Raw genomic sequence first — 57,671 nt, forward strand, 5'->3', positions numbered from 1 at the left:
CCCTCGACGTCCTCAAACAGCTGTTCACCACCGGGCCGTGGTTGCCTCAAACGGCTACCTCAAGCTGAATACGTACGCCTCCTGACCATCAACTATTTGCCTTACGGGTCAATAAGTTGGGTTCATCCATCGAAAGTTCTGAGTCTTGCGAGCGAAGTCCGCGACGATCCTCACCCCAGTCGTGCTGCCGCCTTGTGCTCGGCGGTCGATGCACCCTGCGCTCGTCGCGTCTTCGCCCGGTCGGGAACGGAGACCCATGGACGATCACGCCGTTGGCTCCCATCGCCACCTGTCCCGCCGATCACTGATCGCCACCGGGGCACTCGCCGCTTCAGCGCTGGGCGCGTCCGCCCCCACGCTCGGTGGCGCGTTCGGAGGTAGCCCAGCCCAGGCCGCCGCCGGAGTGACCAGGAAGGTCACCATCTACGCCGAGCAGTTGCCCGGCGGGCTGTTCGGGTACGGCCTCGCGCCCGGCCAGGCCACCGTGCCGGGGCCGGTGTTGGAGATCTACGAGGGTGACACCGTGGAGATCACGCTGGTCAACACCACCACGCAGCGGCTGTCCATCCACCCGCACGGGGTGGACTACAGCACCGACTCGGACGGCAGCCCGTTCAACGACTCCTTCAACAACCCGGGCGAGACGCGGACGTACGTCTGGCGCTCGCACGAGATGGTCGCCGCGGCGGGCCGCCGGTACATGCCGGGCAGCGCCGGCTACTGGCACTACCACGACCACGCCATGGGCACCGACCACGGCACCGCCGGAGTCGCGAAGGGCCTGTACGGCGCGCTGGTCGTCCGACGTCGGGGCGACATCCTGCCGGAGAAGCAGTTCACCGTCGTGTTCCACGACATGACGATCAACAACCTGATGGCCCCGAACACACCCATGTTCGAGGCGAACCTGGGCCAGCGGGTGGAGTGGCTCGCCATCGGGCACGGCAACCTCTTCCACACCTTCCACCTGCACGCGCACCGCTGGGCGGACAACCGCACCGGAATGCTCGAAGGACCGGCCGACCCGAGCCTGGTCGTCGACAACAAGGACCTCAACCCGGGCAGCTCGTTCGGGTTCCAGGTGCTGGCCGGAGAGGGCGTCGGACCCGGCGCGTGGATGTACCACTGCCACGTGCAGAACCACTCCGACGGCGGCATGGCCGGGATCTTCCTGGTGCGCAACGCCGACGGCAGCATGCCCCCCGGCGCCGAGGAGGCGATCCACCGGTTCCAGGGCCACACCCACACGCCCGGAAGCTGACCGAAAGTGGGGACGGGGATGGTCAGAGACGTACGACGAGCCCTCGCCGCGGTAGCGGCCTTCGCCACGCTGATCCCAGCCACGACCACGACCACGACCACGGCCACGGCGGCGGCAGCCGCGCCGCGAACGGTGACCGCGACACCAGCGCAGGCGCAGCAGACCAGGACGGCCGTGCTCGTGTTCCACGGGCCGGTGGCCCAGCAGCAGGACCCGGTGGCCCGCGCCGTGGACACCATCCGACAACTTGCGGCCAGTCATGACATCGATGTCACAGCCACCGCGGACCCGGGTGTGTTCACTCCGACCAAGCTGTCCGCGTACCGGAGCGTGGTCTTCCTGTCCGCGACGGGCGCCGCGCTCAACCGCGACCAGGAGTCGGCGCTCCAGGCCTACATGAAGGCCGGCGGTGGTTTCGTCGGCATCGCCGACGCCGCCCGCGCGCAGGTCGACTCGACCTGGTTCACCGGCCTGATCGGCGCCCGCCCGGCCGGCGCGATCCCGGTGGCCGAGCCGGTGGCCCGCGTGACCGCCAGCGGCGAGAACCTGCCCAGCGAGACCAAGGAGAAGCTGACCGACGGCGACGCCAACACGAAGTGGCTGGTCCGCACCCCCACGGCCTGGGTGGCGTACGAGCTGGCCGCGCCGAAGCGGATCACCGGGTACGCGCTGACGTCCGCCAACGACTTCGTCGGGCGGGACCCGAAGGACTGGACCCTGCAGGGCTCCACCGACGGCCAGAGCTGGTCCGATCTGGACCAGCGCACCAACCAGACCTTCGCGGAGCGGTTCCAGACCCGCCGGTTCGACATCGCCACGCCGCAGGAGTTCACCCGCTACCGGCTGAACATCACGGCCAACAGCGGTGAGCCGCTGATCCAGCTCGCCGACCTGCGCCTGTTCACGGGCGCGGCCACCGCGCCGCCGCCGACCCCGGTGAACCGGGCGGCGGTCGACATCCTGGACCGCAAACACCCGGCCACCGCGACGCTGCCCCGGACCCTCACCCGGAGTGACCGCTGGGACAACTGGGACCCGAACCCGCTCGGCTCGGTGCACACCCTCGCCCAGGTGCAGGAGCGGCACTACGACCCGGGCCCCGGCGCCAACGGCCCGTTCCACCCGGTGTCCTGGTGCCGGGACTACGACGGCGGTCGGTCGTTCTACACGGGCATGGGCCACACCGAGGGCAGCTACGGCGAGGAGGCGTTCCGCGCGCACCTGACCGGGGCGCTGAACTGGACCACCGGCCGCGTACGCGGCGACTGCCAGGCGACGATCGCCGCGAACTACAAGGTCGAGCGGCTCACCGCCGCGAACCAGGCCGGGCAGCTCGACCAGATCGGCGAGCCGCACGGGCTCACCATCGCGCCCGACGGCACCGTCTTCTACGTCGGCAAGGCGGCCTGCCCGAGCGGCCCGATCGCGGACTGGAACGACCCGAAGGTCGGCCTGGGCTGCGGCACCATCCACTCCTTCGACCCGCGCAGCAGGCAGGTCAAACTGCTCACCACCCTGGAGGTGATGGGCAACCGGGGCAGCGGCTCGGAGTTGGTGAAGAACGAGGAGGGCCTGCTCGGCATCGTGCCCGACCCGGCGTTCGCCGAGAACGGCTGGCTCTACGTCTACTGGATGCCGCACGAGTCGATCGACCGGGTGAAACGGGTCGGGCAGCGCACCGTCTCGCGCTTCACGTACGACCGGGTGACCCAGACGATCGACCAGGGCACCCGCAAGGACCTGCTGCAGTTCCCGGTGCAGATCCACAGCTGTTGCCACGCCGGCGGCGGCATGGCGTTCGACGCCAAGGGCAACCTCTACGTCGGCTCCGGCGACAACAACTCCTCCGAGGGGCCGCAGGGTTACTCCGGCAACAACTGGACCGAGGAGTACCAGGGCATCTCCTTCCAGGACGCCCGCCGCACGTCGGGTAACACCAACGACCTCGCCGGCAAGATCATCCGGATCCACCCGGAGCCGGACGGCACGTACACCATCCCGGAGGGCAACCTCTTCCCACCGGGCACCGAGAAGACCCGGCCGGAGATCTACGTGATGGGCGTCCGCAACATCGCCCGCCTCCAGATCGACCCGGTGCGCCAGTGGCTGACCGCCGGCTGGGTCGGCCCCGACGCCCTGTCGCCCAGCCCCACCCTGGGCCCGGCGAAGTACGAGACGGCCACCATCATCACCTCGGCCGGTAACCAGGGCTGGCCGTACTGCATGGGTAACCGGCAGCCGTACCGGGACCGCAGCAACACCGACGCCACCGTGCTGACCGGCTGGTACGACTGCGGCAACCTGAAGAACACCTCGCCGCGCAACACGGGTCTGGTGGACATCCCCGCCGCCCGGGACAACATGATCTGGTATTCACCCGACGGCGGCGGTCCGGTCTTCCCGAAGCGGACCGACGGCAGCGGCCTGCCCACCTACGTCGCCGCCGACGCCACCTACACACAGCCGTACCTGCGCGGCGGCGGGCAGGCCATCATGTCCGGCCCCACCTACCACCGCAGCCTCGTCGACACCGCCAGCGGCGTTGCCTGGCCGGAACACTGGGACGGCAAGTGGTTCATCGGCGACCAGTCGAACGCGGCCAACCGGGTCGCGGCCACCGTCGACGAGGCCGGCGTGCCGAACGCCGCCCCGCCGGTGTACGCCGAGTCGCTGCGGGCGATCATCCCCAGTGGCAACGGCGACAACCGGCTGCAGAGCTGGATGGACGCCAAGTTCGGCCCGGACGGCGCGCTCTACCTGCTCGACTACGGAGGCGGGTTCTTCAGCCTGAACCCCAACCAGAAGCTGATCCGGATCACCTACACCGGTGGCGCGCCCACCCCGGTGCCCGCCGCGACCTCGGTGGCCGTGCAGAACAAGCCGTTGACGATCGCCTTCACCGGCTCCCGCTCGGGCGGCGTGAGCCACCGGTGGGAGTTCGGCGACGGCGCCACATCGACCGAGGTGGACCCCCGGCACACGTACGCCAAGGTCGGCACGTACACCGCGAAGCTCACCGTCACGTACGCCGACGGCGAGACGGCGACCGTGCGGACCGCGGTCACGGTCGGCTGCGCGGTGCCCGACGCCCGGGGCACGGTGTGGCTCGGCGACACGGACACCGGCGTGCCCAGTCGTACGGTCGGGCAGGGCTGCACGATCAACGACCTGATCGACGACGAGAGCGCCTGGCCCGACCACAATGCCTTCGTCCGGCACGTCAGCGCGGTGACCCGCACGTTGCAGGACGACGGTCTGCTCAACGCCCGCGAGTCCGGCACACTCACCCGCCTGGCCGCCGCGTCCGACATCGGCCGGGACGGTCGCACCGGGTACGAACCGCTCTACGACGGCACCGCCGAGTCGCTGCGCGGCTGGCAGCAGGCGCCCACGGGGTCGTTCAGCATCCAGCCGGACGGGGCACTGCGCTCCAGCGGCGGGCTCGGCATGCTCTGGCACGCCAAGGAGCTGGGCGACTTCTCGCTGAAGGTGCAGTTCAAGGACATCGCGCCGGGCACCAACCGGGCCAACACCGGTGTCTTCATCCGGTTCCCGGACCTGCGGGTTCCGCTGGAGCAGCGGCCACCGGGCAGTTGCGGCACCATCGGGTCGGCGCGGACCTCGACGGCCTGGATGGCGATCTACTGCGGACACGAGATCCAGATCTACGACGGCGACAGCGGCGAGCCGCAGAAGACCGGATCGGTCTACAACTTCGACCCGGTGCCACTCGCCGAGGCCGGCGTCACCCCGAAGAACGGGTGGAACGACTACGAGATCCGGGTGGTCGGGCAGCACTACACGATGATCCGCAGCGGCGTGGTGATCAACGAGTTCGACAACACGCCGGGCAAGCAGTCCTCCCGGGCCGGCGACCCGCCGACCGACCTGCGGCAGTTCCTGCGCGGCTTCATCGGCCTGCAGAACCACGGTGACAACGACCTGACCGAGTTCCGCAACATCCGCGTGCGGGAACTCTAGGAGAGACGATGATCCGACGACTCACGGCCGCGCTGGCGGCGATCCTGCTCACGGTCACCCCGTTGGCCGCGCCGCCCGCGTCCGCCGCACCGCGCGCCGCCGCGGACCAGGTGCTGACCTGGACCGCCGACGACAACACCACCCGCTACAAGTCCACGCCCACCACCGCGGTGGCCGGTGCTACGACGATCATCTGGGAGAACAGCGCGGCCACCGGCAACACCACCGGGATGCCGCACACGCTGACCTTCGACACGTTCACCGAGGGCTACAACCACGACGTCACCCTCAACATCCTGGCCAGTCCGTTCGACGCCAACGACGGCCGCCACCAGGCGACCGTCACGCTGACCCCGGGCCGGTACCGCTACTTCTGCTCGATCCCCGGCCACAGCCAGATGGTCGGCGAACTGGTGGTCACCGACGGCGGGGGAGGCGGCGACACCACGCCTCCGACCGTCACCGCCGCCGTGTCCGGTGACCGCGACGGCGACGGCAACTACGTCGGCGCGGCGACGGTGACCGTCACGGCCACCGACGCGGACTCCGGTGTGGAGACCGTCGAATACCAGGTCGACGACACCAGCTTCCAGCCGTACACCCAGCCCGTGCAGGCCAGCGCGGTCGGCGACCACTCGGTGCAGTTCCGCGCCACCGACCAGGCCGGCAACACCAGCGCGGTCGGCTCGGTGTCGTTCCGGGTCGTCGAGCCGTCCGAGGAGGACACCACCGCGCCGGTGGTCACGGCCGCGCTGGCCGGCGACCGCGACGGCGACGGCAACTACATCGGTACGGCCACCGCAAGGTTGACGGCCACCGACGCCGGGTCGGGAGTCGCCACCATCGAGTACGCCCTCGACGGCGCCGCCTTCACGGCGTACACGAACCTGATCGTGGTGACCGCCGCCGGGATGCACATGCTGCACTACCGGGCCACCGACGTCGCCGGCAACACCTCGGCCGAGCAGATGGCCCACTTCACGGTCGTCGCGCCGCCGGCCGAGGACACCACCCCACCCACCGTCACGGCGACGGTGGCCGGCGACCGGAACGGGGACGGCGCCTACGTCGGCGGCGCGACCGTGACCGTCACGGCCACCGACGCCGACTCGGATGTGGCGCGGCTCGAGTACGCCCTCGACACCGGGGCGTGGACCGCGTACACCGCGCCGGTCGCCGTGCGCACCGTGGGGGCGCACACCCTGCGCTACCGGGCGACCGACACCGCGCAGAACACCTCCGCCGAGCAGTCGGCGACGTTCACCGTGGTGGCCGACGGCACCGACGCCTGCCCCGCGTCCGACACACGCGACACGGTGGTCATCGACGGCGCCGACACCGGAGTGGCCAACGTCGACACCGGCGACGGCTGCACCATCAACGACCTGATCGACGAGCACGCCGACTACCCCGGCCACGCCGGCTTCGTCCGGCACGTCGAGGCGGTTACCGCCGCGCTGGTGACCGCCGGAACGCTCAACAAGCGCCAGCAGGGCGCCATCGTCCGGGCCGCGGCCCGATCGGACGTCGGCGCATGAGCACCCGAATCCCATCGAGAGGGAGTACCACGATGCCCGGACGTACCGTCGCCAAGCTGGCCACCGTGAGCGCCGTCATCGCCGCTTCGGTGCTGGCCGTGGCGCCCACCGCCCACGCCGACCTGGTCACCCACTGCATCGGCACGGGCGGTGCGGTGACCGTGCCCAACGACCTGCTCGTTCCGGCCGGTGAGTCCTGTGCGCTGACCGGCACCACGATCACCGGCAACGTCACGGTCGCCGCCGGCGCCAACCTGGTGGTGACCGGCGGCCGGGTCAGCGGCGAGGTACGCGTCGCCGCCGACGGCTACCTCGACGCCACCGAGACGACGGTCGACGGCCAGGTGGTGCTGGCCGCCGGAGGCTACGGCCTCTTCCTGTCCGACGCCCAGACCGGTGCGTTGACCGTCCGGCCGAAGGGCTCGGCGACCATCGACAGTTTCCTGTTCGCCGAGGCGTCGACGATCGGCGGCAACGTCACCGTCGGCGCCGGTGAGGTACGGCTCGACGACGGCACCCAGGTGACGCGCAACCTGAGCAGCACCGGCACCTACTACACCGACGTGCACGACTCGTTCGTCGACGGCACCCTGTCGGTGCTCAACAGCGCCACCGGGAGCGTCGTGTGCGGCAGCGCCGTCCGGGGCCGGGCCACGTTCGCCGGTAACCTCGGCGGCGTCCAGCTCGGCCCGAACGGCGCCCTGGACAGTTGCGCCTCCGGCGGCTACTGGGGCACTGACGTCAGCGTCAGCAGCACCACCGGTGGCGTCACCGTCGACGACAACATCATCGATGGTCAGTTGACCGTGACGGGCAACAACCCGGCGGCGCAGGTGGCCGCGAACAACCGCATCCGGGGCGGTGTGACGGGCGACCAGGCCGCGCCGAGCGCCAACCGGGTGGCCCGGTTGGCCGCCGCCGACCGGGAGGACGCGGGCGACCAGCGGGCCGAGGTTCGTCGTACCTCGGCCGTGCAGGAGGCCGCCGAGGCGGGCGCCGCGAAGCTCTAGCCCTCGCCGTCCGACCGCCCGACGGGGCTGGGGGCGCGCCCTTGGTCTTTCGCCATCCCACCGAACAGCAGCACGGCGGCACCTGGTGCGAGGCGGTCACGCAGGGCGGCCGCCGCCGCATAGCCGACGATCTTGGTGGTCGCGAGCGCCACCGCCTCCGCCACCGAGAAGGACGCGACGGTGTTCCTGTCCCGGATCATGCCGGCGACAGCGACCCGGTCGTGAACCACGCTAAAAGCTGACGCTGACGTGAGAGGTAAGTGTTGTCGGCGTCACCAGGCGAGGGGAGGGGTCGTGCGGATCGGAGAACTCGCCGCCAGCACGGGTGTGTCGGTGCGCGCCCTGCGCTACTACGAGGAGCAGTCGCTGCTGATCCCCGGGCGCAGCGGCGGCGGCCAGCGCCACTACGACGAGGAGGCGGTCGACCGCGTCCAGCTCATCCAGACGCTGTACGCCGCTGGTCTGTCCAGCAGGACGATCCTGGATCTGCTGCCCTGCGTCGACGCCAAGGTCAACACCCCGCAGTCCCGCGCCCTGCTGACCACCGAACGTGCTCGCATCACCCGGCAGATCGACCAACTCGCCCAGGTCAGGGACCGGCTCGACGCGGTGATCAGCGCCAGCGAGAGCCCGGGCAACGGCTGCGTCTACACGGACGCCGTCCCCCGGTAGCCGCCCCTACGCCCCGGCTGTCCGGAACGAGGGCCGTCGAGCGATCGTGGGCGGGGCGCCGACGGTGAGGTCGGGGATGCCGTAGAGCTGGTCGAGGACCTGCATCGCGGCGCCGGCGGCGATCACGTCCGCGCCCAGGCTGGACAGGGTCACCGTCGGGGCCAGCCAGTCCGTACGCCGCACGTCCGTGCGGACGGCCTGCTCGACCGCGGCGCGGTAGACCTCCGCGTGGCGCAGCAGATCCGCGCCGGCCAGCACCACATGGGCGAGGTCGAGGGTCTGGAGCAGGTTGACGACGCCGACCGCCAGGACGCGGGCCGCGCGGGGAACGTCCCCCGCCTCGGTGGCGCGCAGGTGGACGACCTCCAGGCAGCCGTGCCGTCCGCAGACGCAGCCGGGCCCGTCCAGGTCGACGACCGTGTGCCCGAACTCACCGGCGTTGGTGTGCGCGCCCCGGTGGGCGGCGCCGCCCAGCCAGAAGCCGCCGCCGATGCCGGATTCGACCATGATGAGCGCCGCGTCACCGAACGTCGCGCCGCGCCGCCACGCCTCGGCCGTGATCCCGGCGGTCACATCCTTGTCCAGGTGCACCGGCAGCCCCAGGCGCGCCTCGGCCAGCGCGCGCAGCGGTACGTCGTGCCAGTGCCGCAGGCCGTGCGCGTCGCGGACGAGGCCGTTGGCGTGGTCGAGCGGCCCGATCATGCCGAGGCCCACCCCCGTCAGGCGGCCCCGTGGGGCGGTGTCGGCGGTGATCGCGTCGATGCCGGCACACAGGACGTCGAGAAGTTGCTCCGGGGTGAAGTCCTCCGGCAGCGGGCTGACCGTCGAGTGGCGCACGGCGCCGGCGAGGTCGACCAGGACCAGTCGCAGCGTGCGTCGGGCGACGTGCGCGCCGATCGCGTACCGGCTGTCGGGGACCAACTCGTAGACGACGGCGGGTTTGCCGATGCCGGGGCGGCGGACGCCGGCGGGGCGGATCAGCCCGTCGGCGGTCAGGCGGGCGATGACCTTGGAGACCGCCTGTGGCGTGAGACCGGTGGCGGCGACGACCGTCGACCGCTCGAACGTCCGCGCGGTGCGCCCCACGGCAATGACGAGCGCCTGGTTGTATCCGCGCAGGAACGTCACGTCGGCTGTGGTGCGCGTCATCTCGCCAGCCTATTACGCAACGCTGTTGCTAAATTCGCTCGGTGAACGGACTGAGCAGAGGTCAGCGCCTTGCGGCGCTGGCGGCCCTGGCACTGGGCGGCGTGGCGGTCGGCCTGACGGAGTTCGTGGCGATGGGCCTGCTGCCCGAGATGGCACGCGACCTGCTCGCCCAGGAGTACGCCCGATCGTCGTCGGACGCCGTCGCGCAGGCAGGCTGGATGATCACGGCGTACGCGCTGGGCGTCGTCGTGGGCGCTCCGCTGATCGCCGCACTCAGCGCGCGTCTGCCCCGCCGCAAGCTCGTGCTCGGACTGCTCGTCCTCTTCGCCGCCGGCACGATCGCCTCCGCGATCGCCCCGAACTTCGAGCTGGTGCTTGTCGCGCGGTTCGTCGCCGCGCTGCCGCACGGCGCGTACTTCGGCGCGGCCGGCCTGCTCGCGGCGACCCTGATGGGCCCCGGCAACGAGGCCCGGGGCTTCGCCACCGTGCTCGGTGGCCTGACCGTGAGCAACGTGGTGGGCGTACCGCTGATCACCCGGCTCGGGCAGGCGGCCGGATGGCGTACGGCGTACCTGGTCATCGCCGGGGTCTTCCTGCTCACGCTGCTGGCGGTGCTGGCGGTCGTCCCGGAGGTCGCCGCGGCGGCGGACGGCTCGCCGGCCGCCGAGCTGCGCGCGCTGCGGACCTCGCAGGTCTGGCTGGTCGCGGCCATCGGCGCGATCGGCTTCGCCGGCTTCTTCGCGGTCGACTCGTACATCGCGCCGGTCACCACCGACGTCGCCGGCCTCTCCGCCGCGACCGTGCCCTGGGTGCTGGTGGCGGTCGGCCTCGGCATGACCGTCGGCAACGCCCTGGGCGGCTGGCTCGCCGACCGGGACCTGCGCCGCAGCATGATGATCGGCTTCGTGGCGATGATCGTCAGCATCGGCGTGTTCAGCCTCGTCGCGTCGAACCGGGTGGGCCTGTTCGTGGGCGCGTTCCTGGTCGGCGCGACGAGCCTCTACCTCGGCCCGGTCCTGCAGGCACGCCTGATCACGGTCGCCCCCGGCGCCCAGTTGATGGGCGCGGCCCTCAACCAGTCCGCCATGAACATCGCGAACAGCCTCGGCGCGGCGCTGGGCAGCGTCGCGATCGCCGCCGGGCTCGGTTACCTCGCGCCGGCCCGGGTGGGACTGGTCCTGGCGGTCGTCGGGCTGGGCCTGGGAATCGTCAGCTACGCCACCGGGCGTCGCCGGGACCGGCAACCGGCCGTCGTCGCGGGCTGAACGACCGCACCCTGGCCGGAATCCGACACCGGCGTGGACGCGCCGGGGGGACTTCAACGCTGTGCAACGATCGGTGCCACACCTCGTACTCCTTTGGAGAGCCCCATGTCCCTCTCCCCGGTTCGGGTCTTCGCCGCGTTGAACGCCGTGCGACCTGCCGAGCAGCCACACCCGGTCCTGGGTAAGGCGGTGGTGGTCGGCGGCAGCGTCGCCGGCCTGCTGGCCGCCCGGGTCCTGTCCGACCACGCCGAGAGCGTGATCCTCATCGATCGGGACGACCCGCAGGTCAGCGGCGCCCGGCCCGGCGTGCCCCAGGGCACCCAACTGCACGCGCTGCTGCCCGGCGGCCTCCTGCAGTTGGAGCAACTGTTCCCGGGATTCCGGCAGCAGGCGCTGGCCCACGGCGCGGTCGAGGCGCCACCCGCCACCCGGCGCAGCTACCTCGACGGCCGTCGCAAGGTGGTCGTACCCGACGACGACGACAGCCTGGCGGGCAGCCGGCCGTTGCTGGAGGGGCTGATCCGTCAGCAGGTGCTCCGACTGCCCAACGTCAAGACGGTCACCGCCCGTGCCACCGGGCTCGTGTTCGAGGGCGACCAGGTCACCGGCGTCCGCTGCGAGGTCAACGGGGTCGCCGGCGTCGAGGGCGGTGACCTGGTGGTGGACGCCATGGGTCGGTCCAGCCGGCTCTCCGACTGGCTGGAGCAGGCCGGCTGGGAGCGGCCCGCGACCCGCCGGATGGCCGTGCACCTCAACTACGCGACCGCGCTGTTCCGACGCCCCGAGCAGAGCCCGGAGATGCGCGTCGTCATGGCCCTGCACACCCCACGGACCATGACGGACGTCGTCGGGGCCGCCTTCTTCGCCATCGAGGACGGCCGCTGGATGACCATGATGGCCGGCTACGGCGACGACCGTCCCGGACGCACCGCGCAGGACTTCGTCCGACGCCTGCGTGAGCAGTTCCCGCCCGAGTTCGGCGCGGTCGCCGACCAGGAGATGCTCGGCGACGTCCAGACCTACCACCACGCCGACAGCCGGCGTCGGGACTTCCACGCGCTGCGGCGCTTTCCGGCTCGGCTCGTCAGCGTCGGTGACGCCGTCGCGTCGTTCAACCCGGTGTACGGGCAGGGGATGACGGCGGCGGCCCTGCACGCGGCCTGCCTGTCGACGTACCTGCGCTCCGGCCCGGACCTGAGCCTGCCCGCCCGCCACTTCCTCGACCTGCAGAAGGTCGTGGTCGACGCCGCGTGGTCGACGTCGACCTCCGCCGATCTGGCACTGCCGCACGTCGCCGGGCCCTACCCGCGCGGCTACCGGGTCTCCAGCTGGGCGAGTCGACAGATCCTCACGGCGACCGTCACGGACGTGGCGATCGCACGCCGGTTCAACGAGGTCGTCTCCATGCGCGCGCACCCGCTGTCGCTGGCCACCCCCGGCGTGATCCTGGGCGCCGTGCGCGCCAACCGTCAGGCGGGCTGACCGACACGCCCCGCCGCCCGTCAGGCGTCCGACGGGCGGCGGTTCCGCCCGCTACTGCGCGGCGCCGCGCAGGATGTCGACGACGAAGCGGTGGTCGTCCACCTGCGGAAGCCCCGAGACGCCCATCCAGCCCACCACGCCGGTGCCGCGTACGCGCAGCGGCAGCGCGCCCCCGGCGGCCGCATACCGGGAGGCCGGCAGCCCGTAGCGCTCGGCCAGCGTCACGTTCTTGTCCCGGCAGAGTCGGGCCACGTAGAGCGACGAGTGCTCGAACCGCATCACCACTCGTCCCTTGCGGCGCAGCCAGGCGTCGTTGTCCTGCGTCGAGCCGGGCAGGCCACAGTGGAACAGCTGACGCCCGGCCCGCCACACGCCCACCGCGACCGGCAGTCCCCGCTCGCTCGCGGCGGCCACGGCGCGCATCCCCAGCTCGTACGCGTCGGTCTCGGACAGGCCGGTACGCTCCAGCTCCTCCTCCTCGCGCAGCAGCTCGTCCAGCGTGGGCCAGGAGTCGTGGTCAGATGGCATCGCTATCTCCTCGTCGTTTCACCAGGCGCACGGCGCGTAGTCCTTCAGGAAGCAGCCGTACAGGTCCTCGCCCTGCTCGCCGCGCACGATCGGGTCGTACACCCGGGCCGCGCCGTCGACCAGGTCCAACGGTGCGTGGAACCCCTCGTCGGCCAGCCGCATCTTCGTCGGATGCGGCCGCTCGTCGGTGATCCAACCCGTGTCGACGCTGGTCATCAGGATGCCGTCGGTCAGCATCTCCTGGGCGCTGGTGCGGGTCAGCATGTTCAACGCGGCCTTGGCCATGTTGGTGTGCGGGTGTCCCGGCCCCTTGTAGCCGCGACCGAACTGACCCTCCATCGCCGATACGTTCACCACATACTTACGGCGGGCCGGCGCGGCGGCCATCGCCGGACGTAGCCGGCTGACCAGCACGAACGGCGCGGTGACGTTGCACAACTGCACTTCCAGCAGCTCGACCGGGTCGACCTCGTGCACCCGCTGCACCCAACTGTTGACCGGGTCGAGGTCCGGCACGAGGCCGCCGGCGTCGATGGCGGTGGACGCCGCGATCCGCTCCGGCGAGGCGGAGCGACTGGTCAATGCCAGTGCGGTGAGCGCGTGCGGGGTGAGGCCCGTCGACGCCGACCCGGCCGTGAGGCTGCCGGCCGGTCCGGCCGACTTGGTGAACGTGACCAGCTCCGGCAGGGGACCGTCCGGCAGGGGCGCGGACTCCGCGGCGACGAGCTGCGCGTACGCCCCGGGCGAGCGGCGGACCGTCTGCGCCGCGTTGTTGATCAGGATGTCGAGTGGGCCCTGGCTGCTGACCGAGTCGGCGAGGGCGATCACCTGCGCCGGGTCCCGCAGGTCGATACCGACGATCCGCAGGCGGTGCAGCCAGTCCGCGCTGTCGGGCATCACGGCGAACCGGCGGACCGCGTCGTGCGGGAACCGGGTCGTCACCGTCGTGTGCGCGCCGTCGCGCAGCAGCCGCAGCGCGATGTACATGCCGATCTTCGCCCGCCCGCCGGTGAGCAGGGCGCGTCGGCCGGTCAGGTCGGTACGGGCGTCGCGGCGCTCCCGGTTCAGCGCGGCGCAGGACGGGCAGAGCTGGTGGTAGAAGGCGTCCACCTCGCGGTAGCGCTGCTTGCAGATGTAGCAGCCGCGCGGGTGGTGCAGGAGTCCCGCCGTCGTGCCGGTCGTGGGGGAGGCGAGGGGGATGCCCTGGGTCTCGTCGTCGATCCGGCCCGGGGCGCCGGTGGCTGTGGCCTCCGTCACCGCCCGGTCGGCCGCCAGGATGGCGTCGCGCCGCTCCTCACGACGCCGCTGCTTGATCACCTTGTAGAGGCGTGCGGTGGCCCGCTGCACCCGCACCACGTCGGGGTGGTCGGGAGGAAGGGCCTCCAACGCCTCGAAGACGCTCAGGCAGGTCTCCAGCCGGTTCCGGTCGATGCCGCCCTGAGCGTTGTCGGGAATGTCGTCCACCGTCATGCGTTGTTGTCTCGTCCCGTTTCCTGTGCCGGATTTCCCGGCCCACCCCAAGTCCGACCCGAAACTGTACGCACCGCGGCGTCCCGGATGCACCCCGCGCCGTCGGGCACCCTGCACGGCTCTGTGGTGCGCGTGGGGGATGCTGGTCCCGTGCAGATCACGATCCTCGGTCCCCTCGCCGTCGACGGCCGGCCGGTCCGGGGCGAGCGGCTGGCCGCGGTGCTCCGCGCGCTCGTCGATGCGCGCGGCCGGGCGGTCTCCACCAGCCTGCTCGTGGACGCGGTGTGGGACGGCGCCCCGCCCGACGACGCGACCGGCGCCGTGCAGGCGCTCGTGTCCCGCGTACGCCGTCTCGGGCTGCCCGTGGCGGCCGTACCGGGCGGCTACCGCCTGCCCCCCGAGCAGGTCACCGTCGACGCCGTCGAGGCACGGGCGCTCGTCGATCACGGCAGGACCGCCCTGCGGACCGGCGACGCACGCGCGGCCCGCGACGCGGCCGACCGGGCCCGTGCCCTGTTCCCCGAGGTGCCGGAGATCGTCAGCGCGGACCACGCGCGCCTGTTCGCCGACGTCGCCGCGCTGCGCGCCGAGGCGGCGCTCGCCGGCGCGGGGCCGTACGACGAGGCCGACCTGCGCCGGCTGGCCGCGCGGACGCCCCCGGACGAGCCGTCCGCCGCCCTGCTCGTGCGGGTGCTCGCCGCCCAGGGGCGGGAGGCTGAGGCGCTGGAGGTCGTCGAGCGTCTCCGCGACGACCTGGCCGACCGCTACGGCACCGACCCGTCCCCGGTGATCACACAGGTCCACCTGGCCCTCCTGCGCGGCGAACTCACCACCCCGGCCGTCGTCGCGCCACCCCGTCCACCGGCGCGGGTCGTCCTGCCGGCCGCGTGGCGCCGGCCGATGACCGCCCTGATGGGCCGCGAGCGGGACGTCGAGGCCCTGGACGCGGCGCTCGACGAGTCGGCCCTCGTGACGATCGTGGCGACCGGCGGCGCGGGCAAGACCCGCCTCGCGGCCGAGGTCACCCGGCGCGCGGCGGCGGCCGGGCGGGCGGTACGGGTGGTCGAGCTGGCCGGCCTGCGCTCGCCCGACGAGGTGCTGCCTACCGTGCTCGCGGCGCTCGGCGGCGCGGACACCTCGTCCACCGGCGGCAACCTGGGCCTCGAACGCCGGGTGCTCAGCCCCGAGGAGCGGTTGCGTGCCGTCGCGCCGGACCTCGATGGCCTGGTCGTACTGGACAACTGCGAGCACGTCCTCGACGCGGTGGCCACCGTCGTCGCCGACCTGCTCGCGGTGACCTCACCGGAGGTAGCGGTGCTCGCCACCAGTCGCGCCCCGCTGGGCCTGGCCGGCGAACGGGTCCACCGACTGACAGCCCTACCGGACTCCGACGCGCTCGGGCTGGTCGAGTCCCGGGCGCGGGCCGGTGGCGCGGTGCCGACCTGGGACACCGCCCGGGCTCTCGCGCTGTGCAACCGGCTCGACAACCTGCCACTGGCCCTCGAACTGGCCGCCGCGCGGCTGCGGCACATGCCGATCGACGACGTGCTCGGCGGGCTGACCGACCGGTTCGCCCTGCTCGACGACGCGCTGCGGGGTCTGCCGGAGCGCCACGCGAGCCTGTGGGCGATGGTCGACTGGAGCCGCGAACTGCTCGCGCCCGACGACCGTGCGCTGCTGGAGCGGGTCGCGGTCATCCCCGCGCCGTTCACCGCCGACCTCGCCGCCGCAGTCGCCGGGACGCCGGACGTCCGGCGTGGCCTGGCCACGCTCGTCGAACAGTCCCTGCTGACCCTGGTCGAGGGGGACGGGCCGCCCCGCTACCGGATGCTGGAGACCGTCCGCGAGTACGGCGAGGCCCGGCTCGGCGCGTCCGGTGACCGGGGCATGGCGATGGCCGGTCTGGTCGGCTGGACCCGGAACGAAGCCGTCGCGCTCAGCGACCGCCTCGTCGGCCCCGGCCAGGTCGAGGCGCTGGACCGTTGCGCCGCCGAGCAGGACAACCTGGTCGCGGGCCTGCGGTGGGCGCTGGGGCAGGACGACGAGCCCGCCGCCGTCGACGTCGCCACCGCGCTGCTGCACCTCTGGACGGTGCGCGGCCTGCACCTCGAAGTCCTCGCGTGGGCGCGCGGGCTGCTGAACGTCGACGAGCCGCAGCGGCGTCGACGCTCGGCGATCCTGCGGGGCCGGGCCAGCGGCCGGCCCCTGCCACACGGGGACCGACTCGCCTGGACGTGCGTGTTGATCAGCGTGAACGGCGGCATCAGCGCCGACCTGCGGCCCGCCGTGCTCGCTCGACGCGCGCTGCGGACGCTGCTCGCGGAACGGCCCGCGGAGGTGTCGCCGCGGCTGACCGCATTCGCGGTGGCGTTGCCCGGCTTCGACGAGTCCGACCTGGAGCGGAGCCTGAAGAGCGCGAACGAGATGGTCGGGCACCCGGACCCGTACGTGCAGGCGCTCGGCCTGATCGCGCGCGCGGCGGTCCGGGAGAACAGCGGCCTGCCGGAGGCGTCGATCGAGGACGCCGAGCAGGCGTACCACCGTTTCGAGGTCGCGGGCGACCACTGGGGCATGGCGATGGCCGCGGGTGCCGTCGGGCAGTTCCTGCTTCCCGGGAGGGAGGGGCGGTCGGCGGAGTGGCTGGCGCGCAGCGTCCGGCACATGGAGATGATCGGTGCTCAGCAGGACGCACGGTCGGTCCGGGTGCGGCTGGACGTGCAGCTCGCCCTGAGTGGCGACGCGGACGCGGAACGGCGCCTCGGTGAGACGGCGACGCCGGGCCAGGCCGAGCAGATGGACGTCGCGCAGGCCCTTCTCGGCCTGGCGCACCTCGCCTGGCAGCGCGGGTGCTACGACGAGGCGCTCGCCCACGCCGACGAGGTGAACCGTACTCTCGCCGGTTGGACCGGACCGCCACCGCAGCCGCGCGTGATGGTGCGGGCCTCGGTGGCGGTCCTGTACCTGCGGGTGGCCGACGAGCGGGCGGCGCCGGGAACCGACGCCGCCGCCCAGGCGGCCACGCTGCTGGCACTCGCCCGCGACGACGCGCTGAACTCGAAGGACCTGCCGGTGATCGGGGCGTGGGCGTCGGGCGGCGCGGAACTCGCCGCGTACCGGGACGACATCGCCACCACCCGCGAACTGTCCGCGCTCGCGAAGCGGCTCGGGACACACATGGAGCTGTTCTTCCCGAGCGGGCGCAGCGAACGACTCAACGCCGCCCTCGGTGACGAGGAGCAGCGTGAGTCGTTGGTGGCCGCCTGGCGCGCCCGGCCGGTGGCTGCGGCCGTCACCCGCATCCGTGAGCTGATGGAGGACCTGCTCGTCTAGCCGCGTCAGACCTTCTTGCGGTACGCGCGCAGCGCCATCGGCATGAACACCGCCACGAAGCCGGCGCACCAGGCGAGGGTCCACCACACGTGCGCGTCGAGCGGGGTGCCGAGGAACAGTCCGCGTACCGATGCCACCAGATGGGTCACCGGGTTGACCTTCACGAACGCCTGCATCCAGCCGGGCAGGGTGTCGGTGCCCACGAACACGTTCGACCCGAAGCTCAGCGGCATGATCAGGGCGAACATCAGGCCCTGCACGGCACCGGGGGTGCGCACCTTCATCGACACGTAGACCGGCAGCCAGCTCAGGCAGAGCGCGAACAGCACCGCGAGCGCGCAGCCGGCGACGGCCCGGAACGGGTCGGTGTCGATCCGGAAACCCATCAGGTAGCCGATCGCGAGGGTCGAGACCGTGACGATCACGTACCGGACGACGTCGCCGAGGACCGCGCCGACCAGCGGTGCGGAGCGGGGGACCGGCAGGGACCGGAACCGGTCGAAGATGCCCTTGGCGATGTCGGTGTTGAGGTTGACGCCGATGGCGATGGCCCCGGTGGCGATGGTCTGCGCCAGGATTCCGGGTAGCAGGAACTGCAGGTAGTCGTGGGTGGAGCCGGCGACCGCGCCGCCGAAGATGTAGACGAAGATGACGAGGAACAGCACCGGTTGCAGCGTGACGTCGATCAGCGCCTCGGGCGTACGCCAGGTCTTGATGAGGCTGCGCTTGGCGAGCGCCAGCGAGTGCCGCACGAGCCGGAACGGTCGTGGGTTCACCGAGCCCGTCGACGGCGTGGAGTTCGCCGTGGGTGGTGCGCCGACCAGGGTGCTCATGCCGCTACCTCCGTACGCGAAGTGGTGTCGTCCTCGGATGCCGTACGCCCGGTGAGGGTGAAGAACACCTCGTCGAGGCTCGGCAGGTGCAGGGAGAGTTCGGTGACGGCGATGCCGGCGGTGGCGAAGCGCGCGACGCTCTCGGTCAGCGCCTTGTCGTCGGTGACCGGCACCGCGAGGACGCCCTTGCGGATCTCGTCGGCCGACCCGCCGGAGCCGACCTCGGTCAGGATCGCGGCGGTCCGGGCAAGCTGCGCCGGGTCGGTGGGCCGGACTTCGAGGGTCTGCCCGCCGACGATCCGCTTGAGCCCGTCGGGGGTGTCGTGGGCGATGACCCGGCCGTGGTCGATGACGGTGATCGCGTCGGCCAGCGCGTCGGCCTCCTCCAGGTACTGCGTGGTGAGCAGCACGGTCGAGCCGTTGGTCACCAGTGACCGGACCACGTCCCACATGTCCTCACGCTTGGCCGGGTCCAGTCCGGTCGTCGGCTCGTCCAGGAAGATCACCTCCGGCGAGCCGACGAGGCTGGCGGCCAGGTCGAGGCGTCGGCGCATGCCCCCGGAGTAGGTCTTGGCGGGCCGGTTGGCGGCCTCGGTCAGGTCGAACCAGTCGAGCAGTTCGATGGCCCGCCGCCGGGCGCCGGCGCGACCGAGGTCCAGCAGCGTGCCGAACAGCTCCAGGTTCTGCCGTCCGGTCAGGTCCTCGTCCACCGAGGCGTACTGGCCGGTGAGGCCGATGCGCTGCCGGACCCGGCCGGCGTCGCGGACGACATCGAAGCCGCCGATGCGGGCGCTGCCGGCGTCCGGGGTCAGCAGGGTGGAGAGGATGCGGACGGCCGTGGTCTTGCCGGCGCCGTTCGGGCCGAGCACCCCGAGCACCGTCCCCCGGGGTACGGCGAGGTCCACGCCCTGCAGCGCCCTCGTCTTCCCGAAGGTCTTGACGAGGCCCTCGGCCTCGATCACCAGATCGCTTGTCATGCCGACCATCGTGCACGGCCCGCCTGACACGGCTCCGACACGCCGCTGACAGCCGCGCCGACGCGGGCTGACACCGGGGCGTCGCGAGGGCCGCCGTGGGCGTGGGGGTCGCAATATGCTGACGGCGGCAGAGCGTACCCAAACCGCACCTCCTGTGTGCGAAGGGTGACCAGGCGCGCCGCGAGGGAGTGCAGCAGCCCGACCCTCCAGGGGCGTCTACACGCAGGTGAGTTACTTCGCCTCGTCGATCGCCTCGGCCGCGGCGAGCCTCGGCGGCTGACCGCGCGGCGCAGGGGGCGGCCCGGACGACGGCGGTCCGGGCCGCCCGCTCGTGCCGTGCGCCCTCGCGCGCGTGCGGCGCGGAGCGGGCAGCGGCCGTGGGGCAGCCGACACAATCGGTGGGCCGCGTGCCCCGCGCCGTGCTCGGCGACCATGATGGGTCCGTGCAGATCCTGTCCATCCAGTCGTCGGTCGCCTACGGCCACGTCGGCAACTCGGCCGCCGTCTTCCCCCTGCAGCGTCTCGGGCACGAGGTGTGGCCGGTGCTGACCGTCCACTTCTCCAACCACACCGGGTACGGCGCGTGGCGCGGCCCGTTGCTGGCGGCCGCCGATGTGGCCGAGGTGATCGCGGGCATCGCCGACCGGGGTGTTCTCGGCAGCGCCGACGCGGTGCTGTCCGGATACCAGGGTGACCCGGCGATGGGCGCCGTAATCCTGGACGCCGTGGCCCAGGTCAAGGCCGCCAACCCGGCAGCCGTGTACTGCTGCGACCCGGTGTTGGGCGATGTCGGCCGCGGGATGTTCGTCCGGCCCGGCATCCCGGAGTACCTGCGCGACACCGTCGTGCCGCGCGCCGACATCATCACGCCGAACCACTTCGAGCTGGACTTCCTCGCCGACTGTACGACGACCACCCTCGCGCAGGTGCTGGACGCTGTCGACGTAGTCCGCGCCACCGGGCCGAGGCACGTCCTGGTGACCAGCGTGCTGCACGACGACGCACCGGCGGGCTCGCTGGAGGTGGTGGCGGTCTCCGACGAGGGCGCCTGGGCGGTGACCACCCCGCTGCTGCCCATCAACCCGAACGGCGGGGGCGACGTCACCGCGGCGCTGTACCTGGCGCACCTGTCGACCACCGGCTCGCCGGCCACCGCGCTGGAGCGTACCGTCGCCTCCGTCTTCACTGTCCTCGAAGCGACCCTCGCGGCGGGCACCCGGGAGATCCAACTGATCGCGGCGCAGGACGCGATCGCCGAGCCACCGGCCCGGTTCACGGCCCGCCGGCTGCGCTGACGACGACCCGCGGCGCGCCCGGTCCGCCGGGCGCGAGTCGCGCCGGACGCCGAGCGCGCCCGCTCAGCGCAGCGCGTCGTCGTGCAGCACCGCGTCGTCGTGCAGCACCGCGTGCGCGCCGACGGTCTGGTTACGGTGGGTCCGGCCGGACCGCCCCGCTGGAGTCCTGCCGCGCGACCGCCACCATCGACTCAGGCTGGGGCACCGGTTTCGTCGCCACGGTCACGGTCCGCAACGTCGGCGCGCAGCCGTTGGACCAGTGGCGGGTTTCCTGGCGTTGGGCCGGTGACGAGCGGATCCAGGCGGTGTGGGGTGGGGTCGTCGACCCGGCCGGCGCCGATGTGGTGGTGCGCAACGCCCCGTACAACGGAACGGTGGCGCCGGACGGGACGACGACGTTCGGTCTGCTCGTGACGACCAGCGCGCCGCCGGCCGGGCTGACGCTGGCCTGCGCGCGCTGATTCGGGCGACGTACCCGGGGTCGACGCCGGTCAGGGCTTGCGGGCCACCGCGCCGTAGGCGTCGATCCCCCGGGCGTCGGTCTCGTCCGGGCGCCACAGTGGGATCGGCACGAGACCGGGCTCCACCATCGTCAGCCCGGAGAAGCAACCGGCGAGGTCCTCCGGGCTGCGCAGGATGTACGGGACGCCGCCGTTCTCGGCCAGCCGTTGCGCTCCGGAGACCACCTCCGGGCTGGTGTTGGTGCCGTCCCAGAGCACCAGGTGGCTGCCGGACGCGGTCGCGTCCATCGTCCGCCCGACGATCGAACGCAGCACGTCCAGGTCCGGTTCGTACCCGAGCACGCCCATGAACATGACGGCGATCGGCTGGTCGAGGTCGAGCGTCCGCGCCGCCTCGGCGAGGATGGTCTCCGGGTCGTGGTAGTCGGCCGGCACGTACGTCGTGACGCCCTGAACGGTCGTGCTGGCCAGCAGCGCGCGGGCGTGCACGAGGACCATCGGGTCGTTGTCAACGTAGACGATCCGCGCGTCGGGCGCGATGCCCTGGGCGACCGCGTGGGTGTTCTGCATGGTCGGCAGGCCGGTACCGATGTCCAGGAACTGCCGGATGCCCGCCTCGGCGGCCAGGTACCGGACCGCCCGTACCAGGAAGCGGCGGGAATGCTGCGCCATCAGGACAATCTCCGGATAGACCTCGGCGACCGCGTCGCCGGCAGCCCGATCGGACTGGAAGTTGTCCTTGCCGCCCATCCAGTAGTTCCAGATCCGCGCCGCGTGCGGCACGTCCGGTTGAAGCGTCGCGGTGAGTTCGGCATCCGGGCCGGCCATGCCAGGCTCCTATCGAGGGGTCCGTCGGGGGTCGCATCCCGGATTGTCCACTATCGACCGCACAGGCCCCGGCCGGGTCGCCAACCGGTTCGCGGGCGACCCGGCGACGCGTCACGGCGCTTCGACGACCTCCCGACCCAGCGGCCAGAACGCGGCCGGGACGAGCTTGAAGTTGGCGACGCCGAAGGGGATTCCGATGATCGTCACGCAGAGCGCGATGCCCGCGAGGATGTGGGACAGGGCGAGCCACCAGCCGGCCAGCACCACCCACAGCACGTTCGCCAGCCCGGAGCCGACACCCGCGCCGGGCTTGGGCACCAGGGTCCGACCGAAGGGCCACAGCGAGTAGACGGCGAGGCGCAGCGCGGCGACGCCGAACGGGATGGTGACGACCAGCAGGAAGCAGATCAGCGCGGCGAAGCCGTAGCCGATCGCCAGCACGAGGCCACCACCGAAGACGAGCCACAGGACGTTCAGGACGAAGCGAATCACCCCTTGAGCATGAGCTACGCCCGCCACCCGGTCCCCGCCGCCAGCCGGGGTCGACCTCCGGCAGCCGGTTCGGGTCGCCGGCCAGGGCCGGTCCGGCCGCCGGGATCGGCTCGGCGGCCGGGGGTCAGTTCGACAGGCCGCCGCAGGCGACGCCGTCGACCGTGCACGCCGTGGGAGTCGCGCCGACCGCCGCGCCGTTGACCCGGAAGGTCACCCGCGCCGAGGCGCCGCCCGGCACCTGCCCCGCGCCGCCGTCCGGTACGAACGTCCACACGGCGCCGTCCTGCGTGGCCCTCGCGCCCTGGACCGCGCTGACCCGGAGCGACTCCCGGGGCAGCGTGATGGCCAGCGTCCACTGCGCCGCCGGCACCGGGCCAGGATTGTTGATCGTCACGGCGGCACCGTAGCTGAGCAGCGCCTTCTCCTCGATGACGAAGTCGGCGGCGAGGGCGGCGGGGGTCGGTGAGGCCGACGAGGGGGTCGCGGCCGGCGCGCTGGACGGCAGCTCGACGGGCGGCGGGGCTGCGGTGACCGACGGCGACGCGGCCGTGGTCGGGCTGGTGGCGGCCGGACGCGCCTGCCCCCGGGGCGTACCGGGCGTGGGGGTGCCAAACTGGTCCACCGACGGCGGCGCGTCGAGGGTCACCGGCGCGAACTGCTCCGGGGTGCGCACCACACTTGTGATCGAGACCACCGTCGCCACCACCACCCCGAGCGCCGCGAGCACGGCGACCCAGGTGGCCCGCGACACGTCGGCCTGGCCGGTGACCACCCGCCGTACGGCTGCGGCAGCGGCCACGGTCCGGTCCAGCAGAATGATCGCCACAGTACGCCGTGGCTGCGGCGGTGTTGCCGGCACTGCCTCTCTCCCCTTCACTTCGTCATCGGACGCCTGCCCGCGACCGCTGGGTCGCGGTGGCACCCGAGCGTTCACAGGGCGCGCAGCCCGACAAGTATCGACTCGAGCAGCTCCTGCGACGGCAGCTCCGACAGCGTCGGCGGTTCGTGCGTCTCGACCAATCCCGCCCCGAGCAGGTCACCGAGGAGGACCCGGACGGTGCCCAGGGGCAGATCCAGCTCGGCGCTGACCTCAGCCACCGACACTGGATGGTGACACAGCTCGACGATTCGCGCCTGTTCGGGGAAGAGTGACGTGGGCGATGTCGCCGACCGCCGCGCGACGACCAGCGAGATGAGGTCGAACCGGCCTCGGTCGGGCGTCGTACGCCCACCGGTCATCGTGTACGGACGGGCGACCGGGCCGGCGTCGTCGTCGTACCATGCCTCGTCAGCGGAGCCGGCGCTGTGCACCAGAGTCTCCGCTCCTCGCCGTGGAGGCGGTCTCCAGGCGGATCGGCAGGTGCCGTTCGGCCTGCCCGACGAAGAGCGCGACCTCGTACGCCATGTCGCCCACCTCGACCTCGTCGCCGGAGATCCGGACGGTGAGGATGGTCCCATTCCCGATGGTGGCGACGAACAGGAACGCTCGCGACATCTGCACCACGATCTGGCGCAGCCCGCCCGCGTCGCAGGTCCGGGTGGCGGCCAGTCCCAGCGCCAACAGACCGGCGACCACGCCGGAGATCTGTTCCGCCAGCTTCGTCTCCACCTGGCGGGAACCGCCGAGTGGAAGCCCGTCCGGGGAGAGCACCACGGCGAACTCCGCCCCGCGTACCCGGTCGACCAGGCGGTCCAGCGCGCCGGTCAGGCTGTCCGCGGTGACCACTGCGTGCGTCATCGATGTCTCCTCGTTGTTCTGGTGACCGGCAGCTCGATGGTCTCGGGGCCGGCGCTGCCCGGGCCGGGTCCGGTCGGCCCGGATTGGCGGACCCGCATCGGCAGCCCGCCGGCGTTGCCCTGGTCGGCCCCGTCGGGCGTGTGCGGCCCGTCGGACGTCGGTCGGTACGCGGGGCCTGCGGTCGCCGCGACCGGTCCGCCACCGGTCACGGTGACCAGCTCCGCCGGCAGGTGCACGATCGCCGCCGTCCCGCCGCGCTGGCTGGGCCGCATCGTGACCCGGGCACCGCACCGGGCGGCCAGTACGGCGACGGCGTACAGCCCTCCGGCGTTGCTCGGCGGGTCGCTCGGCGGCCTGGCGAGCAGGTGGTTCACCTCGTTGAGGGCTGTGGCGTCGAGGCCGTGGCCGTCGTCGACGACCACGATCGCGCAACCCTGCGGCCGGTGCTCGCCGGCTACCCGGACGGTGGTGTCCGTGGCCGAGAACGTCAGAGCGTTCTCGATGAGCTCGGCCAGCAGGTGCACGACGTCCGTGACGGCGGGGCCGGCGAGCGACCACGGCCAGTGCGGCGCCACCAGGACCCGGTGGTATTCCGGCACCTCGGCGACCGCGCCTCGCGTGACGTCGAGCAGGGGCACCGGCCGTCGCCAGCGGCGCGCGGGCCTCGCACCGGCCAGCGTGATGACCTTCTCCACGTTCCGGCGGATGCGGGTGGTGAGATGGTCGAGCTGGAACAGCTCGTCGGCCTCCGCGGCGCTGCGCTCCCGCCGCTGCATCGCGTCCAGCAGGTCGAGCTGGTCGCGCAGCAGGACCTGGTTGCGCCGGCTGATCCGCAGGAACAACTCCCCGGCGCGACGGTCCCCGACCGTGCCGCCGCCCTGCTGGGCGTCCGACTGGCCGCCGCCGGTGGTCTGGTCGCGAGGCTGGCCGGCGCTGGTCTGGTCGGCGAGCGGCTGGAGGTCCACGGGTGGGGCCGGCGACTCATGCCGGCGTAGGCCGTCGCCCGCCGGAGCCCTCTCGTCGTCGGGCTGGCGGCGCACGGTGGCGGCCCAGCCGAGCAGCACCGCCAGTACGGCGATCAGCCCGAGCCCGACCACCACGCCGGTCCGCCCGACGAGTACCGCGGCGCCCGGCGTGGCCCGTTCGACGCTCGCGCGGGCGGTGGTCGTGACCAGCTCGTGCAGCGCGCCGAGCGCGGCGTCGGCCGCCGAGCGCCACTCCTGGGCGCTGACCCCGCGTAGCGCGTCGGCCCGGTCCGTGCGCAGCAGCGCGTCCTCCACGTCGAGTAGACCCGCGAACTCGGGGCCCGCCACGAGCCGCTGGTGTTCGCTCCGGCCACCGGCCGGCAGGCCGGACGTCGCCTCGGCGCGGGCGTACCGCTGGATGGACACCAGCTCGACCAGCCGACGCCGCTCCTCGGCGCTCATCCGACCACTCACGACAGCCGCCGTGACCAGGGTGTCCTCCCGGGCCAGCAGCTCGCGGGCACGGGCCAGCGCGATCACCGCGCGGGTGTCGATCGCCAGCCTGCTCTCGTACGCGCCCCACTCCGGTCCGTACACGTCGAAGGCGGCGTCGACGAGCTGGTCGTACCCGTCGACCGCTGCGGCCGGGTCGAGCTGCCCGTCGTCCACGCGGGACCGGATCGCCCCCAGCCCGTTCAGCCGCCGGATCAGCGCGTCGGCCCGGTCGCGGACCGTGTCGGCGCTGAGTAGGCGCAGGTCGCGGCTGGACGGGAACGCCCGGACGTCCGCCGCCGCCCGGTCGGTCGCCTCCCGCGCCCCGGCCAGCGTGGGCCGTGCCGGCACGCCCCCGGCCAGTGTCTCGGCGGTCGCCCGGCGCTCGGTCTGCAGGCTGAGCACCAGCCGGTCGACGGGCTTGCCCAGGGTGTCGGCCAGGGCCCGCACCCGCAGCAGGTCGACCGTGTCCTGGCAGGTCAGATACGCCGCGTACGACCAGAGCGTGAGCAGTACCGCCGCTGCCGCGACGAGCCGGAGGCGTACCCGTCGTCCCCGCGTCACGTCGCGCTCCGCGCGGTGCGGCGGCTCATCGGGCCGACCGTTGCGGCCACGGCTGCCCGGCGGCGTCGCTGGCCCGGTCGGCGACCATGGTCCGCAGCAGCGCCAGCAGCTCGGCCCGGTTGGCGCAGTTCAACCGGTTGCGCATCCGGGCCACGTGGTGCTCCACCGTCTTGGCCGAGATGAAGAGTCGATCACCGATCTCCCGGTAGGTCAGGCCGGTCAGCACCAGTTCGGCCACCTCGTACTCGCGGTCACTCAGCCCCTGCTGGGTGGGGCCGGCGATGGCGTCGGCGACAGGCGTCGCCTTCTCGCCGTCGCTCGGCCGCTGCCCGCCGGTCCCGCCGGTCGGTCGGCCCTGCAACACCCGGGCGCACTCGAGCAGGGTGGTCATCGCCCGTCGGTCCGAGGTGCGGATCGCGGCCTGCCCGGCCAGTCGGGCGGCGTCCCAGCACAGTCCGGTGTCGTGCAGGCCACGGGCGGCGGCCTCGACCCGCACCGGGTCGACCACACCTCGCAGCACCTCGACCCAGCTCTCGGCGGCCGCGGCGACCACGCCTGCGTAGCGGCTGTGCTCGGCGGCGGCCAGCAGGGCGGCGACGTGGTCGTCGGCGGCCGCCGGATCACCGGTCAGGATGGCGGCGTGCAACCCGCTCCAGTGCAGCGGAACGCTCCACAGGGCCGGCGCGCCGAGCCGGTCGAGCAGGGCGCGGCCCTCCCGCAGGTAGGGCGTCAACCGGGCGACGTCACCGAGCCGCGCGCCCGCGATGGCGAGTTCGCCCAGCGGCAGCAGCGTGAACAGGTCGACCCGATGGCGTACCACCGCCTCCAGCGCCTGGCTCCACCCCCGCTTGAGCGCGCCGAGGTCGCTGGTGCGCCGACCGATGCCCATCCGCAGCGCGGCGGCGAAGAGCAAATCGCGCGACTCCAACGCGCGCTCGTCCGCGGTGACCGTGGCGAGGCGTTCGGCCGCCGAGAGCGTCTGGCCCCGCACCATGAGGATCCACGCCTGCAACAGCCGGTGCCGACGGGCCATCAGCGGGCCCCCGACGCCGGCGGTCTGGGCCCGGTGCAGGACCCGCTCGGCGATGTCCAACTCGCCACAGTGCACGGCGGTCAGGGCGGCCAGCGCGGCCGGGCTGTCCGGCAGGAGCGCCGCCCGACCGTCCGGCTCGAGCAGGGCGGCGGACTGCACGAGCGCGGAGAGCGCGGCGCTCGGCGTGCCGGTGACGCTCTCGCGTACCCCCTCGGCCATCAGCCGGGCGGCGCTGGCGTGCAGCGTCGGCGGCTCACCGGCCGGCTCGCCCACGGGCGGCGCGGCGGCGCCCAGGTCGCCGGTGGCGAGCCCGCCCACGGCGGCGAACGCCACCGACGAGGCGGTGCCCGACCACCGGTACAGCTCGACGCTGCGGCTGGTGTGGCCGCGGTGCGCCAGAGCCGTCGCGGCCACCACGGCCGCCTCGGCGCGGTCCGCCGGTTCGGCGGTGGTCAGCAGCCGGTCCGCCAGGCGCAGCGCGTCGTCGAGGTTGCCGGCGAGGGCGGCGGCGAGAGCCTGTCGGGCGCCCGTCGGGTGCCCGGCAGCGGTGGCGGCGGCGAACAGGTCGGCGGCGAAGGCCGGCTCGTCGGCCAGCGCCTCCTGCGCCGCCGCGGCCAGCGTCGGGGCCGGACAGTCACCGAGGACGCCCACTGCGAGCAGCGAGCGGACCAGCGGCAGCACCGGGCCGCCCCGGGCGAGCTGCAACTCGGTGAGGCGACGCCAGAGGGCGCTGCGCTCGGTGGCCGGGCTGAGCGTGGTGACGGCCCGTCGGACCAGCGGTGTGAGCCGCCCGTCGGCGCCGATCAGGCCGGCCGCCCGGGTCGTGGCGATCAGCTCGTCGACCGCCTCCGGCTCCTGGTCCAGGAGCGGGCCGAGCATGGCCACCGGGAGCGGTACGCCGGCCGCGACCGCGAGCAGCAGCCGTCGTACGGGGGCGGGCTGGATCTCCAGCTCCGGCGCGAACTCGAGGACGACGGACCGGGGCGGCTCGCCCGGGACGGTGGTCAGGCTCGGGGCCGCGCGCAGGCTGCGGGTCAGCCGTTCGACGTCGCGGGGTACGCCCCCGGTCTGCGTGTGCACGAAGTCGACCAGTTCGCCGCGCTGGGTCAGCTCGGGGACGCCTGCGATCCAGGCTGCGGTCTGGTCCCGGGTGAACGGCCCGAGCAGCACGGCCTGCCCGTCGCGGCGCAGCGTGTCGACCAGTTCGGTGAGGGCCGCCGACCGGGGCCAGGGGCGGTGGGCGACGACCAGCCGGTGCCGGCGGGTGGCGACCAGGCGCAGCAGCACGCCGATCCGCTCGTCGTCGAGCAGGTGCGCGTTGTCGACCAGCAGCAGGTCGTCCGGGTCGACGGCATCGTCCGGTCCCGGTGCGCCCGTACGCACGGTGACGCCGGCCCGTTGCTGGACGCGCGTCAGCTCGGCGAGCAGGGCGGTCTTGCCGTGACCGGCGGGGCCGGCCAGACCGACGGTGAGCGGAGCTGTCGGATCGTCGGCGACCCTGTCCAGCAGGGCCCTGGGCGCCCTGCCCAGCACCAGTCGGGACTCCACGAGGTCTTTCATGATCATTGCGGTCATCCTTCGCGTCCCCGGCTGAGCGTCAGTGCCAGGCGGGACGCCTTCGGCAGGTCGAGGGGCAGAATCCGGACCGGCGGTCGGGGTGGCGGGTCGCCCGGATCGGTGGCGTGGTTGCGGGGCCGGCGCAGGGCCGGGAGGCTTGCCCGTACGCCGCCGCCGCCGACCGGCGCCGGATCGCGGACCGGGGCCGGGGACTGGGGTCGGGGTCGGGGCGACACCACCTGGCAGGCGGCGCTCGCGGCTCCGGTGGCGGCGGTCAGTTGCGCGTCCGGTTCCACCTCGACCGGCACCCCGAGCGCCGTGCCGATCAGCTCGGTGACCAGCGGGATGCGGGTCGAGCCACCGGCCAGCAGGACGCCGTCGAGCTGCGTCGGGGCCAGGCCGGCGCCGTGCACGGTACGCAGCAGCAGCTCCACGGTGGCCTGCACCGTCGGGCGGATCATGGCCTCGAACTGCGCGCGGGTCACCGGTATCCGCGCCGGACCGGTGGGCAGGCTCAGCACCACGTCGGCGGCCGGCTCGACGGTCAGTGCCCGCTTGACCCGGTCACACTCGACCGGCAGGTCCCGCAGGGCGGCGTGGTGGTCCCGACGGCCGATGGCGGCCAGCTCCCGGGACAGCACGGTGCGTACGTGGCTGGCCAGCAGTTCGTCGAAGTCGGCGCCGCCGACCGGGTCGAGGCCCTGCGGCGTGCCGAAGCTCTCGTAGGTGCCGCGGGGGGTGCGCCGCACGAGGGCCGCCTCGAAACTGGCGCCACCCAACGCGTAGACGGCCGCCGTGGTGCCCGCGAAGCCGCGCGCCGCGTGACTCTCCACGACCGTGACCGTTCGGGGTAGCAACGTGACGGCGCGCAGCCCGAGGTCGGCGAGCGCCCGGCGCAGCAACTCCCGCCGGTACGGCCGCCAGCCGGCCGGGTGACTGAGCACGACCGCCTCGGCCGGGCCACCCTCCGCCGTGTGCACCTGCTCCACCACCCAGGCCGCCAACTCCGCCATGAGCGTCTGCGGCGCGCACGCCTCGCCGCCGAGCAGCAGGGGCACGTCGTCGCCGATGCGGCGGACAAAATCCCTGGTGGTACGGCTGCCGTCGTCGGTGGCGGGACCGCCGATGTGCAGCGCGCCGTCCTCGGCCAGGTGCAGCACCGACGGTACGAGCGGCGAGCCGGCGTTCAGCGGGACAGCCTCCGGACGCGTCCAGGCCCGGCCGTCCCGCCGTGCGACGGCGGCGGCGGTGTTGGTGCTTCCAATGTCTATCCCCAGGACGTACGGCATCCGTCTCTTCTCTTTCCGCGACTGGCCGGCTGATGGCGATGGCGTCGGCGTTGCCCGGCGACCCACCCCCGGCGAAACCCGCGGGCCCCTACGTTCGTACCAGAGATCACTGCGTGGTCGGCACCCTAATCTGACCGGGACGGTTTCCCCCAGTCCCCCTAACGGGTGAGCCGGTGAAGGCCCTAACGGGGCGTGATCGATTGCGGGCGGAGCCCCGATGTCCGGGATCGGCCCCCGCAATAGCGTTCTCCTCGACGAACGACGGTCGCCGACGCCAATCCGAGGAGAACCGGCACATGAACTCGCAACAGACCCTCCACGACTTCGTGCTCGACCTGCTGACCAACCCCGATGCGCGGTCGGCCTTCGACCTCGACCCGGAGGGCGCGCTGCACGCCGCGGGGCTCAGCGACATCACCGCCGCCGACGTGCAGGACGTGGTGCCGCTGGTGGTCGACTACGCGCCGGGGCAGGGCCTCGCGCCGCTCGCCCCGGTGGTCGGGCAGCTCGGCTTCGACCCGCTGGTGACCGACGCCACCGACGCCGTCGGTCAGCTGCAGAGCATGGCGCAGCAGATCAGCATCACCAGCGGCCCCACCGGTGTGGACGTCAAGGCCGGTGTGCTCGGCGCCATCGCCGTCGACCCGTCGACCGTGGCCGCCGGCGTGACCGTGCTGCCGGGTGTCGGCCTGGGCGTCGGTCCGAGTGGCGTCGACACGGACCTGACCGGGGTTGCCGACGTGGCGCACACGCTCGACGCGGACGTGCTGCAGCCGGTCGACGGCATCGCCGACCCGGTGCTGGGCGGAGTGACCGGCACCGTCGGTGACCCGACCGGTGTGCTCGGCGTCACCGACCCGGTGCTCGGCGGCGACGTGCTCGGCGGCGACGTGACCGGCGGTGTCCTCTCCGGCGTGCACGGTCAGGTCGACGGCATCGTCGGCTCCCTTGGTGTCCACGACACCCTGGGTGGCCTGGGCCTCGGTGACGGCACCGTCGGGGGCGTGGTCCCGCCGGTCGACGTTCCGTCCGTTGTGGGCGGTATCACGCACCACGTGGACAGTGTCCTGCCCGGTGTCACCGGCACGGTCGGTGACGTGACCGGTGGGCTCACCGACGGTGTGACCGGAGACTCGCACGACGGGGGGCCCGCCTCGTCGGACCACGGGTTGCTGGGCATCACCGGCGGTCTGCTCTGACGGGAATTTCCGTCGGAAGCGGGAGGCCGGGTCGCGTCGTGCGGCCCGGCCCTTCCGGGTTTCCCCTCCGGTCCCTCTTGCTAATTGAGCCGAAATCCGCACACTTGGTGCGGTGATGGCGGGGATCTGGCTGGACGTACTGGACGAGATCGTCCGGACGTGCACGACACACGGTCGCGGCGACCTGCTCCAGACGGTTCGGCAGAAGCGTGCCCAACTGCTGGACCCGAAGCTGCGTGTCCTGGTCGTCGGTGAGCCGAACCAGGGCAAGAGTCAGCTCATCAACGCGATCATCAACGCGCCGGCCTGTCCGGTCGGTGACGGTCGTACGACCGTCCTGCCGATCGTGGTGCAGCATGCCGAAGCGGCCAGCGCGACAATGGTCCAGGCACCGCCGCCGGCCGGACGGCCCGCCGGCGCACCGGCGACGCTCGCCGAGCGCACCCCCTTGGCGCTCGACCAGGTCGCGGCCGGGGTGTCCGGCGCCGTCGGGCGTCGGCCGGGCGGCGGTCCGGCGTACGTCGAGGTTGGCCTGCCCCGCGCGCTGCTCGCCGCCGGACTGGTGCTGGTGGACACTCCCGGTACCGACCAGGTCTCCGCGCTCGGCGCTGCCGCGGAGGTCGCCGCCTCGGCCCGCGCGGACGCCGTGCTGCTGGTCTCCGACTCCACCCGGGAACTCTCCGTGGCCGAGCTGAACATGCTGCTGCACGTCATGCGCTCGCAACCGAACGTGGTCGTGGTGCAGAGCAAGACCGACCTGGTGGCGGACTGGCGAACGGTGGCCGAGCGTAACCGGCAACACCTCGCCGAGGCCGGCGTCGCGGCGCCGCTGATCCCGGTGTCGTCGACGCTGCGGCTGCGCGCGGCGGCGGCCGACGACCGTGGCCTCAACGCCGAGTCCGGCTTTCCGGCGCTGATCGCCCGCCTGCAACGGGATCTGGCCGGCAAGGCCGACCACCTGGCGCGCGCGTCGGTGCAGGCGGTGGCCCGTACGGTGGTGGAGCAACTGGCCGCGCCGCTGCGCGCCGAGTTGGCGACGCAGGAGGCCGAGGAGCAGTCCGGGCCGATCTCGCGGCTGCAGGCGGCCCAGCGGGAGGTCGACGAGCTGCGCCGCTGCTCGACCCGCTGGCAGAACACCCTCAGCGACGAGATGGCCGACCTGCTCTCCGACATCGAGTACGACCTGCGGGACCGGACCCGCCAGATCCTGCGTGCGGTGGACGAGGCGTTCGACACGGCCGACCCGCTCGTCGCCTGGGACACCTTCGACGAGTGGTTGGCGCGCAGTCTCGTCGAGGCCGCGGAAGCCAACCACGAGTGGCTGGTCCAGCGCTGCGACTGGATCGCCCGTCGGGTGGCCGCCCACTTCAACAGGTACGGCTACGACGTGCTGCCGCCCTGGTCGATGACGATGCCGGAGGATCTCGGCGACCGGCTGCCGGACCTGGAGCGGCCGAGGGTCGACCGGTTCACGACCGGCCAGAAGTTGTTCACCGGCATGAAGGGCTCGTACGGCGGCATGCTGATGTTCGGCCTCGCGACGACTCTGGCCGGGATGCCGATGATCAACCCGGTCTCGATCGGCATCGGCGCACTGTTCGGCGGCAAGAGCATCCGCGACGAGAGTCAGCAGATGCTGCGCCGCCGGCAGGCGACCGTGAAGACGGCCATCCAGCGGCACGTCGACGAGTTCTTCGTCCGGATGGTCCGGGAGTGCCGGGACGCCACCCGACAGGTGCAACGGATGCTGCGCGATCACTTCACGGGCCTGACCGAGGAGTTGCAGGAGGCCATCGTGCAGTCGTTCCGCAGCGCGAAGCAGGAGGCCGACACCGACGTCGCCCTGCGCGAGCAGCGGCAGCGGGAGATCCGGTCGAAGATGACCCGCCTCGCCGCGCTCTACGAGCAGTCCCAGCAACTGACCGCCCGGTCGACGCCGGTGCTGCTGGAGCCCGGGGCATGACGGTCGGGGTGCGGTTGGACGAGGCGGCGTGGGGGCTGCTGCATCAGGCGTTGGACGTCTACCAGCACGACGCGCGGGCCGTCGGGCGGTTGCGACACCAGATCGCGCGGTTGGAGCAGCCGCTGCGGATCGCGGTCGCCGGCCCGTGGCGGGCGGGCAAGTCGACGGTGCTCAACGCGCTGATGGGGGAGGAGGTCGCGCCGGTCGAGGGCGCCGACGGCGCGTTCACCTGGTACGAGGACGGCGCGTCGCCGGGGGCTACCGCCTACCCGGTGGGACAGCCTCCGCAGGAGCTGACGGTGGTCAAGTCGGCGACCGGCATGCGGGTGGATCTCGGTTGGCGGGCTGGGGAGGTAGGCGACATCGTGGTGCGGTGGCCGACCCGGGCGTTGCGGCAGGTGACGCTCATCGACACCCCGGCGCTCACCGCGGTCGACGAGCTGGGGCACGCGCCGGTGCTGGATCGCGTCCTGGCCGACGCGGACGCGGTGTTGTTCCTGACCCGTGACGGCCGCGACAGCGACCTGCGGGTGGTGGAGTCCGGTCGGGACAGCGCCGTCGCGCAGGCCGCCCCGGTGAATGTGATCATGGTGTTGTCCCGGGCGGACGAGGTCGGCGGTGGCCGGGTCGACGGGTTGCTCACCGCCCGACAGCTGGCCCGCCGGCACCACCGCGATCCCCGGGTGGGCGCGCTGGCCGTCAACGTGGTGGCGTGCAGTGGGGCGATCGGCCTCGCGGGTCGGCTGCTCAGCGAGTCCGACTTCGCCGCCCTCGCGACGTTGGCCGGGGTTCCGCGCGCCGAGATGGAGGCCCACCTGCTCTCCGCCGACCGCTTCGTCCGTGGCGAGCTTCCGGTGCGCCTCGACCCCGAGGTGCGCGCGGGCCTGCTGGACCGGTTCGGTCTCTTCGGTATCCGGCTCGCGACGACCCTGGTGCGCGGCGGGTTCGACACCCGGGTGACGATGTCGGCCGAGTTGATCCGGCGCAGTGGGCTCACCGAGCTGCGCGAGTCGATGACCCGCTGTTTCGTCGATCGCCGCGACGCGCTCAAGGCGCGCTCGGCGCTGGCCGCGGTGGAGTCCCTGGTGCGAGCCGAGCCGGTCCGGGGCGCGGACGAGTTGGCCGGCGCGATCGAGCAGATCCTCGCGGGCGCGCACGAGTTCCGCGAGTTGCGCCTGCTGGTGTCGTTGCGCAATGCCCGTCTCGGATTCGACGCCGAGCTGGCCGCCGAGGCGCAGCGTCTGGTCGGGGGCGACGGGATATCCCTGGCCGCCCGGCTCGGTGTCGAGCACGAGGCGACCGCGCAGCGGCTCTGGGAGGTCGCCGCCGACGCCCAGTGGCGGTGGCGGGATCGGGCCGAGGATCCGCTGCTTCCGCTGACCCAGCGGCGCGGCGCGGAGGTGGTCGTGCGTAGCTGTGAGGGGATGCTGGCCGAGCTCGCCGCCGGCGGCCGCTGAGCGGCCGCGAGTCCACCCGGGACGCTTCGGGCGCGTTTCCCCCGATCGGCTGACCCTCGGCGGGTTGTGCATCGCGCGTCGGCGACGCCGGTGCGGACGGTCGATGCCGGTGTCGGGAGGCGGCCGTCGAGCCGATCCGCCGGAGCCTGGTCCGTCCTTGCCGCCCCGAATCTGGGGCAGCTCTACAGGAGCCGTGGTCGACCCTCGTCACCCGCTCACGGCAGACGGGGGCGCGCTCAGCCGGAGCTGCCATCGTCGGCCATGGGGCGGGCCGATGAGAACGGCCTCGCCCCCGTGCGGCGCGGCGTCCGGCGCGGTCAGCCACTCGCGCAGCGCGTCGGGCCGTGTCGCGGCGATCTCCTGAAGGGCCCGGCCGGTCCACTCGCCGTAGTCGCAGTCGGCCAGCGCCGCCTCCACGACGGGCGTCAGGCCGAGGGCGTACGCGGGCCTGCCGCAGGGCGGCGAAGAGCAGGCCGATCCCGGTCCACAGCACCGTCCGGGTGCCGAGCGAGGCGAGCCGGACCGTGACGAACGTGGGTGTGGTGCCGGTGCCGGTCAGTGGCGGACGCGACACGCCCGGGCCCGACATGTGGGGTGTGACAAACGTGGTCGGCCCTATATATGGTGTCGAGGCAGCTGGTTCGGCCACTCGTCGCGAGTGGTCGAGGCAAGAGGGAACCCGGTGTGAACCCGGGACTGCCCCGCAGCGGTGAGTGGGAACGACCGCCGTCATCAGCACTGGGCCACCGGCCTGGGAAGCGACGGCCAGTAGGTGACCGGGCAGGCCCGGTCGCGCCCGCGAGTCCGAAGACCTGCCAGCGCGCCGCGTACCCGAACTCCGGGTGCGCGGTGGTCCGAGGCCGCGTGGGACGGCCGACGCCTCCTGACGCACGCCGCGCGGCGTGGCGTCCGACGGTGTCTGCCTCCTCGTGTCCGAAGGCCGCGAAGCTCTCGAACTCGCGAGGAGCAAGTGGTGACAGTCACCGAGGTGGTCCCGGTCAGCGGCGACACCCCGCGGCGGATTCCGATGTGGGTCCGCAAACGCGACGGCGGCACCGAGGCCGTGGACGTACACACGATCGTCCGCTCGGTCGAGCGGTGGGCCGACAACCTGCCCGACGTCGACCCGCTGCGGGTGGCGACCCGCACGATCAGCGGCCTCTTCGACGGCGCGACAACCGCCGAGTTGGTCCGGCTGACCATCCAGACGGCAGCCGAGATGATCGGCACGGAGCCGCAGTACTCACGCCTCGCCGCCCGGCTGCTGGCGAGCGACGTCGCGCGGGAGGTCAGCCGGCAGGGCATCGCCTCGTTCAGCGCGGCGATCCGGGCCGGCCACGCCGAGGGCCTGATCGGTGACGACACCGCCGCGTTCGTCGCCGCGCACGCCCGCACGTTCGACGACGCCGTCGACGCCGACGGTGACCGCCGGTTCGAGTACTTCGGCCTGCGCACGGTCTACGACCGGTACCTGCTGCGCCACCCCAGGACCCGGCTGGTGCTGGAGACCCCGCAGTACTGGCTGCTGCGGGTGGCCTGCGGCCTGTCGCGGAGGCCCGACGAGGCGGTCGACTTCTACCGGCTGATGTCCAGCCTCGCCTATCTGCCCAGTTCACCGACGTTGTTCAACTCCGGCACCCGGCACACGCAGATGTCCTCGTGCTACCTCGTGGACTCGCCGCGCGACGAGCTGGACTCGATCTACGCGCGTTACGCCCAGGTCGCCAACCTGTCCAAGTTCGCCGGCGGCATCGGCATCGCGTACTCCCGGGTCCGGTCCCGGGGCGCGCTGATCCGCGGCACCAACGGGCAGTCCAACGGGATCGTGCCGTGGTTGCGCACACTGGACGCGAGCGTCGCGGCGGTCAACCAGGGCGGCCGACGAAAGGGCGCGGCGTGCGTCTACCTGGAGCCGTGGCACCCGGACATCGAGGAGTTCCTCCAGCTCCGGGCCAACACGGGCGAGGACGCCCGGCGTACCCACAACCTCAACCTGGCCAACTGGATCCCGGACGAGTTCATGCGCCGGGTCGAGGCGGACGAGATGTGGTCGCTGTTCGACCCCGACGAGGTGCCCGAACTGCCGGACCTGTGGGGGGAACGGTTCGATGCCGCGTACCGGGCAGCCGAGGCGCAGGGTCGCTACGTGCGGCAGATGCCGGCGCGTGAGCTGTACGGAAAGATGATGCGGACCCTGGCCCAGACCGGCAACGGCTGGATGACCTTCAAGGACGCGGCCAACCGGCTGTGCAACCAGACGGCCGAGCCGGGCAACGTGGTGCACCTCTCCAATCTCTGCACCGAGATCATCGAGGTGTCCAGCGACGCCGAGACCGCCGTGTGCAATCTCGGCTCGGTGAACGTCGCCGCCCACCTGACCGACCACGGCATCGACTGGGAACGGCTGCGCGCCACGGTCCGTACCGCCGTGACGTTCCTCGACCGGGTCATCGACATCAACTACTACCCGACTCCGCAGGCGGCGGCGAGCAACCCCCGCTGGCGGCCGGTCGGGCTCGGATTGATGGGGTTGCAGGACGTCTTCTTCGCGCTGCGGCTGCCGTTCGACGCGCCGGCCGCTCGGGAGCTGTCCACGCGGATCAGCGAGGAGCTGTACCTCACCGCGCTGGAGACCTCCGCCGACCTGGCCCGGCGGTTCGGCGCACACCCGGCGTTCGCGCAGACCCGGGCCGCGCGGGGGGACATGCAACCCGACCTGTGGGGCATCGAGGGTACGCAGACCGCGCGCTGGACCGCGCTGCGCCAGCAGGTGCGGGAGGACGGGCTGCGCAACTCGCTGCTGGTGGCAGTCGCGCCCACCGCGACGATCGCCTCGATCGCCGGCTGCTACGAGTGCGTCGAGCCGCAGGTGTCCAACCTGTTCAAGCGCGAGACGCTGTCGGGGGAGTTCCTCCAGGTCAACACCGCTCTCGTACGCGAGTTGAAGGCCCGTGGTCTGTGGACCGAGCAGATTCGCTCGGCGATCAAGCGGGCCGATGGCTCGGTGCAGTCCGTCGTGGAGCTGCCGGCCGACGTGCGGGAACTGTTCCGCACCGCGTGGGAGTTGCCGCAGCGCGCGTTGATCGACCTGGCCGCCGCCCGCGCGCCGTTCGTCGACCAGTCCCAGTCGTTGAACCTGTTCCTGGCCTCGCCCACCATCGGCAAGCTCTCCTCGATGTACCTGTACGCCTGGAAGACCGGCCTGAAGACGACCTACTACCTGCGGTCACGGCCGGCCACGCGCATCCAGCAGGCCACCGTCAGCGCGGTGACGCCCCTCGCTCCCGTCGCTGTCGACGCCGAGGCGCTGGCCTGCTCGCTGGAGAACCCGGAGTCCTGCGAGGCGTGCCAGTGACCGTCGCCGACACCACTACCGACAGCTCCACCGACGCGAGGACCACGCACATGCTGCTCGACCCCGGGATGGACCTGACTCTCCGTCCGATGCGCTATCCGCACTTCTTCGACCGGTTCCGGGACGCCATCCGCAACACGTGGACGGTGGAGGAGGTCGACCTGCACGCCGACCTCGCCGACCTGGACCGGCTGTCGCCGGCCGAGCGGCACCTGGTCAGCCGCCTCGTCGCGTTCTTCGCCACCGGCGACACGATCGTCGCGAACAACCTCGTGCTCAACCTGTACCAGCACGTCAACAGCCCCGAGGGCCGGCTCTACCTGTCGCGGCAGCTGTTCGAGGAGGCCGTACACGTCCAGTTCTACCTCAACCTGCTCGACACGTACGTGCCCGACGAGACCGAGCGGTTCGCGGCCTTCGCCGCCATCGAGAACATCCCGTCGATCCGTCGCAAGGCCGAGTTCTGCTTCCGGTGGATCGACTCCCTGCACGAGTTGCGGGAGCTGCGCACCCGCGACGACCGGCGGGCGTTCCTGCTCAACCTGATCTGCTTCGCCGCCTGCATCGAGGGGCTGTTCTTCTACGGCGCGTTCGCGTACGTCTACTTCCTGCGCTCGCGTGGTCTGCTGCACGGTCTGGCGTCCGGGACCAACTGGGTGTTCCGCGACGAGTCCATGCACATGGCGTTCGCGTTCGACGTCGTCGACGCCGTACGCGCCGAGGAGCCCGACCTGTTCGACGACGACCTCGTCGAACAGGTCAGCCGGATGCTCACCGAGGCCGTCGAGTGTGAGGTCCAGTTCGCCGAGGACCTGGTGGGTCAGGGCGTGCCCGGTCTCACCCTCGCGGACATGCGGGAGTACCTCCAGCACGTCGCCGACCGCCGTCTCGCCCAGCTCGGGATCGCACCGCACTACGGATCGGCCAATCCGTTCGCCTTCATGGAGTTGCAGGACGTGCAGGAGCTGTCCAACTTCTTCGAGCGGCGGGTGTCGGCGTACCAGGTCGGGGTGACCGGCACGGTCGCCTTCGACGACGACTTCTAGGACCCCCACCCCACCCCCGCCCCACCCCGTCGAGCATGAGGTTGTTGCTCCCTATCGGCGTTCGGGGGCATCAACTTCATGATCGACGTCGGCGGCGGACGGGGTGTGGGGGTGGGGTGGGGGTGTTCTTGGGGGGTGGGACGGTGGTCAGGCGGGGGTGCAGGTCGGGGTGGTGGCCGGGGGACTGGTCGAGGTGGTGGAGCTGAGGTAGCCAGCGGTGGTCGACGTGCCCGGCGCGAGCTGACCGTTGTAGCTGGCGTTCGCGACGGTCACCTGGCTTCCTGAGGCGGTGAGAGTGCCGTTCCACACCTGGGACACCGTCTGTCCATTGGCGATTGTCCAGGTGACCCGCCACCCGTTGAGCGTGGAAGACCCGGAGTTGGTGACCGTCAGCCGTCCCTCGAACCCGCCCTGCCAGGTGTTCACCACGGTGTTGGTGACCCCGCAGGCCGGCCCACCCGGGCCCGTCGGCGTCTGGGTCGGCGTGGTCGTGGGAGTGGGCGTCGGGGTCGGCGTGGGCGTCGGGGTGGTCGTGGGCGTCGGGGTGGGCGTGGGGGTCGGTGTCGGCGTGGTGTCGTTGGCCTGGAACTGCCACCAGTTGAGGTTGAACAGGGTCCCGGTGCCGCCGGTGAACCGCAGGTACAGGTCCTGGGTGCCGGTGGCGCCCGAGATCGGGCAGGAGACGGTCTGCCAGGCCTGCCACCCGCCGGTGCCGGGCACCGCGCAGCTGCCCACCCGGGTGCCGGTGGGGCTACCGAGGCGCAGTTCGATGGTGCCGCCGGACGTGGCTGAGGCGGTCCGCGCGGAGAAGGACGTCGCGCCCGTACCGAAGCCGACGCCCTTGACCTTGATGTAGTCCCCGTTCTCGATCCACCCGACGTTCATGCCGCCCTCGCTGGCCGGCTCGGTCTCGATGCCGGAGCCCCAGGCGATGGTCTCGGCCTCCTGCCGCACGTACGGGTTCAGCGTGCCGATCTGGGGCGCGCCCGTCGTGGTCATGTTGATCGTCGGGATGGTGCCGTTGGTGTTGTACGTGAACTTCTCCACGGCCACCGAGCGGGTGTAACCGCTGCCGCCGGGCAGTGCGCCGTTGTGGTAGAAGAAGTACGAGCCGCCGTTGAAGTCGATGACCCCGGGGTGGTTGGTGAAGCTCGCGCCCTGGCGGGGCATGACCGTTCCGCGGTAGGTCCAGGGGCCGGTCGGGCCGGTCGCGGTCGAGTAACCGATGAACTCGGAGCAGCACTCCGCCGCGAACACGTTGTAGTAGATGCCGTTGCGCTTGTAGACCCACGGACCCTCCTCGTAGAGGGTGGGCCGGCCCGCGTTGCCCGTGCGGGTGCCGAACCCGGCGGTGGTGAGCGGGATCTTGGTGGCGCTGCCGCTGTAGGAGATCATGTCCGCGTTCAGCCGGACGTACCACAGGTTCGGGTTGCCCCAGTACAGGTACGCCTGGCCGTCGTCGTCGATGAAGACCGTGGGGTCGATCTCGCCGTTGCCCACCAGGGGACGGCCGATGGCGTCCCGGAACGGCCCGGTGGGGCTGTCGGCGACCGCGACGCCGATGGCCATCGAGTTGGTCGCCCGGGCGGTGACCGGTACGTACCAGTAGAACTTGCCGTTGCGGGCGACGACCTGCCCGGCCCACGCGTTGGCGCTCGCCCAGCTGAAGGTGGCGACGCTCAGGGGGGAGCCGTGGTCGGTCCAGTTGACCATGTCGGCCGACGACCACACCCGCCAGTCCTTCATGGTGAAGTACGAGGAGCCGTCCTCGTCGTGCCCGGTGTAGAGGTAGACCCGTCCGTTGTGGACCAGGGGCGCCGGGTCGGCGGCGTAGATGTGCTGGACGATGGGGTTGTCCGCGCGGGCGGCCGTGGCCGGCATCAGCGTCGAGACGAGCAGCAGGTTCGTGAGCCAGGCGAGGCCGCGCCGGAGCCGGGTCTTGGTCCGTGGTGGCGGTGTGGGGTGCATCGGTACCTCCAGGGTGGGTCACGACGGGCGGGGCGCGGCTCGCCGCGTGCGCTGGCGGCGTGTCGCCTGTCGTCGCGTGTGGCGTGTCGCGTGTCGCGTGTCGTTCGGGCGGCCGCGGCGGTGCCGCGAGCACGGCAGGAGGGAATTGGTCGTCCACCGTGGCTCCTGCGTGCGGCGGCCCGCCGCTGTCGACGGCGGTGGTCAACGTCCCTGCGGGAGGCCCGGACACCCACCAGCGGGCGTTGGTCATGCACTGCCCAATCGATCCCGGCGGATCGGTTGGAGCGGTGAAGCGTGCCCTTCGCCTCTGCGGCCCGAGGGTAGTCTGTTATCGCTAACATTCTCAAGCGATGGATGGACCTGGATTTTTCGCCGGCGTCACGGACGGGTCGGCGCAGGGTCGTACGCAGCGGTCGACAGGGCGGTCAGCGCTGTAGCCGGGTCGGGCTTCCCGGTCCGCTGCGACGCACGAGCCACGCCTCCGTGATGTGCGTGAACATCGCCTGCGCGGCCCCCTCGGGGTCGTGGGCGGCGATGCGTTCGTAGATGCGTCGGTGCCCCTGGTTCGACGCCACGCACATGGCCCGCTCGGGCTGGCCCATGTACCGCGCGGTGTTGACGACCTGGCTCTCCAGGGACCGGACGACGCCCCTGGCGATGCGGTTTCCGGACGCCTGCATGACCGTGTCGTGGAAGGCGCGGTCGTGCTCCTGGTAGGTGACGTGGTCGTCCACCAGCTCGTCCATGCGGTCCACCAGGGCGCGCAGCCGGTCGATCGTCTCCCCGTCGGCGAGTCGGGCGGCCACGTTGGCCATGTCGGACTCCAGCACCCGCCGGGTGACCACCAGGTCGTCCAGTATCGCCAGGGTGTCGTCCTCGGCGATGGTCGCCGTGAGGACGAGTTCGTCGAGCATGTCCCACGCCGAGGGCGGGGTGACAAGCGTTCCGCTGCCCTGGCGGACCTGCACGAGCCCCTTCTCCTGCAGGATCTTCACTGCTTCCCGGATGACCGTCCGGCTCACCGAGAAGGTCTCGCAGAGCACCGGCTCGGGGGGTAGCGGCGTGCCCGGGGGATGCGCTCCCTGGACGATACGGGTCACCAACTCGGCGGTGATCGCCTGAGCCAGATTCGTCGGGCGACGCGTCCAGGTCTGCGCCGCCGCGCCGTTGACGGCCGACCGGTTCGATGTCGTCACCTTCACCTCCGCGTAGCCGCGGGAGCGGGCCCACGAGTCCGCCCCAGTGTACGGGCAACCGTTGACGTCAGACGTCATACGAGTTACGTTCTCGTCAATCTTGCATCGACGGCCGGTCCCTCGGCCACTCCCCATCCGAAGGTGAGCAACGATGAAGCAACGAGCAGTGTGGTCCGCGGTCCTCGTTGCAGGGCTGGCCCTGACAGGCTGTGGAAGCGCGACAGGTTCGGGTTCATCGTCCGGAGGCTCGGACAAGAAGCTGGTCGTCTGGGACTGGAAGTCCGGCGAGGCCAGCTCCGCCCAGTACGTGGAGAAGGCGAAGGCCGACTTCGCCAAGAACCACAAGGACGTCAAGGTCGAATTCGTCGCCCAGCCGTTCGAGGAGTACTACACGCTGTTGGGCGCGGCCATCCAGTCGGGCAAGGGACCGGACGTCATCCTGTTCAACGGTGGCGGCCAGATCCGCGACCGGGTGGACTCGCTCCAGCCGCTGGACGAGTACGTCGGCGAGGACCGGCAGCGGCTGGCCGGCTGGGAGGCGTTCGCGAAGGGCGGCAAGACCTACGCCGCTCCGGTGACGTTGCAGGGCCACCCGATCTACTACAACAAGACGCTCTACGAGAAGGCCGGCCTCGACCCGGCGAAGCCCGCCACGACGTGGCAGGAGTTCGTCGCCAACTGCGGTGCCATCACCAAGGCGAGCGGCGCCAAGTGCTTCGCCCTCGGCAACAAGGAGGGCTACGGCATCCAGTTCTTCCTGTCGGCGATGGCGTCGGGCGTCCTGACCCCGCAGGAGTACGACAACTGGATCGCCGGCAAGCGCGACTGGGACTCGCCCAACGTGAAGCGGATCTTCGAGCTGTGGAAGGAGACCGGCACCGCGAAGCTGAACAACGACGGGGCGAACTCCACCGCCATGTTCAACGACGCGTTCGCCGTCTTCCAGTCCGGCAAGGCCGCCCACATGATCGGGCTCATGTCGGACATCGGGCACTGGAAGGACTTCAGCGAGTTCATCGCGCCGGACAAGCTCGGCGTGATGATGGCCCCGGCGGTGACCAGCGGCGTGACCCCGAGCCTGCCGTACGACGGTGGCATCGGGTACGCGGTCGCCAAGTGGACCAAGGACCCGAAGGTGGCCGCCGACCTGGTGCGCTCGTTGACCTCCACCGAGGCGCTGAAGGCGTTCTACGCCAACGCGGGCGCGATCACCGCGGACACGACCATCGACGTGTCGGCGAGCGGGCCGGCCGTCACCACGATCGTCTCCGCGCTCAAGACCGGCAAGCCGGCGCCGCACGTGGCGCTCTCCTCGAAGTCGCTCGACCTGATGGGCCGCCTCTCGCAGCAGTTGCTCAGCGGCTCGATCAGCGTGGACGAGGTCGTGAAGCAGATGGCCGCCTCGGACACGGCGGGCTGATCTCGTGACGATCGGCAAGTCGCTCCCGTCGGTCCGCTCGGCTTCGGCCGGACGGGCCGGCGGGGTCCCGCCCTCCGCACCGCCGCCGCGCAACCGCGCCGTCTCCCGGCGCGCCGCCGGCGGCCGCCGTGCCGAGCAACTGGCGCCCTTCGTGCTGGTCGCCCCGGCCGTCCTGATCCTCGTGCTGCTGCGGCTGTGGCCGCTGGCGCTCGGTGTCAACTTCTCCTTCACCGGCGACGGCGACCGCGACGGGGCGATGGTCGGGTTCGACAACTACGTCGACCTGCTCCACGATCCGCTGTTCCAGCAGGCGCTGCGCAACGTGGGGCTGCTGGTGCTGCTCCTGCCGGTGGCGGTGGCCATTCCTGGTCTACTCGCCACGTTCATCTACCTGCGCGTACCGGGGCACCGGTTCTACCGCAGCGTCTACTTCTTCCCGGCCGTGCTGTCCCCGGTCATCGTCGGCGCGATCTTCAACCTACTGCTGTCGTTTGATGGTCCTGTCAACGTTGTCCTGTCCACGGTGGGCATCGGACCGGTGGACTGGCTCGGTGATCCGGATGTCGCCATGTTCGCGGTCGTCGGCGTACACGTGTGGGCGACCTTCGGAATGGCCCTGGTCGTCTTCCTCGCGGGCTTCGCGACCCTGGACGCCGCCCTGCTGGACGCCGCACGGGTGGACGGCGCGTCCCTGGCCCAGGTGATCTGGCACGTGATCATTCCCAGCCTGTCCCGCACCATCCAGTTCGTCTTCGTGACCACGATGATCGGGATGCTGACGTCCATGTTCGGCCTGCTCTATGTCATGACCAGTGGCGGTCCGGAGGGCTCGACGTACCTTCCGGAGTACTACATCTGGATCCAGCAGGGGCGGATGAACCGTCCGGCGCTCGCGTCGGCAGCGTCCACCGTCCTGTTCATCATCATGCTCGTCGTCGGGCTCCTGCAGCTCAAGCTGCTCCGACGGGCGGGAAGGGAGGACTGATGTCCCGCGTCCGACTGGGCAGATGGTTGCTCGTGATCCCGATGGGGCTCCTCGCGTTCGCGACGATCTACCCCCTGCTGTTCACGGCGAACGTCGCCATGAAGACCCGCCGAGAGTACATTCTCGACCGGTTCTCGCTGGCGGACTCCCTGCGCTTCGAGAACATCACCACGGCGTGGACCAGCGTCGGCATGGGCCGGTACGCCGTCAACTCGATCCTCGTGGTGGGCTGCGCGGTGTTCCTGCTGCTGCTGTTCGGGTCGATGGCCGGCTTCGCGCTGAGCCAACTGCGCTTCCGGGGCTCGACGGCGCTGTTCATCGGCTGCCTCGCGGCGCTCTTCATCCCCTTTCAGGTGATCATGGTGCCGATGGCCCGGATCATGGCGGACAGTGGTCTGGTCGACACGTACCCGGGGCTGATCCTCGCGTACGTCGCGCAGTTCCTGCCCTTCACGGTCTTCCTGATGACCAGCTACTACCGCACCATCCCGACGGAGATCGTCGACGCGGCCCGGATCGACGGCAACAGCGTGTACGGCGTCTACCGGCGGATCATGCTGCCGCTGGGTGCTCCGGCGCTGCTGTCGGTCGGCATCCTCAACACGCTGTTCTGCTGGAACGACGTGCTCATCTCGCTGCTGCTGATGCCGTCGGCCGACCACCGGACCCTCATGGTCGGGGTGACCTCGCTGCGGGGCCAGTACTCCGAGGACATTCCCACCTTCGCCTCCGGGGTGCTCATCGCCGCGATTCCCGTCCTGGCGGTCTACCTGTTCCTTCAGCGCCAGATCGCCGACGGCGTCGCCGCTGGTTCCACGAAAGGCTGACATGCGCATCACCGGGTATCGAACCCTGAAGACGATCCAGGAGTGGGGCCGACCCGTCGGCGACGCCAACGGCGTGTTCCCCGACGGCGTCACCACGGTGCCGATCACCGTCGTCGAGACCGACGAGGGGATCAACGGCATCGGCCTGGGGCCGCACGTGGAGATCGACAAGATCTTCCCGGCCATCGAGGGGGAAGATCCCCGCGCGGTGTCCACCCTGTACGACCGGATGCTGCGGCAGACGTTCAAGGCCGGCCACGGCGGCCTGGTGTTCGGAACGATCGGTGCGCTGGATACCGCCCTGTGGGACATCAAGGCCCAGTTGGCCGGTGAACCGCTGTGGCGGCTGCTCGGCGGCCGGGACCGCCGCGTTCCCGCGTACGCCTCCGGTCTCGACATCGGGCTGACCGACGACGAGCTGGTCGCGGAGTACGAGGTCTATGCCGGGTACGGCCTGCGGGCCGCCAAACTCAAGGGCGGCCTCGACATCGAGCGGGACCGGCATCGGCTGGGCCTCGTCCGGGAGGTCCTGACCGAGGCCGGTCACGGTCGACGACCCGGTCTGATGCTCGACGTCAACGAGGCGTGGTCGCGCAAGCAGGCCGTACGCCACGTGGCCGAGCTGGAACGCACCCTCGATCTCATCTGGATCGAGGAGCCGGTTCGCCGCTGGGACGCCGAGGGCCTGGCGGCCGTCGGCCGGGGCGTACGGGCCTCGATCGCCACCGGCGAGAACCTCACCGGGCTGGAGCAGTACCGGCCGCTGATCGCGGCGGGCGCGGTGGACATCGTGCAGACGGCCGCCGTCTGGGGGGTCACCCACTTCCTGCGGGTGGCGGCCCTGGCCCACGCCCACGATCTGCCGGTCAGCCCCATCGGCAACATCCCGGTCGGGCTCCTGCACGCCGCGACCTCGGTGCCGAACCACCTGGTCAGCGAGTTGCAGGATCTACGACCTCCGGTGGGTATCGGCCTCGACCTGCACATCGAGGACGGCGCGTTCGTCCTCGGTGACAGCCCGGGCCTGGGCGTCCGGGTGGACGAGGTGGCGATCGCGGCGGTCGGACACCACCCGGACGGGCCGGCCGCCGACAGCCCGAACGTCCGTCCGGAGCGGGCGGGCAACCGCCTCCTGGCCGTCGCCGAGCCCCCGGCCACCGCCGTACCGGTCGGGGTCGAGGCCCTGCTCGTCGACGCGGTCGGCTCCCCGAACGACGTGGCGCCCTGCGGCACTGAGCCGGTACGGGCCGACTCCACCACTGGACCACGATTGGTCGGATGATTACCGTGTCCGTGGCGCCGACACCGCGGACGCGGCTCCGGCCCCCTGTCACCCGCACCGTACGTACCAACCACGTCGAGACGGAGCAGCAGTGAAGGCAGTTGTCTACCAGGGAGCACGTGACCTCCGGATCGAGGATCGCGCCCCGGAACCGCCGGGCCCCGGCCAGGTGCGGATCGCGGTGGCGTACACCGGGATCTGCGGTACGGACCTGCACATCTTCCACGGCGACATGGATGCCCGCGTGGGCGCGTCGGCGGTCCTGGGGCACGAGATGTCGGGACGCGTCGCCGCGGTCGGCGACGGCGTGACCGGCCTGCGGGTCGGACAGGCCGTCACGGTGATGCCGACCCGCGCCTGCGGGCGGTGCCCGGCGTGCCGTCGTGGCCACTCGCACGTCTGTCACGCCATGGACTTCCTCGGCATCGACTCGCCCGGCGCGATGCAGTCGTCCTGGACGGTGCCGGCCGACCTGGTGCTGCCGCTCCCCGACGCCCTGCCGTTGGACCAGGCCGCGCTCGTCGAGCCGGTCGCGGTGGCGGTGCACGACGTCGGCCGGGCACAGGTGGCGTCCGGAGAGCACGTGGTCGTCGTCGGCGGCGGTCCGGTGGGCGTCCTCATCGCGGCCGTCGCCCGCGAGCGCGGGGCACAGGTCCTGCTCGTCGAACCGGACGGCTTCCGGCGCGGAGTCGCGTCGGGCATCGGCATCGAGGCCGTCGACCCGGGGCCGACCGACGTGGTAGCGCTGGTCAACGAGCGGACCGACGGCGCGGGCGCGGACGTCGCGTTCGAGGTGTCCGGGTCCGCCGCCGGCGTCGGCACGGCCGTGGACGTGCTGACCACCCGGGGCCGGCTGGTGATGGTGGCGATCCACCCGCAGCCACGTCCGGTGAACCTGCACCGCTTCTTCTGGCGGGAACTGGAGTTGCTGGGCGCGCGGCTGTACCAGCGCGAGGACGTCGTCGAGGCGATCCGGCTGGTGGCGGCCGGCGTCATCCCGGCCCAGGAGCTGATCTCCCGGGTGCTCCCGGTGGAGGGCGTCACGGACGCGTTCACGGCCCTGGAGTCCGGCGGCGGTGTCATGAAGGTGCTGCTCGACTGGCGGGAGGAGGCGCGATGAGCGCCCTGTTCGACCTGAGTGGGCGTACGGCCCTGGTGACCGGCGCCCGGCGGGGGATCGGCCTGGCGATGGCCGAGGCCCTGGCGTTGGCCGGTGCGGACGTCATCGGGGTGTCGGCGCAGTTGGAGCCGGAGGGCAGTGAGGTCCAGCGGCGCGTCCAGGCGGCCGGTCGCCGGTTCACCGGCATCCGGACGGACCTGGGCGACCGGGCCGCGGTGTACCGACTGGCCGAGGAGGCCGAGGCGGTGGCGCCGGTGGACATCCTGGTGAACAACGGTGGCACGATCGCTCGTGCGCCGGCCGTGGAGCACCCCGACGAGATGTGGGACCGGGTGGTACAGGTGAATCTGTCCAGCCAGTTCGTGCTGAGCCGGGAGATCGGTCGGCGGATGGTCGACCGTGGCCGAGGTAAGATCATTTTCACCGCGTCGCTGCTGAGCTTCCAGGGCGGCATCAACGTCGCGAGCTACACCGCAGCGAAGTCGGGCCTCGCCGGGCTGACCCGCGCCCTGTCCAACGAGTGGGCCGGACGCGGGGTGAACGTCAACGCGATCGCGCCCGGGTACATCGCCACCGACAACACTCAGGCGCTCCGCGACGACCCCGCGCGTAACGACGCCATCCTGGGCCGAATCCCGGCCGGCCGGTGGGGACGCGCCGACGACCTGGCAGGCGCGACCGTGTTCCTGGCCGCCGCCGCCTCGGACTACGTGCACGGCACCGTCCTGCCCGTCGACGGCGGTTGGTTGGGCCGATGACCGGGGCCACGCCGGCCGGGCGTCCCGGCATCGTCGACGCGCACCACCACCTCTGGGTCCGTGCGCGGCACCCGCAGCCCTGGATCGATCCGGACACGATGGCGGCGATCGACAACGACTTCACCCCGGCGGATCTCGCCCCGGTGGCGCGGGCCGCCGGCGTCACCGAGACCGTCGTCGTGCAGTCCATCGCCTCCGTGGCGGAGACGGAACACCTGCTGGGCATCGCCGCCGCCGACCCCCTCATCGGCGGAGTCGTCGGCTGGGTCAACCTCACCGCCGACGACATCGACGAGCGCCTCGACCGGCTCCGCGCCGCCCGTGGAGGGGAGCGGCTGGTCGCCATCCGCCACCTGGTCCAGTCCGAGCCCGACCCGGCGTACCTCGACCGGCGCGACGTTAGGCGGGGCATCGCGGCGGTCGGCGTCGCCGGCCTCGCCTACGATCTGCTGGTCCGCGACCACCAGCTCCCGGTGGCCACCCGGCTCGTCCGGGACCTGCCCGAGGTGTCGTTCGTCCTGGACCATCTCGGCAAGCCGTCGCTCGGCAGGGGTGACCTCGGCGACTGGCCCGCCGACCTGCGGGCGCTCGCCGCCGAGGAGAACGTCACCGCGAAGCTCTCCGGGCTGGTGACCGAGGTGGACGGTCCGTCCTGGTCGGCGGTCGACCTGCGCCCGGCGGTCGACCACGCGCTCGACGCGTTCGGACCGCACCGGCTCATGTTCGGCTCCGACTGGCCGGTGTGCCTGCTCGCCAGCTCGTACATCCGGTGGGTGGGCGTGCTCGGCGAGCTGCTGGAACCGCTCGGTGACGGGGAACAGGCGGCGATCTGGCGGGAAACCGCCGTCCGCGCGTACCGGTTGGGGGAACCGTGACGGGCCGCGCGTTGCCCCGGCGGCCGGCGGTGCGCCTCACCACGCTGGGCTTCGGCGCCGCACAGGGCGGCAACCTGTACCGGGCGACGTCGGACGACGAGTTCGCCGCCGCCGTCGACGCCGCGTGGGACGCCGGCATCCGCTACTTCGACACCGCACCGCACTACGGTCTCGGCCTGTCCGAGCGGCGGCTGGGCGCCGCGCTGCGGTCCCGGCCCCGCGCCGAGTACGTGGTGTCGACGAAGGTCGGGCGGCTGCTCGTACCGTCGCCGGAGAGCGCGCGGGACCGCGATCCGGAGGGGTTCGACGTGCCGGCCGACCACCGGCGGGTCTGGGACTTCAGCCGAGACGGCGTGCTCCGGTCGTTGGAGGCCAGCCTGGAACGCACCGGTCTGGACCGCGTGGACGTGGTGTACCTGCACGACCCGGACGACCACTGGGAGCAGGCGGCGACCGAGGCGGTACCCGCACTGGTCGAGCTGCGCGACCAGGGGGTCGTCGGCGCGATCGGGGCCGGCATGAACCAGTCGGCGATGCTGGCCCGGTTCGTCCAGGAGACCGACATCGACGTGGTGATGTGCGCCGGTCGCTACACCCTCCTCGAACAGGGCGCGCTCGACGACCTGCTGCCGGCCGCGCAGGCCGCGGGGGTCGGCGTGGTGATCGCGGGCGTCTACAACTCGGGTCTGCTGGCGCGCGACCAACCGCCGGTCGACGCGACCTACAACTACGAGCAGGCGCCGCCGGAGGTGATCGAGCGGGCCCGGCGGGTCGCGGCGGTCTGTCAGGAGCACGGAGTCACGCTGCCCCAGGCTGCGCTGGCGTTCGTCCGCCGGCATCCGGTCGTGGTCTCGACGGTGGTCGGCCTGCGCGACGAGGCCCAGGTGACCGAGACGCTGCGCCGCCTCGACGTGGACGTCCCGGGGCAGCTCTGGGCGGCGCTGCGCGACGCCGGCCTGCTCGGCTGACGCGCACGCCGCTGAAAAGCCGGAGCGCCGGTCACCCGTCGTCAGGAGCGGGTGGCCGGCGCTCTGTTTGGCGCTACGGTCCGGCGGTCAGACCGCGGTGAACCGCCACTGCTGGTTGGCGGCGCTGTGGCAGCCCCACTGCAGCAGACGGGCCCCGTCGGCGGTCGAGGCACCGTTGACGTCCAGGCAGAGCCCGCTCAGCGCGCTCTTGACCGTGTAGATCCCGGTGGTGCCGGTCGACGTCACGGTGAACTTCTGTTGGTTGGAGTTGTTGCAGGTGCTGTGTTGTAGGAAGGCGCCCTGTGCGGTGGAGCCTCCGGTGACGTCGAGGCACTTACCGCTGTGCACCGCCTTGAGGTAGACGGCCCCGTTGCCGGCATCCACCGCCTGCCACTTCTGGTTGTTGCCCCCGGTGGCCGCCCACTGCACGACCTGGGCGCTGTCGGCGGTGGAGGCGCCGCTGACGTCCATCAGCTTGCCGCTGTGCTGGGCCGTCAGGGTCCAGGTCTTCCCGGCCACGCCGGTACCGCTGTCGCTGCCGGGAACCCCCACGCCGTTACCGCCGAAGGTGAACGCGTCGAGGTCGAACCAGTTGGACGAGCTGCCCTTGAACACCATGTAGAGCGTGTGCGTCCCGGACAGGGCCGCGACACTCACCGCCGCCGTGGACTGGTAGTTGTCCCAGCCGCCGGTGCTGGGCACCGACGTCGTGGCCAGCAGGGTGCCGGTCGGCGAGTCGGCCCGCAGCTCGATGGAGCCTCCACCGCTGGGCGACGACAGCCGGTAGCTCACGGTGCTGATGCCCGACAGGCTCATCGGGTTGAACGCCACCCAGTCGTTGTTGGCGATGTCGCCGACACGCTTACCGCTCTCCGCCGCGCTCTGGTCGACGACCCGGACGCCGGACTGGCTGCTGAAATATTCGGCCTGCTTGTGCTTGGGCTGCAGGATCGCCTGCGCGTAGCCGGTCAGCGGCGAGCCGCCACCCGCGCCACCGTCGTCGGTGTAGCGGGCGTTGAGCACGTAGTACAGGTTCGCGCCCTCGGGGTGTCCACCGAGCAGGTCGGTGGAGATGGTGCCCGAACAGCCCGGGTACTCGGTGGTCTCGTGCGCGTGGTCGTCGTGGCCGAGGGCCGGGTTGACGAACACCTTGGTGCAGTCGATGGCCGCGCCGCCAGGGTCGGAGACGCTGACCGTGTACGAGACCTTGTCGCCGAAGTTCAGCATGCCGCCGTTGGGCGGCAGGTTGATGGTGACCACCGGGGCGGTGTTGCCGACGGTGATCTGTACGTTGGCGAAGCCGGTCTTGCCGGTGTTGTCGGTGACCTTCAGCTGTGCGGTGTAGTCGCCGTTGGCCGTGTAGGTGTGCGCCGGGTTGGCCGCCGTGGACGTGCCGCCGTCACCGAAGGTCCACTGGTAGCTCAGGGTGTTGCCGGGGTCGGGGTCGGTCGTGCCGGTGCTGCTGAACTGGACGGTCAGCGGGGCGCTGCCGCTGGTCGGCGTGCCGACGGCCTTCGCGATCGGCGACCGGCCGCCCTGGATGTAGTCGATCCGGTAGAGCCCGGAGTCGTTGTTGCCGCCGCCGAAGTTCGAGCCCCACTCGAGCAGGTACAGCGAGCCGTCGGGGCCGAACTCCATGTCCATCGGCTTGTTGAAGTTGCCGTCGGGCAGGAACGGGTTGGTCCGGGTGACCGCCGTCGAGGAGTCGAAGTGCACCTCCTTGACGTAGTTGCGGGCCCACTCGTAGAAGAAGTGCACGCCGTCGTAGTACGGGGGGAACTTCGTCGCCGACGGGTTGTTCGCGTTGTACCGGTACACCGGACCGCCCATCGGCGCCGACCCGCCGGAGCCCAGCTCGGGGAAGGTCGTCGAGGCCGGGTAGCCGTACCAGATGTTCGGCGCGACGACCGGCTTGAGGTTGACCAGGCCGGTGTTGTTGGGCGAGTTGTTGACCGGCGCGCTGCAGTTGAACTTCGACCCGACCACGCCGGTGTCCGGGTTGAACGGCGCGTACGGCTGGTTGTTGCCGTGGCAGAACGGCCAGCCGTAGTTACCGGCGGCTTTGATCACGTTCAGCTCGACGAGACCCTCCGGGCCGCGGTTGGTGGTCGGCGGGTTGCGGTCGGGGCCGTAGTCGGCCAGGTAGACCCAGCCGGTGGCGGGGTCGATCGAGAAGCGGAACGGGTTGCGGAAGCCCATCGCGTAGACCTCGGGTCGGGTCTGCGCGGTGCCCTGGGGGTAGAGGTTGCCCGTCGGGATGGTGTAGCCGCCGCTGGCCGAGGGCGTGATACGCAGCAGCTTGCCTCGCAGGTCGTTGGTGTTGCCGGCGGAGCGGGCGGCGTCCAGGTTGGACTTTCCCGAACGCCAGTCCAGCGGGGCGTACCCCTGCCAGTTGGGGTCGAGGTTGGGTGGCGTGTCGTCGCCGGTGCCGATGAAGAGGTTGCCGTCCGGACCGAACTCGATGTAGCCGCCGGTGTGCCCGGGCTCGGCGAAGGTCCGGTCCCGGTACGCGGGGATGTCGATGATCCGCGCCTCGGTAGACAGGTTGAGCGTGTCACCGGAGAGCGTGTAGCGGGACACCCGGTTGACGTCGGTCGAGCTGCTCGCCGGCGAGTGGTACAGGTAGACGTACCCGTTGCTGGCGAACGCCGGGTCTATCGCGACGCCGGTCAAACCGTCCTCGCCGCCGGTGTAGACGCTCAGCGTCGCGGCCGTGACGGTGCTGTTGGTGCTCGGCTTGAAGATCTTGACCTGGCCGCCGCGCTGGACGTACAGCACACGTCCGTCGGGCAGCACGGCCAGCGCCATCGGGTCGGCGGTGTTGTCGTCGAGCGTGCGCTTCTCGAAGTTGCCCCAGACGGTGCCGCCGCAGTCGCCGGGCAGGTTGCCGGCGGCCCACTTGATGCCTCCCAGGACGTGGTTGCGGAAGTAGGTCTCGCTGTACGACTCGATGGCGTGGCCCATCGCGGTGGCCCACACCCGTCCACCGCCGGTGTTGCGGCACCACGAGATCGGGTGGTCCGGGCCCATCGCCCGCGAGCCCGGGTTGTAGGTGCGCTCGTCGGCGGTCACCAGGACGTGCACGTTGCCGCGCGGGTTGGAGTCGAAGTTGTACCACTCCTCGCTGCGGCTCCAACGGTCCGGCAGGCCAACGGTCGACGGGTGCTGCTTGTCGGCGACGATGGCCGTGCCGGCCAGCACGCCGGGGGAGTGCTCGGGCATGTGGGCGCCGCCGTTCATCATCTGGTCCCACCACGGGTACTCAGAGTCGATGCCCATGTCGGTGGCGTTGTGCACGCCCACGATGCCCTTGCCGCTGGCGAGGTAGCCCTCGATGGCCTGCCGCTGCGAGGCCGAGGTCCAGACCATGCCGGAGGTCTGGAGCATGATGACGACGTCGAAGGTGGCGAGGTTGGCGGGCGTGAAGACGCTCGCGTCCTCGGTCTGCACCACCTCGAAGTTGTTCGCGGCAGCCTGCTGCTGGATCATCGAGATCCCGGCGGGGATCGAGTCGTGCCGGTAGCCGGTGGTCTTGGTGAACAACAGGGCGCGGAAGGCCGGGGCGGCCGACGCCGGCGGGGCCAGGCCGAGGGCCAGTAACAGGCCGACGATCATTCCGATGATCATTGTGGGGCGACGCATGTCGTCTCCTAGGTCTGGGCGGGCAACTCCGGTTGCGGGCACGGGCCGACAGCGCGTCAGGTCGTGCCTGGGCGCGCGGAGGCCACGAGTGTGCTGGTCGCGGTCGTCGTGCCGTCCGCCGAAACGGCAGTCAGCCCCGCTGGATGTCACACAGCGTGATGTGGGCTGTGATCTCGTCCATGGTCTGCGAGGTCAGGATGAGCCATCCATCGATGACTGTCAATAAAACGTACAGCGTCGGATGTTACCCCTCGGTAGGAGCGGTCGGGCCTGACTCGTCCGTGCCGACACTCGCGCCGATCGAGTGCCGTGCCTGGTAGTAGTCGCAGATCGAGGATTGCGGACCCGCATCCAAACATCTATCTTCATACGTGTGATGTTTCCTCGATGTCAAGGAAATGTTTGCACGATAAAAACGCAAGTTCTGCGGCAGCCTGCGAAAGTGCGTCGCTCAGCGCGTCGAACGGCCTACCGGCCGCTGTGCTGACCCCGTCGTTGACTACTATCTGTAAGGGCTATCGGGATGTCAGATCCACCATCGGCACCGCTGCTGGCCCTGCGGGGCATTGGCAAGTCCTTCCTCGGTGTACGTGTGCTCGACGGCGTCGACCTCGACGTCGCGCCGGGTGAGGTGCACGCCGTCGTCGGTGAGAACGGCGCCGGGAAGTCGACGCTCATGAAGATCGTCTCGGGTGGGTACGCCCCGGACGAGGGCGTCATCGAGTTCGCCGGTCAACAGCGCTCGTTCCACCGCCCCCGCGACGCGCAGCGGGCCGGCATCGGCATCATCCACCAGGAGTTCAACCTGCTGCCCGAGCGCACCGTCGCGGAGAACGTCTACCTGGGGCACGAACCGGTCCGGCGCGGGCTGGTCGACCGCCGCGAGATGTTCGATCGCACCCGGGAACTCCTCGCCTCGATCGGCGAGACCGCCCTGCCGGCCGACGCCCGGGTCGGGCGGCTGGGCGTCGCACAGCAGCAGGTCGTCGAGATCGCCAAGGCGCTTGCCCTGGATGCGCGACTGCTCATCATGGACGAGCCGACCGCGGCGCTGGCGGACCAGGAGGTCGAGCTGCTCTACGGGCTGGTGCGCCGGCTCCAGGAACGCGGCATCGGGCTGCTGTACGTCTCGCACCGGCTCACCGAGGTCTTCGACCTGTCCAGCCGGATCACGGTCCTCAAGGACGGTCGCCGGGTGACCACCGTGGACACCGCGCAGACGAACGCCGACGAGCTGGTGCGGCACATGGTCGGCCGCGAGCTGTCCAGCTACTACCCCGAGCGGGCCGGCCCCGACGACCGCAAAGCGGTACGCCTCACCGTCCGCGGCGGGGGGAACCGCAAGCTGCGTGGGGTGGACCTCGAGTTGCGCGCCGGCGAGGTGCTCGGCGTCGGCGGTCTGCAGGGTTCCGGACGATCCGCGCTGGCCCGTGCCCTCTTCGGCGTGGCGCCGTTCACGACCGGCGACGTCGAGCTCGACGGCAGACCGGTGCGGCTGCGCTCACCGCGCGCCGCGATGCGGGCCGGCGTCGCGTACGTCACCGAGGACCGCAAGGGTGAGGGCATCGTGGCCCGGCAGTCGGTGCTCGACAACGCGCTGCTCGCCAGCCGGGCCGTCTTCGCGGCGCGGTTCGGCCGGGCGGCCCGCGCCGCACGGGTACGCGAGCTGCTCGCCGCCGTGGAGGTCCGCGCCGCCGGCGACGACCAGGAGATCCGGTTCCTCTCCGGCGGCAACCAGCAGAAGGTCGTCCTGGCCCGGTGGCTCGCGCTGAAACCACGGATTCTGATCTTCGACGAGCCGACCCGGGGCATCGACGTGGGTGCGAAGTCCGCCATCCACGATCTGGTCCGCCGCCTCGCCAGCGACGGCGCGGCCGTCCTGATGATCTCGTCGGAGCTGCCCGAGCTGCTCGGCATGAGCGACCGGATCGTCGTCCTGCGTGACGGTCGGATCGCGGGCGAGCTGCCCGCGGGCGCGACCGAGGAGGACGTCGTCGCCCTGGCGGTCGGCACCGTCCGGGAGATGATCCCGTGACCGCCCTGTCGCTGCGCCCGGCCCGCCGCGCCGTGCCGGGTGTGTACGTGGCTCTGGCCCTCACCCTCGTCGTCGGCTGGCTGATCGTCATGCTCGACGGCGGTCAGCTCTTCAACCAATCGACGACGGTGAGTCTGCTGCACGTCGCCGCCGGCCTCGGGCTCGTCGCCGTCGGGCAGACCCTGGTCATCCTCGGCGGCTCGCTGGACCTCTCCGTGGCGTACGTGATCAGCCTGAGTACCCTGGTGGCGGCCGAGGCGATGAACGGCAGCGACGGCGCCCTGCTGCCGGCGATCGGACTCGCGCTCGCGGTCAGCGCCGCCGTCGGGCTGCTCAACGGGATCCTCGTCACCAAGCTGCGGATCAACGCGTTCATCGCGACCCTCGGCGTCGGACTGCTGCTCAAGGGCTACCTCGACAACGGTTACGACGGCCCGGCCGGCGAGAGTGCCCCCGCGCTCGTGCGGACTCTCGGATACCAGCGGATCGGTCCGGTGCCGGTGTCCTTCCTGCTGCTGCTCGCCGTGACCGCGGCGGCCTGGTTCGCGCTCTCGTGCACCCGGTTCGGCCACCACCTGGTCGCCGTCGGCGGTGATCCGGAGGTCGCCCGGCTCTCCGGCGTCCGCAACGACCGGGTCCTCGTCACGGCTCACGTGCTGTGTTCCCTGTGTGCCGGCCTGGTCGGGGTCTACCTGGCCAGTCGACTCGGCTCCGGGGCCCCACGGGTGGGCACCGAGGGGCTCTACGACCTGGAGTCGATCGCCGCGGTGGTCCTCGGCGGCACCGCCCTCGCGGGTGGGCGCGGGGGTGTCCTCGGCACGATCGGCGGCGTGCTGCTGCTCGCCAGCATCGACGCGGTCTTCAACCAGCTCGAAGTCGACGCGTTCTTCAAGCAGGTGATCCGCGGCGTGATCATCATCGCCGCGGTCGCCGTCTACGCCCGACGGGCCATGCGAAAGGCGGGGTCCTGACCATGCGGGTCGCCGAGCGTCGTCCGCTCACCCTGCGGATCCGTCCCGACGGGATCGCGCCGATCGCTGCGCTCCTGGCGGTGCTGCTGATCCTCATCGCGTTCGTCCAACCCGACTTCCTCGCCCCCGGGTCGCTGATGTCGTTCCTGGGTCGTTCCGCGCCGATCATCCTGCTCGCCGCCGGTCAGTACTTCGTGATCGTCAGCGGGGAGTTCGACCTCTCCGTGGGTTCCCTGGTCACGGCGCAGGTCGTCGTCGCCGCCCGCCTCATCGACAGCGAGCCGTCGCACACCTGGCCGGTCGTCGCGCTGCTGCTCGTCGGCGGCGCGTTCGTCGGGTTGGTCAACGGCGTGGTCACCACGGTGCTGCGGGTGCCGTCCTTCATCACCACCCT

At 71.7% G+C, this 57,671-nt stretch carries 44 protein-coding genes and 1 riboswitch (1 of these 45 running past the window's edge); of the genes, 26 read left to right on the forward strand and 18 right to left on the reverse strand.

The genetic code is table 11. The features are described from left to right. Positions 1 to 256 precede the first annotated feature (256 nt). The 4 genes from ACLQ24_RS08910 to ACLQ24_RS08925 are packed head-to-tail and all read left to right on the forward strand — an operon-like array spanning position 257 to position 7,790. A complete protein-coding gene (locus ACLQ24_RS08910) occupies positions 257 to 1,261 on the forward strand; it encodes a multicopper oxidase domain-containing protein (RefSeq protein ID WP_425890309.1) in 1,005 nt (334 codons plus the stop codon). Between the two features lie 18 nt (positions 1,262 to 1,279). Further along, the gene (locus ACLQ24_RS08915) at positions 1,280 to 5,242 is read left to right on the forward strand and encodes a ThuA domain-containing protein (protein WP_425890311.1); all 3,963 of its coding nucleotides are present in this window, start codon (positions 1,280 to 1,282) and stop codon (positions 5,240 to 5,242) included. A gap of 8 nt (positions 5,243 to 5,250) precedes the next feature. Next, entirely contained in the window at positions 5,251 to 6,780 is a 1,530-nt protein-coding gene (locus tag ACLQ24_RS08920; RefSeq protein ID WP_425890313.1) for a cupredoxin domain-containing protein, read from the forward strand. Between the two features lie 32 nt (positions 6,781 to 6,812). Then, positions 6,813 to 7,790, forward strand: a complete 978-nt coding sequence (locus ACLQ24_RS08925) for a hypothetical protein (RefSeq protein ID WP_425890314.1) — start codon at positions 6,813 to 6,815, stop codon at positions 7,788 to 7,790. Here the strand turns inward: ACLQ24_RS08925 and ACLQ24_RS08930 are convergent. Continuing rightward, positions 7,787 to 7,990 carry a hypothetical protein gene (locus ACLQ24_RS08930; RefSeq protein ID WP_425890316.1) on the reverse strand — a complete coding sequence of 68 codons (204 nt, stop codon included), beginning with the start codon at positions 7,988 to 7,990 and terminating at the stop codon, positions 7,787 to 7,789. The two genes, ACLQ24_RS08925 and ACLQ24_RS08930, sit on opposite strands and share 4 nt — an antisense overlap. Positions 7,991 to 8,084: 94 nt before the next feature. On the opposite strand from ACLQ24_RS08930, the gene ACLQ24_RS08935 reads away from it, so the two are divergent. Continuing rightward, complete coding sequence (locus tag ACLQ24_RS08935) at positions 8,085 to 8,462, forward strand: MerR family transcriptional regulator (protein ID WP_425890317.1); 378 nt, start codon at positions 8,085 to 8,087, stop codon at positions 8,460 to 8,462. Between the two features lie 6 nt (positions 8,463 to 8,468). On the opposite strand, the gene ACLQ24_RS08940 is transcribed toward ACLQ24_RS08935, so the two are convergent. Then, positions 8,469 to 9,611, reverse strand: a complete 1,143-nt coding sequence (locus ACLQ24_RS08940; protein WP_425890318.1) for an ROK family protein — start codon at positions 9,609 to 9,611, stop codon at positions 8,469 to 8,471. A gap of 41 nt (positions 9,612 to 9,652) precedes the next feature. Between ACLQ24_RS08940 and ACLQ24_RS08945 the strand changes: the two genes are divergently transcribed. Then, the gene (locus tag ACLQ24_RS08945; RefSeq protein ID WP_425890320.1) at positions 9,653 to 10,876 is read left to right on the forward strand and encodes an MFS transporter; all 1,224 of its coding nucleotides are present in this window, start codon (positions 9,653 to 9,655) and stop codon (positions 10,874 to 10,876) included. Between the two features lie 105 nt (positions 10,877 to 10,981). Continuing rightward, complete coding sequence (locus ACLQ24_RS08950; protein WP_425890322.1) at positions 10,982 to 12,358, forward strand: FAD-dependent oxidoreductase; 1,377 nt, start codon at positions 10,982 to 10,984, stop codon at positions 12,356 to 12,358. Between the two features lie 51 nt (positions 12,359 to 12,409). On the opposite strand, the gene ACLQ24_RS08955 is transcribed toward ACLQ24_RS08950, so the two are convergent. Together ACLQ24_RS08955 and ACLQ24_RS08960 are read right to left on the reverse strand one after the other, a co-directional pair. Then, positions 12,410 to 12,886: a heme-degrading domain-containing protein gene (locus tag ACLQ24_RS08955; protein WP_425890324.1), complete on the reverse strand. Its 477-nt coding sequence runs from the start codon at positions 12,884 to 12,886 to the stop codon at positions 12,410 to 12,412. 18 nt (positions 12,887 to 12,904) lie between these two features. Beyond that, on the reverse strand, positions 12,905 to 14,356 hold the full coding sequence (locus ACLQ24_RS08960; RefSeq protein ID WP_425890326.1) for an SDR family NAD(P)-dependent oxidoreductase: 1,452 nt from the start codon (positions 14,354 to 14,356) through the stop codon (positions 12,905 to 12,907). A gap of 150 nt (positions 14,357 to 14,506) precedes the next feature. Here ACLQ24_RS08960 and ACLQ24_RS08965 point away from each other — a divergent pair, with 150 nt between their 5' ends. Beyond that, complete coding sequence (locus ACLQ24_RS08965; RefSeq protein WP_425890327.1) at positions 14,507 to 17,686, forward strand: BTAD domain-containing putative transcriptional regulator; 3,180 nt, start codon at positions 14,507 to 14,509, stop codon at positions 17,684 to 17,686. Between the two features lie 5 nt (positions 17,687 to 17,691). Here the strand turns inward: ACLQ24_RS08965 and ACLQ24_RS08970 are convergent, their stop codons facing one another. Further along, positions 17,692 to 18,519, reverse strand: a complete 828-nt coding sequence (locus ACLQ24_RS08970; protein WP_425890329.1) for an ABC transporter permease — start codon at positions 18,517 to 18,519, stop codon at positions 17,692 to 17,694. Continuing rightward, complete coding sequence (locus ACLQ24_RS08975; RefSeq protein WP_425890331.1) at positions 18,516 to 19,496, reverse strand: ATP-binding cassette domain-containing protein; 981 nt, start codon at positions 19,494 to 19,496, stop codon at positions 18,516 to 18,518. Before ACLQ24_RS08975 ends, ACLQ24_RS08970 begins: the two co-directional genes overlap by 4 nt. Before the next feature lie 443 nt (positions 19,497 to 19,939). Here ACLQ24_RS08975 and pdxY point away from each other — a divergent pair, with 443 nt between their 5' ends. Both pdxY and ACLQ24_RS08985 read left to right on the forward strand, forming a co-directional pair. Beyond that, complete coding sequence (pdxY, locus tag ACLQ24_RS08980; protein ID WP_425890333.1) at positions 19,940 to 20,791, forward strand: pyridoxal kinase PdxY; 852 nt, start codon at positions 19,940 to 19,942, stop codon at positions 20,789 to 20,791. A gap of 158 nt (positions 20,792 to 20,949) precedes the next feature. After that, positions 20,950 to 21,252: a cellulose binding domain-containing protein gene (locus ACLQ24_RS08985; RefSeq protein ID WP_425890380.1), complete on the forward strand. Its 303-nt coding sequence runs from the start codon at positions 20,950 to 20,952 to the stop codon at positions 21,250 to 21,252. A gap of 30 nt (positions 21,253 to 21,282) precedes the next feature. Here ACLQ24_RS08985 and ACLQ24_RS08990 read toward each other — a convergent pair whose 3' ends face one another. The 8 genes from ACLQ24_RS08990 to ACLQ24_RS09025 all read right to left on the reverse strand — a co-directional run bounded on the left by ACLQ24_RS08990 (position 21,283) and on the right by ACLQ24_RS09025 (position 30,210). Further along, the gene (locus ACLQ24_RS08990; RefSeq protein ID WP_425890335.1) at positions 21,283 to 22,080 is read right to left on the reverse strand and encodes an SAM-dependent methyltransferase; all 798 of its coding nucleotides are present in this window, start codon (positions 22,078 to 22,080) and stop codon (positions 21,283 to 21,285) included. A 111-nt stretch (positions 22,081 to 22,191) separates the two neighbouring features. Next, positions 22,192 to 22,572, reverse strand: a complete 381-nt coding sequence (locus ACLQ24_RS08995) for a YccF domain-containing protein (protein WP_425890336.1) — start codon at positions 22,570 to 22,572, stop codon at positions 22,192 to 22,194. A gap of 124 nt (positions 22,573 to 22,696) precedes the next feature. Next, on the reverse strand, positions 22,697 to 23,398 hold the full coding sequence (locus ACLQ24_RS09000; protein ID WP_425890338.1) for a cellulose binding domain-containing protein: 702 nt from the start codon (positions 23,396 to 23,398) through the stop codon (positions 22,697 to 22,699). A 104-nt stretch (positions 23,399 to 23,502) separates the two neighbouring features. After that, on the reverse strand, positions 23,503 to 23,883 hold the full coding sequence (locus ACLQ24_RS09005; protein ID WP_425890340.1) for a DUF742 domain-containing protein: 381 nt from the start codon (positions 23,881 to 23,883) through the stop codon (positions 23,503 to 23,505). Then, positions 23,861 to 24,310 carry a roadblock/LC7 domain-containing protein gene (locus ACLQ24_RS09010; RefSeq protein ID WP_425890341.1) on the reverse strand — a complete coding sequence of 150 codons (450 nt, stop codon included), beginning with the start codon at positions 24,308 to 24,310 and terminating at the stop codon, positions 23,861 to 23,863. Before ACLQ24_RS09010 ends, ACLQ24_RS09005 begins: the two co-directional genes overlap by 23 nt. Beyond that, entirely contained in the window at positions 24,307 to 26,331 is a 2,025-nt protein-coding gene (locus ACLQ24_RS09015; protein ID WP_425890342.1) for a nitrate- and nitrite sensing domain-containing protein, read from the reverse strand. Before ACLQ24_RS09015 ends, ACLQ24_RS09010 begins: the two co-directional genes overlap by 4 nt. A gap of 25 nt (positions 26,332 to 26,356) precedes the next feature. Next, on the reverse strand, positions 26,357 to 28,930 hold the full coding sequence (locus ACLQ24_RS09020) for a LuxR C-terminal-related transcriptional regulator (RefSeq protein ID WP_425890344.1): 2,574 nt from the start codon (positions 28,928 to 28,930) through the stop codon (positions 26,357 to 26,359). Positions 28,931 to 28,935: 5 nt separating this feature from the next. Further along, positions 28,936 to 30,210, reverse strand: coding sequence for an Hsp70 family protein (locus tag ACLQ24_RS09025; protein WP_425890345.1), 1,275 nt, complete (start codon positions 30,208 to 30,210; stop codon positions 28,936 to 28,938). A 296-nt stretch (positions 30,211 to 30,506) separates the two neighbouring features. Between ACLQ24_RS09025 and ACLQ24_RS09030 the strand changes: the two genes are divergently transcribed. The 3 genes from ACLQ24_RS09030 to ACLQ24_RS09040 all read left to right on the forward strand — a co-directional run bounded on the left by ACLQ24_RS09030 (position 30,507) and on the right by ACLQ24_RS09040 (position 34,829). Continuing rightward, on the forward strand, positions 30,507 to 31,409 hold the full coding sequence (locus tag ACLQ24_RS09030) for an IniB N-terminal domain-containing protein (RefSeq protein WP_425890347.1): 903 nt from the start codon (positions 30,507 to 30,509) through the stop codon (positions 31,407 to 31,409). A gap of 115 nt (positions 31,410 to 31,524) precedes the next feature. After that, positions 31,525 to 33,372: a dynamin family protein gene (locus tag ACLQ24_RS09035; RefSeq protein ID WP_425890349.1), complete on the forward strand. Its 1,848-nt coding sequence runs from the start codon at positions 31,525 to 31,527 to the stop codon at positions 33,370 to 33,372. Next, positions 33,369 to 34,829: a hypothetical protein gene (locus tag ACLQ24_RS09040; RefSeq protein ID WP_425890350.1), complete on the forward strand. Its 1,461-nt coding sequence runs from the start codon at positions 33,369 to 33,371 to the stop codon at positions 34,827 to 34,829. Before ACLQ24_RS09035 ends, ACLQ24_RS09040 begins: the two co-directional genes overlap by 4 nt. 207 nt (positions 34,830 to 35,036) lie before the next feature. Here ACLQ24_RS09040 and ACLQ24_RS09045 read toward each other — a convergent pair whose 3' ends face one another. Next, positions 35,037 to 35,258 carry a histidine phosphatase family protein gene (locus ACLQ24_RS09045; protein WP_425890381.1) on the reverse strand — a complete coding sequence of 74 codons (222 nt, stop codon included), beginning with the start codon at positions 35,256 to 35,258 and terminating at the stop codon, positions 35,037 to 35,039. Positions 35,259 to 35,449: 191 nt separating this feature from the next. After that, positions 35,450 to 35,664: riboswitch (cobalamin riboswitch) on the forward strand. 192 nt (positions 35,665 to 35,856) lie between these two features. On the opposite strand from ACLQ24_RS09045, the gene ACLQ24_RS09050 reads away from it, so the two are divergent. Both ACLQ24_RS09050 and ACLQ24_RS09055 read left to right on the forward strand, forming a co-directional pair. Continuing rightward, complete coding sequence (locus ACLQ24_RS09050; RefSeq protein WP_425890382.1) at positions 35,857 to 38,184, forward strand: ribonucleoside-diphosphate reductase subunit alpha; 2,328 nt, start codon at positions 35,857 to 35,859, stop codon at positions 38,182 to 38,184. A gap of 50 nt (positions 38,185 to 38,234) precedes the next feature. Beyond that, positions 38,235 to 39,230, forward strand: coding sequence for a ribonucleotide-diphosphate reductase subunit beta (locus tag ACLQ24_RS09055; protein ID WP_425890383.1), 996 nt, complete (start codon positions 38,235 to 38,237; stop codon positions 39,228 to 39,230). Between the two features lie 147 nt (positions 39,231 to 39,377). Here ACLQ24_RS09055 and ACLQ24_RS09060 read toward each other — a convergent pair whose 3' ends face one another. Both ACLQ24_RS09060 and ACLQ24_RS09065 read right to left on the reverse strand, forming a co-directional pair. Beyond that, positions 39,378 to 41,198, reverse strand: a complete 1,821-nt coding sequence (locus ACLQ24_RS09060; protein ID WP_425890351.1) for a family 43 glycosylhydrolase — start codon at positions 41,196 to 41,198, stop codon at positions 39,378 to 39,380. Between the two features lie 425 nt (positions 41,199 to 41,623). After that, entirely contained in the window at positions 41,624 to 42,394 is a 771-nt protein-coding gene (locus ACLQ24_RS09065; RefSeq protein WP_425890353.1) for a FadR/GntR family transcriptional regulator, read from the reverse strand. A gap of 151 nt (positions 42,395 to 42,545) precedes the next feature. Between ACLQ24_RS09065 and ACLQ24_RS09070 the strand changes: the two genes are divergently transcribed. The 8 genes from ACLQ24_RS09070 (at position 42,546) to ACLQ24_RS09105 (ending at position 50,629) form a co-directional block, all read left to right on the forward strand. Next, entirely contained in the window at positions 42,546 to 43,814 is a 1,269-nt protein-coding gene (locus ACLQ24_RS09070; protein WP_425890355.1) for an ABC transporter substrate-binding protein, read from the forward strand. Positions 43,815 to 43,818: 4 nt separating this feature from the next. Further along, the gene (locus ACLQ24_RS09075; RefSeq protein ID WP_425890357.1) at positions 43,819 to 44,799 is read left to right on the forward strand and encodes a carbohydrate ABC transporter permease; all 981 of its coding nucleotides are present in this window, start codon (positions 43,819 to 43,821) and stop codon (positions 44,797 to 44,799) included. Next, on the forward strand, positions 44,799 to 45,626 hold the full coding sequence (locus tag ACLQ24_RS09080; protein WP_425890358.1) for a carbohydrate ABC transporter permease: 828 nt from the start codon (positions 44,799 to 44,801) through the stop codon (positions 45,624 to 45,626). The genes ACLQ24_RS09075 and ACLQ24_RS09080 overlap by 1 nt, the downstream gene beginning before the upstream one ends. Before the next feature lies 1 nt (position 45,627). Further along, on the forward strand, positions 45,628 to 46,908 hold the full coding sequence (locus tag ACLQ24_RS09085; RefSeq protein WP_425890359.1) for a mandelate racemase/muconate lactonizing enzyme family protein: 1,281 nt from the start codon (positions 45,628 to 45,630) through the stop codon (positions 46,906 to 46,908). A gap of 91 nt (positions 46,909 to 46,999) precedes the next feature. Beyond that, positions 47,000 to 48,028 carry a zinc-dependent alcohol dehydrogenase gene (locus ACLQ24_RS09090; RefSeq protein WP_425890361.1) on the forward strand — a complete coding sequence of 343 codons (1,029 nt, stop codon included), beginning with the start codon at positions 47,000 to 47,002 and terminating at the stop codon, positions 48,026 to 48,028. Continuing rightward, positions 48,025 to 48,786, forward strand: a complete 762-nt coding sequence (locus tag ACLQ24_RS09095) for an SDR family NAD(P)-dependent oxidoreductase (protein ID WP_425890363.1) — start codon at positions 48,025 to 48,027, stop codon at positions 48,784 to 48,786. Before ACLQ24_RS09090 ends, ACLQ24_RS09095 begins: the two co-directional genes overlap by 4 nt. Continuing rightward, on the forward strand, positions 48,783 to 49,661 hold the full coding sequence (locus tag ACLQ24_RS09100) for an amidohydrolase family protein (RefSeq protein ID WP_425890365.1): 879 nt from the start codon (positions 48,783 to 48,785) through the stop codon (positions 49,659 to 49,661). The genes ACLQ24_RS09095 and ACLQ24_RS09100 overlap by 4 nt, the downstream gene beginning before the upstream one ends. Then, on the forward strand, positions 49,658 to 50,629 hold the full coding sequence (locus tag ACLQ24_RS09105; RefSeq protein WP_425890367.1) for an aldo/keto reductase: 972 nt from the start codon (positions 49,658 to 49,660) through the stop codon (positions 50,627 to 50,629). The genes ACLQ24_RS09100 and ACLQ24_RS09105 overlap by 4 nt, the downstream gene beginning before the upstream one ends. An 87-nt stretch (positions 50,630 to 50,716) precedes the next feature. On the opposite strand, the gene ACLQ24_RS09110 is transcribed toward ACLQ24_RS09105, so the two are convergent. Beyond that, positions 50,717 to 54,271: a ThuA domain-containing protein gene (locus ACLQ24_RS09110; RefSeq protein WP_425890368.1), complete on the reverse strand. Its 3,555-nt coding sequence runs from the start codon at positions 54,269 to 54,271 to the stop codon at positions 50,717 to 50,719. Between the two features lie 523 nt (positions 54,272 to 54,794). Between ACLQ24_RS09110 and ACLQ24_RS09115 the strand changes: the two genes are divergently transcribed. The 3 genes in view from ACLQ24_RS09115 to ACLQ24_RS09125 are tightly spaced (at most 2 nt apart) and all read left to right on the forward strand, a layout consistent with a single transcriptional unit that may run on beyond the window. Continuing rightward, positions 54,795 to 56,306 carry a sugar ABC transporter ATP-binding protein gene (locus ACLQ24_RS09115; RefSeq protein ID WP_425890370.1) on the forward strand — a complete coding sequence of 504 codons (1,512 nt, stop codon included), beginning with the start codon at positions 54,795 to 54,797 and terminating at the stop codon, positions 56,304 to 56,306. After that, positions 56,303 to 57,277 (forward strand): ABC transporter permease, encoded by a 975-nt coding sequence (locus ACLQ24_RS09120; RefSeq protein ID WP_425890372.1) that lies wholly within the window; start codon positions 56,303 to 56,305, stop codon positions 57,275 to 57,277. The genes ACLQ24_RS09115 and ACLQ24_RS09120 overlap by 4 nt, the downstream gene beginning before the upstream one ends. Positions 57,278 to 57,279: 2 nt before the next feature. Continuing rightward, a protein-coding gene (locus ACLQ24_RS09125) for an ABC transporter permease (protein ID WP_425890374.1) crosses the window boundary here: on the forward strand, positions 57,280 to 57,671 show its 5' end (the start). The gene runs 586 nt beyond the window's last position; only the first 392 of its 978 coding nucleotides appear in the window; its start codon is at positions 57,280 to 57,282; the stop codon falls past the right edge of the window.

Origin of the sequence: Micromonospora sp. DT4 (assembly GCF_049841675.1) — a bacterium.
Taxonomy (GTDB): Bacteria; Actinomycetota; Actinomycetes; order Mycobacteriales; family Micromonosporaceae; genus Micromonospora.

Excerpts from the sequence above, each read along its gene's own strand:
- ACLQ24_RS08955 (WP_425890324.1), bottom strand. The coding sequence starts at position 12,886 with ATGCCATCTGACCACGACTCCTGGCCCACGCTGGACGAGCTGCTGCGC.
- ACLQ24_RS09010 (WP_425890341.1), bottom strand. The coding sequence starts at position 24,310 with ATGACGCACGCAGTGGTCACCGCGGACAGCCTGACCGGCGCGCTGGAC.
- ACLQ24_RS09095 (WP_425890363.1), top strand. The coding sequence starts at position 48,025 with ATGAGCGCCCTGTTCGACCTGAGTGGGCGTACGGCCCTGGTGACCGGC.
- ACLQ24_RS09085 (WP_425890359.1), top strand. The coding sequence starts at position 45,628 with ATGCGCATCACCGGGTATCGAACCCTGAAGACGATCCAGGAGTGGGGC.
- ACLQ24_RS08950 (WP_425890322.1), top strand. The coding sequence starts at position 10,982 with ATGTCCCTCTCCCCGGTTCGGGTCTTCGCCGCGTTGAACGCCGTGCGA.
- ACLQ24_RS08930 (WP_425890316.1), bottom strand. The coding sequence starts at position 7,990 with ATGATCCGGGACAGGAACACCGTCGCGTCCTTCTCGGTGGCGGAGGCG.
- ACLQ24_RS09025 (WP_425890345.1), bottom strand. The coding sequence starts at position 30,210 with ATGCCGTACGTCCTGGGGATAGACATTGGAAGCACCAACACCGCCGCC.
- ACLQ24_RS08960 (WP_425890326.1), bottom strand. The coding sequence starts at position 14,356 with ATGACGGTGGACGACATTCCCGACAACGCTCAGGGCGGCATCGACCGG.
- ACLQ24_RS08920 (WP_425890313.1), top strand. The coding sequence starts at position 5,251 with ATGATCCGACGACTCACGGCCGCGCTGGCGGCGATCCTGCTCACGGTC.
- ACLQ24_RS09070 (WP_425890355.1), top strand. The coding sequence starts at position 42,546 with ATGAAGCAACGAGCAGTGTGGTCCGCGGTCCTCGTTGCAGGGCTGGCC.
- ACLQ24_RS09040 (WP_425890350.1), top strand. The coding sequence starts at position 33,369 with ATGACGGTCGGGGTGCGGTTGGACGAGGCGGCGTGGGGGCTGCTGCAT.
- ACLQ24_RS09100 (WP_425890365.1), top strand. The coding sequence starts at position 48,783 with ATGACCGGGGCCACGCCGGCCGGGCGTCCCGGCATCGTCGACGCGCAC.
- ACLQ24_RS09030 (WP_425890347.1), top strand. The coding sequence starts at position 30,507 with ATGAACTCGCAACAGACCCTCCACGACTTCGTGCTCGACCTGCTGACC.
- ACLQ24_RS08970 (WP_425890329.1), bottom strand. The coding sequence starts at position 18,519 with ATGAGCACCCTGGTCGGCGCACCACCCACGGCGAACTCCACGCCGTCG.
- ACLQ24_RS08975 (WP_425890331.1), bottom strand. The coding sequence starts at position 19,496 with ATGACAAGCGATCTGGTGATCGAGGCCGAGGGCCTCGTCAAGACCTTC.
- ACLQ24_RS09035 (WP_425890349.1), top strand. The coding sequence starts at position 31,525 with ATGGCGGGGATCTGGCTGGACGTACTGGACGAGATCGTCCGGACGTGC.
- ACLQ24_RS09020 (WP_425890344.1), bottom strand. The coding sequence starts at position 28,930 with ATGATCATGAAAGACCTCGTGGAGTCCCGACTGGTGCTGGGCAGGGCG.
- ACLQ24_RS09050 (WP_425890382.1), top strand. The coding sequence starts at position 35,857 with ATGTGGGTCCGCAAACGCGACGGCGGCACCGAGGCCGTGGACGTACAC.
- ACLQ24_RS08915 (WP_425890311.1), top strand. The coding sequence starts at position 1,280 with ATGGTCAGAGACGTACGACGAGCCCTCGCCGCGGTAGCGGCCTTCGCC.
- ACLQ24_RS08910 (WP_425890309.1), top strand. The coding sequence starts at position 257 with ATGGACGATCACGCCGTTGGCTCCCATCGCCACCTGTCCCGCCGATCA.
- ACLQ24_RS09080 (WP_425890358.1), top strand. The coding sequence starts at position 44,799 with ATGTCCCGCGTCCGACTGGGCAGATGGTTGCTCGTGATCCCGATGGGG.
- ACLQ24_RS09115 (WP_425890370.1), top strand. The coding sequence starts at position 54,795 with ATGTCAGATCCACCATCGGCACCGCTGCTGGCCCTGCGGGGCATTGGC.
- ACLQ24_RS08990 (WP_425890335.1), bottom strand. The coding sequence starts at position 22,080 with ATGGCCGGCCCGGATGCCGAACTCACCGCGACGCTTCAACCGGACGTG.
- ACLQ24_RS09110 (WP_425890368.1), bottom strand. The coding sequence starts at position 54,271 with ATGCGTCGCCCCACAATGATCATCGGAATGATCGTCGGCCTGTTACTG.
- ACLQ24_RS08940 (WP_425890318.1), bottom strand. The coding sequence starts at position 9,611 with ATGACGCGCACCACAGCCGACGTGACGTTCCTGCGCGGATACAACCAG.
- ACLQ24_RS08925 (WP_425890314.1), top strand. The coding sequence starts at position 6,813 with ATGCCCGGACGTACCGTCGCCAAGCTGGCCACCGTGAGCGCCGTCATC.
- ACLQ24_RS09060 (WP_425890351.1), bottom strand. The coding sequence starts at position 41,198 with ATGCACCCCACACCGCCACCACGGACCAAGACCCGGCTCCGGCGCGGC.
- ACLQ24_RS09055 (WP_425890383.1), top strand. The coding sequence starts at position 38,235 with ATGCTGCTCGACCCCGGGATGGACCTGACTCTCCGTCCGATGCGCTAT.